Annotated in this window: 52 protein-coding genes and 1 riboswitch (2 of these 53 running past the window's edge); of the genes, 28 read left to right on the top strand and 24 right to left on the bottom strand. The window is 54.6% G+C overall.

Features of this window, described 5'->3' with window-relative positions; genetic code table 11:
* The 3 genes from recQ to prmB all read right to left on the bottom strand — a co-directional run.
* On the bottom strand, positions 1-1,602 hold the 5' portion of the coding sequence (gene recQ / locus L991_RS11925; RefSeq protein ID WP_047395638.1) for a DNA helicase RecQ. The gene continues 186 nt to the left of window position 1, outside the view; 1,602 of the gene's 1,788 nt are visible here — the first part of the coding sequence; its start codon is at positions 1,600-1,602; its stop codon lies beyond the left edge, outside the window.
* A gap of 121 nt (positions 1,603-1,723) precedes the next feature.
* Positions 1,724-1,870 carry a hypothetical protein gene (locus L991_RS17325; RefSeq protein ID WP_156129062.1) on the bottom strand — a complete coding sequence of 49 codons (147 nt, stop codon included), beginning with the start codon at positions 1,868-1,870 and terminating at the stop codon, positions 1,724-1,726.
* Between the two features lie 178 nt (positions 1,871-2,048).
* Positions 2,049-2,957 (bottom strand): 50S ribosomal protein L3 N(5)-glutamine methyltransferase, encoded by a 909-nt coding sequence (prmB, locus tag L991_RS11920; protein ID WP_028448649.1) that lies wholly within the window; start codon positions 2,955-2,957, stop codon positions 2,049-2,051.
* A gap of 254 nt (positions 2,958-3,211) precedes the next feature.
* On the opposite strand from prmB, the gene L991_RS11915 reads away from it, so the two are divergent.
* Positions 3,212-4,609, top strand: coding sequence for a DEAD/DEAH box helicase (locus tag L991_RS11915; protein WP_047395635.1), 1,398 nt, complete (start codon positions 3,212-3,214; stop codon positions 4,607-4,609).
* Between the two features lie 75 nt (positions 4,610-4,684).
* On the opposite strand, the gene L991_RS11910 is transcribed toward L991_RS11915, so the two are convergent.
* A complete protein-coding gene (locus L991_RS11910) occupies positions 4,685-4,996 on the bottom strand; it encodes a DUF2322 family protein (RefSeq protein ID WP_028448651.1) in 312 nt (103 codons plus the stop codon).
* An 81-nt stretch (positions 4,997-5,077) separates the two neighbouring features.
* Here L991_RS11910 and L991_RS11905 point away from each other — a divergent pair, with 81 nt between their 5' ends.
* A complete protein-coding gene (locus L991_RS11905) occupies positions 5,078-5,353 on the top strand; it encodes a hypothetical protein (RefSeq protein ID WP_047395632.1) in 276 nt (91 codons plus the stop codon).
* Positions 5,354-5,427: 74 nt separating this feature from the next.
* Here the strand turns inward: L991_RS11905 and L991_RS11900 are convergent, their stop codons facing one another.
* The 12 genes from L991_RS11900 to malQ form a co-directional block, all read right to left on the bottom strand.
* On the bottom strand, positions 5,428-6,363 hold the full coding sequence (locus L991_RS11900) for an HD-GYP domain-containing protein (protein ID WP_052190840.1): 936 nt from the start codon (positions 6,361-6,363) through the stop codon (positions 5,428-5,430).
* Between the two features lie 191 nt (positions 6,364-6,554).
* On the bottom strand, positions 6,555-6,749 hold the full coding sequence (gene iscX / locus L991_RS11895; protein WP_028448653.1) for a Fe-S cluster assembly protein IscX: 195 nt from the start codon (positions 6,747-6,749) through the stop codon (positions 6,555-6,557).
* A gap of 73 nt (positions 6,750-6,822) precedes the next feature.
* Positions 6,823-7,161, bottom strand: a complete 339-nt coding sequence (gene fdx / locus L991_RS11890) for an ISC system 2Fe-2S type ferredoxin (RefSeq protein ID WP_047395630.1) — start codon at positions 7,159-7,161, stop codon at positions 6,823-6,825.
* A gap of 23 nt (positions 7,162-7,184) precedes the next feature.
* Positions 7,185-9,041 carry a Fe-S protein assembly chaperone HscA gene (gene hscA / locus L991_RS11885; protein ID WP_047395627.1) on the bottom strand — a complete coding sequence of 619 codons (1,857 nt, stop codon included), beginning with the start codon at positions 9,039-9,041 and terminating at the stop codon, positions 7,185-7,187.
* A 55-nt stretch (positions 9,042-9,096) separates the two neighbouring features.
* Positions 9,097-9,525, bottom strand: a complete 429-nt coding sequence (locus tag L991_RS17320) for a hypothetical protein (RefSeq protein ID WP_156129061.1) — start codon at positions 9,523-9,525, stop codon at positions 9,097-9,099.
* Positions 9,500-10,030, bottom strand: a complete 531-nt coding sequence (hscB, locus tag L991_RS11880; protein WP_047395624.1) for a Fe-S protein assembly co-chaperone HscB — start codon at positions 10,028-10,030, stop codon at positions 9,500-9,502. Before hscB ends, L991_RS17320 begins: the two co-directional genes overlap by 26 nt.
* A 54-nt stretch (positions 10,031-10,084) precedes the next feature.
* Positions 10,085-10,408 carry an iron-sulfur cluster assembly protein IscA gene (gene iscA, locus L991_RS11875; RefSeq protein WP_028448657.1) on the bottom strand — a complete coding sequence of 108 codons (324 nt, stop codon included), beginning with the start codon at positions 10,406-10,408 and terminating at the stop codon, positions 10,085-10,087.
* An 81-nt stretch (positions 10,409-10,489) separates the two neighbouring features.
* Complete coding sequence (gene iscU / locus L991_RS11870; RefSeq protein ID WP_028448658.1) at positions 10,490-10,870, bottom strand: Fe-S cluster assembly scaffold IscU; 381 nt, start codon at positions 10,868-10,870, stop codon at positions 10,490-10,492.
* Between the two features lie 84 nt (positions 10,871-10,954).
* A complete protein-coding gene (locus L991_RS11865) occupies positions 10,955-12,169 on the bottom strand; it encodes an IscS subfamily cysteine desulfurase (protein ID WP_028448659.1) in 1,215 nt (404 codons plus the stop codon).
* A gap of 61 nt (positions 12,170-12,230) precedes the next feature.
* Positions 12,231-12,707 (bottom strand): Fe-S cluster assembly transcriptional regulator IscR, encoded by a 477-nt coding sequence (gene iscR / locus L991_RS11860; RefSeq protein ID WP_028448660.1) that lies wholly within the window; start codon positions 12,705-12,707, stop codon positions 12,231-12,233.
* A 97-nt stretch (positions 12,708-12,804) separates the two neighbouring features.
* Positions 12,805-13,557, bottom strand: coding sequence for a serine O-acetyltransferase (gene cysE / locus L991_RS11855; RefSeq protein WP_028448661.1), 753 nt, complete (start codon positions 13,555-13,557; stop codon positions 12,805-12,807).
* 178 nt (positions 13,558-13,735) lie between these two features.
* The gene (malQ, locus tag L991_RS11850; protein ID WP_047395620.1) at positions 13,736-15,337 is read right to left on the bottom strand and encodes a 4-alpha-glucanotransferase; all 1,602 of its coding nucleotides are present in this window, start codon (positions 15,335-15,337) and stop codon (positions 13,736-13,738) included.
* A 241-nt stretch (positions 15,338-15,578) separates the two neighbouring features.
* On the opposite strand from malQ, the gene glgB reads away from it, so the two are divergent.
* The 7 genes from glgB to L991_RS11815 all read left to right on the top strand — a co-directional run bounded on the left by glgB (position 15,579) and on the right by L991_RS11815 (position 27,514).
* Positions 15,579-17,762, top strand: a complete 2,184-nt coding sequence (gene glgB, locus L991_RS11845) for a 1,4-alpha-glucan branching protein GlgB (RefSeq protein WP_047395617.1) — start codon at positions 15,579-15,581, stop codon at positions 17,760-17,762.
* Entirely contained in the window at positions 17,762-19,816 is a 2,055-nt protein-coding gene (gene glgX, locus L991_RS11840; protein ID WP_052190839.1) for a glycogen debranching protein GlgX, read from the top strand. Before glgB ends, glgX begins: the two co-directional genes overlap by 1 nt.
* Positions 19,817-19,854: 38 nt before the next feature.
* Positions 19,855-21,486: an alpha-D-glucose phosphate-specific phosphoglucomutase gene (locus L991_RS11835; protein WP_047395613.1), complete on the top strand. Its 1,632-nt coding sequence runs from the start codon at positions 19,855-19,857 to the stop codon at positions 21,484-21,486.
* A 69-nt stretch (positions 21,487-21,555) separates the two neighbouring features.
* The gene (gene glgC / locus L991_RS11830) at positions 21,556-22,836 is read left to right on the top strand and encodes a glucose-1-phosphate adenylyltransferase (RefSeq protein ID WP_028448665.1); all 1,281 of its coding nucleotides are present in this window, start codon (positions 21,556-21,558) and stop codon (positions 22,834-22,836) included.
* Positions 22,837-22,917: 81 nt separating this feature from the next.
* Positions 22,918-24,351 (top strand): glycogen synthase GlgA, encoded by a 1,434-nt coding sequence (gene glgA / locus L991_RS11825; RefSeq protein ID WP_047395611.1) that lies wholly within the window; start codon positions 22,918-22,920, stop codon positions 24,349-24,351.
* Between the two features lie 34 nt (positions 24,352-24,385).
* Positions 24,386-26,848 carry a glycogen/starch/alpha-glucan family phosphorylase gene (glgP, locus tag L991_RS11820; protein ID WP_374749655.1) on the top strand — a complete coding sequence of 821 codons (2,463 nt, stop codon included), beginning with the start codon at positions 24,386-24,388 and terminating at the stop codon, positions 26,846-26,848.
* A 102-nt stretch (positions 26,849-26,950) separates the two neighbouring features.
* Positions 26,951-27,514: an NUDIX domain-containing protein gene (locus tag L991_RS11815; protein WP_052190838.1), complete on the top strand. Its 564-nt coding sequence runs from the start codon at positions 26,951-26,953 to the stop codon at positions 27,512-27,514.
* Positions 27,515-27,755: 241 nt separating this feature from the next.
* On the opposite strand, the gene cysB is transcribed toward L991_RS11815, so the two are convergent.
* Positions 27,756-28,694: an HTH-type transcriptional regulator CysB gene (gene cysB / locus L991_RS11810; protein WP_028448669.1), complete on the bottom strand. Its 939-nt coding sequence runs from the start codon at positions 28,692-28,694 to the stop codon at positions 27,756-27,758.
* 118 nt (positions 28,695-28,812) lie between these two features.
* On the opposite strand from cysB, the gene L991_RS11805 reads away from it, so the two are divergent.
* The 8 genes from L991_RS11805 to L991_RS11770 all read left to right on the top strand — a co-directional run bounded on the left by L991_RS11805 (position 28,813) and on the right by L991_RS11770 (position 37,550).
* On the top strand, positions 28,813-29,598 hold the full coding sequence (locus tag L991_RS11805) for a sulfite exporter TauE/SafE family protein (protein WP_028448670.1): 786 nt from the start codon (positions 28,813-28,815) through the stop codon (positions 29,596-29,598).
* 35 nt (positions 29,599-29,633) lie between these two features.
* Positions 29,634-30,320, top strand: a complete 687-nt coding sequence (locus L991_RS11800; RefSeq protein WP_047395605.1) for a phosphoadenylyl-sulfate reductase — start codon at positions 29,634-29,636, stop codon at positions 30,318-30,320.
* Between the two features lie 259 nt (positions 30,321-30,579).
* Entirely contained in the window at positions 30,580-31,458 is an 879-nt protein-coding gene (locus L991_RS11795; RefSeq protein WP_047395600.1) for a BadF/BadG/BcrA/BcrD ATPase family protein, read from the top strand.
* Positions 31,459-31,483: 25 nt separating this feature from the next.
* Positions 31,484-32,224, top strand: coding sequence for a GntR family transcriptional regulator (locus L991_RS11790; protein ID WP_197053876.1), 741 nt, complete (start codon positions 31,484-31,486; stop codon positions 32,222-32,224).
* 697 nt (positions 32,225-32,921) lie between these two features.
* Positions 32,922-34,172, top strand: a complete 1,251-nt coding sequence (locus tag L991_RS11785; RefSeq protein WP_047395598.1) for an ABC transporter substrate-binding protein — start codon at positions 32,922-32,924, stop codon at positions 34,170-34,172.
* Positions 34,173-34,551: 379 nt separating this feature from the next.
* The gene (locus L991_RS11780; protein WP_028448675.1) at positions 34,552-35,427 is read left to right on the top strand and encodes a carbohydrate ABC transporter permease; all 876 of its coding nucleotides are present in this window, start codon (positions 34,552-34,554) and stop codon (positions 35,425-35,427) included.
* A gap of 22 nt (positions 35,428-35,449) precedes the next feature.
* Complete coding sequence (locus L991_RS11775) at positions 35,450-36,385, top strand: carbohydrate ABC transporter permease (RefSeq protein WP_034618642.1); 936 nt, start codon at positions 35,450-35,452, stop codon at positions 36,383-36,385.
* A 58-nt stretch (positions 36,386-36,443) separates the two neighbouring features.
* Entirely contained in the window at positions 36,444-37,550 is a 1,107-nt protein-coding gene (locus L991_RS11770; RefSeq protein WP_028448677.1) for an ABC transporter ATP-binding protein, read from the top strand.
* Between the two features lie 140 nt (positions 37,551-37,690).
* Here the strand turns inward: L991_RS11770 and L991_RS11765 are convergent, their stop codons facing one another.
* The 4 genes from L991_RS11765 to ahpC form a co-directional block, all read right to left on the bottom strand.
* On the bottom strand, positions 37,691-38,731 hold the full coding sequence (locus tag L991_RS11765) for an aldo/keto reductase (RefSeq protein WP_047395594.1): 1,041 nt from the start codon (positions 38,729-38,731) through the stop codon (positions 37,691-37,693).
* Complete coding sequence (locus L991_RS11760) at positions 38,728-39,681, bottom strand: TraB/GumN family protein (RefSeq protein WP_047395591.1); 954 nt, start codon at positions 39,679-39,681, stop codon at positions 38,728-38,730. Before L991_RS11760 ends, L991_RS11765 begins: the two co-directional genes overlap by 4 nt.
* Before the next feature lie 156 nt (positions 39,682-39,837).
* Complete coding sequence (ahpF, locus tag L991_RS11755; RefSeq protein ID WP_047395588.1) at positions 39,838-41,385, bottom strand: alkyl hydroperoxide reductase subunit F; 1,548 nt, start codon at positions 41,383-41,385, stop codon at positions 39,838-39,840.
* A gap of 153 nt (positions 41,386-41,538) precedes the next feature.
* The gene (ahpC, locus tag L991_RS11750; protein WP_047395584.1) at positions 41,539-42,102 is read right to left on the bottom strand and encodes an alkyl hydroperoxide reductase subunit C; all 564 of its coding nucleotides are present in this window, start codon (positions 42,100-42,102) and stop codon (positions 41,539-41,541) included.
* 224 nt (positions 42,103-42,326) lie between these two features.
* On the opposite strand from ahpC, the gene L991_RS11745 reads away from it, so the two are divergent.
* From L991_RS11745 to L991_RS11720, 6 genes are all read left to right on the top strand, one after another.
* Positions 42,327-42,638: a helix-turn-helix transcriptional regulator gene (locus L991_RS11745; protein ID WP_028448682.1), complete on the top strand. Its 312-nt coding sequence runs from the start codon at positions 42,327-42,329 to the stop codon at positions 42,636-42,638.
* A gap of 12 nt (positions 42,639-42,650) precedes the next feature.
* Positions 42,651-43,133 (top strand): ArsI/CadI family heavy metal resistance metalloenzyme, encoded by a 483-nt coding sequence (locus L991_RS11740; protein WP_047395581.1) that lies wholly within the window; start codon positions 42,651-42,653, stop codon positions 43,131-43,133.
* 125 nt (positions 43,134-43,258) lie between these two features.
* The gene (locus L991_RS11735; RefSeq protein ID WP_047395578.1) at positions 43,259-43,762 is read left to right on the top strand and encodes an arsenate reductase ArsC; all 504 of its coding nucleotides are present in this window, start codon (positions 43,259-43,261) and stop codon (positions 43,760-43,762) included.
* On the top strand, positions 43,759-44,802 hold the full coding sequence (gene arsB / locus L991_RS11730; protein WP_047395575.1) for an ACR3 family arsenite efflux transporter: 1,044 nt from the start codon (positions 43,759-43,761) through the stop codon (positions 44,800-44,802). Before L991_RS11735 ends, arsB begins: the two co-directional genes overlap by 4 nt.
* A 274-nt stretch (positions 44,803-45,076) precedes the next feature.
* A complete protein-coding gene (locus L991_RS11725; RefSeq protein WP_231550545.1) occupies positions 45,077-47,857 on the top strand; it encodes a glycosyl hydrolase family 18 protein in 2,781 nt (926 codons plus the stop codon).
* Between the two features lie 176 nt (positions 47,858-48,033).
* On the top strand, positions 48,034-48,756 hold the full coding sequence (locus L991_RS11720) for an ABC transporter substrate-binding protein (RefSeq protein WP_047395572.1): 723 nt from the start codon (positions 48,034-48,036) through the stop codon (positions 48,754-48,756).
* A 42-nt stretch (positions 48,757-48,798) separates the two neighbouring features.
* On the opposite strand, the gene L991_RS16595 is transcribed toward L991_RS11720, so the two are convergent.
* From L991_RS16595 to thiC, 3 genes are read right to left on the bottom strand one after another with little or no spacing between them, the layout of a single operon-like run.
* Positions 48,799-50,379: a hybrid sensor histidine kinase/response regulator gene (locus L991_RS16595; RefSeq protein WP_052190837.1), complete on the bottom strand. Its 1,581-nt coding sequence runs from the start codon at positions 50,377-50,379 to the stop codon at positions 48,799-48,801.
* 30 nt (positions 50,380-50,409) lie between these two features.
* Positions 50,410-50,631 (bottom strand): hypothetical protein, encoded by a 222-nt coding sequence (locus L991_RS11710; RefSeq protein ID WP_047395569.1) that lies wholly within the window; start codon positions 50,629-50,631, stop codon positions 50,410-50,412.
* Entirely contained in the window at positions 50,631-52,547 is a 1,917-nt protein-coding gene (gene thiC, locus L991_RS11705) for a phosphomethylpyrimidine synthase ThiC (protein ID WP_047395566.1), read from the bottom strand. The genes L991_RS11710 and thiC overlap by 1 nt, the downstream gene beginning before the upstream one ends.
* Positions 52,548-52,632: 85 nt before the next feature.
* A riboswitch (TPP riboswitch) is annotated at positions 52,633-52,763 on the bottom strand.
* 91 nt (positions 52,764-52,854) lie between these two features.
* Here thiC and L991_RS11700 point away from each other — a divergent pair.
* The 5 genes from L991_RS11700 to L991_RS11680 form a co-directional block, all read left to right on the top strand.
* Positions 52,855-53,466 carry a protein-L-isoaspartate O-methyltransferase gene (locus L991_RS11700; RefSeq protein WP_047395563.1) on the top strand — a complete coding sequence of 204 codons (612 nt, stop codon included), beginning with the start codon at positions 52,855-52,857 and terminating at the stop codon, positions 53,464-53,466.
* 179 nt (positions 53,467-53,645) lie between these two features.
* Complete coding sequence (locus L991_RS11695) at positions 53,646-54,719, top strand: Wzz/FepE/Etk N-terminal domain-containing protein (RefSeq protein WP_047395561.1); 1,074 nt, start codon at positions 53,646-53,648, stop codon at positions 54,717-54,719.
* A 261-nt stretch (positions 54,720-54,980) separates the two neighbouring features.
* Complete coding sequence (locus L991_RS11690; protein ID WP_047395558.1) at positions 54,981-56,258, top strand: flippase; 1,278 nt, start codon at positions 54,981-54,983, stop codon at positions 56,256-56,258.
* Positions 56,255-57,076 carry a hypothetical protein gene (locus tag L991_RS11685; protein WP_052190835.1) on the top strand — a complete coding sequence of 274 codons (822 nt, stop codon included), beginning with the start codon at positions 56,255-56,257 and terminating at the stop codon, positions 57,074-57,076. Before L991_RS11690 ends, L991_RS11685 begins: the two co-directional genes overlap by 4 nt.
* Positions 57,066-57,219, top strand: partial view of a putative nucleotide-diphospho-sugar transferase gene (locus L991_RS11680; protein WP_047395555.1) — the beginning only. Its footprint extends 1,058 nt past the window's final position; only the first 154 of its 1,212 coding nucleotides appear in the window; its start codon is at positions 57,066-57,068; its stop codon lies beyond the right edge, outside the window. Before L991_RS11685 ends, L991_RS11680 begins: the two co-directional genes overlap by 11 nt.

The raw sequence follows: 57,219 nt of genomic DNA, 5'->3' as shown, positions 1-57,219 counted from the left end.
TTTGCGTAGCGCTTGCCACAAGGCCTGATCGGCGGGGCTGGCAAATTCGCTGTCTTTGTCGCGGTAGCTAAATTTCTCGCTGCGCGCGCGCAAATACAAGGGTATTTCACCCTTGAGATAGGGGCGGGCGCTGTCAGTGAGCTCAAGCCCACCGTGGCCGGCTGGGCATAGCTGCAGCGCGCCTTTGGCCAATAGCTGCCGAAACACGGCGCGCCAGCTCGCTTCGTCGATGTCTTTACCGATGCCAAAGGTGCTGGTCCGGTCATGCAAGTATTCGGCAACTTTGCTGCTGTGTTTGCCGCGCAAAACATCCACCAAATGCCCGACGCCAAATTTATTGCCGGTGCGATAGACGCACGAAAGCGCCTTGCGCGCCGCTTCGGTCATTTCCACCAGCTGGGGCGGATTCAGGCAATTATCGCAATTGCCGCAGGGGGCGGTTTGCTCGCCAAAATAGGCCAGCAGCACTTGCCGGCGGCATTCGGTGGTTTCCACCAGCCCTAGCATGGCATCGAGCTTGCGTCGCTCGACTTGCTTTTGCTCTTCACTGCTGCCGCCTTGCATTATCATCTCGGCCAGCAGCATGACATCATTCAGTCCATAGGCCAGCCAAGCATTGGCCGGCAAGCCATCGCGACCCGCGCGGCCGGTTTCCTGATAGTAGTTCTCGATTGATTTGGGTAAATCCAGATGCGCGACAAAGCGTACATCCGGCTTATTGATGCCCATGCCAAATGCAATGGTGGCCACCATCACCACGCCTTCTTCACGCAGGAAGATCTGCTGATGTTTGGCGCGGGTGCTGGCATCAAGCCCGGCATGATAGGGCAGGGCGCGAATTTCCTTGCTGCGCAGCCATGCGGCTGTGTCTTCCACCCGTTTGCGTGAAAGGCAATAAACAATCCCCGAATCACCTTCATGCTCGCGGCGCAGAAAGGTGAGCAGCTGATCGCGCGAGGTTTTTTTTTCGACCATGGTGTAGCGCAGATTGGGCCGATCAAAGCTATCGACAAACTCGCGCGCGTTTTCCAGCCGCAGCCGCTGCTGCATTTCCAGCCGGGTGCTGTGATCGGCGGTCGCGGTAAGGGCTATGCGCGGAATGTGCGGAAATTCATCTGCCAGCAGCGACAGCCCGAGGTATTCAGGGCGGAAATCATGCCCCCATTGTGAGACGCAATGGGCTTCGTCAATCGCAAACAGCGCCAGCTGCGCTTCACGCAGCAAGGCTAAAAAGCGCGGTGTGAGCAGGCGCTCGGGCGCCACGTACAGCAGCTTAAGCTCGCCGGCCAGAAACTGCCGCTCTACTTCCCGGCTGCCAGCGGCATCCAGTGTTGAATTGAGATAAGCCGCGGCTACCCCCAACTCTTGCAACGCTTGCACCTGATCCTGCATTAAGGCGATCAGCGGCGAAATCACTACCGCGCAGCCGGGGCGGGCGAGCGCGGGGATTTGATAGCACAGCGATTTGCCGCCGCCAGTGGGCATCAGGACTAGCGCATCCTCGCCCCGGCACAGGGTCTGGACGATGTCTTCCTGCATGCCGCGAAAAGCGCGGTAGCCAAAGACGTGCTGCAAAAGGTGGTGAGGGGAAGTGGGGCTCATAAGCGGCGGTATTTTACGCCGCTTCCTGCCCAAGCTACAGCTGAACTTATTGTTTTAAAGGGTATTGGGCTGTAGAGATTTTGATGTATAGCTTTGAAGGTAATACGAGGGAGGGTATTAATTAATCGTTGCCATCAATCGGGCCAGACTGGGTGGTATAAGCACTGAGGCTTTGATCCAGCAAGGATTTCTTTTTACCAAAGCGCGACCACGGAATAAAGGGCAAACAGGCAAGCACGATTAAGGTGATAACCAGAAATTCCAGCATGGGTCAGCTCGACGCAATATAAGTACCGCCAAGTATATGCCCAGCTTTGGTGCGTCGCAATCAAAGCTTGCATGGTTTGTTAAAAATCAATGCAGTTTCAGAAAGAATATGACAAGTCAATGGTGTGGCGCACAAAAAAGCCAGCCCGAAGGCTGGCCGGTCACTGCGCGATTTGGGCTTAAAGGCCCGCTTCAACCAGCATTTCGCGCGTGAGCAGGAAGACAAAGCCATCGCCCGATTCGGTGGGCAGCCAGACAAACGGCAGAGTTGGGAATTGCTCTTCCAGCACCTCGCGATTGTGGCCAATTTCCACCACCAGCACGCCTTGCGGATTTAGGCGGGCGCTGGCTTCGGCCAGAATACGGCGGGTAATATCCAGCCCATCTTCCCCGCTGCCCAAGGCCATTTCCGGCTCGTGCAGGTATTCCGGTGGCAGCTCTTCCACGCTATGCGCATCGACATACGGCGGGTTGGAGATGATCAGGTCATAGCTCATGTCCTGCACCGCATCAAAGAGATCTGAATCCAGCAGATCAACGCGATCACCCAGGCCATAATCCAACACATTGATTTCCGCCACATCCAGCGCATCGGCCGACAGATCCACCGCATCGATGGCCGCATCTGGGAAGGCATGCGCCATCAGAATGGCGAGACAACCTGAGCCGGTACACAGATCCAGCGCGTTGTGAACGAGCTCTGGATATTCAATCCATGGTTCCAGCCCGCCATTGAGCAAGATTTCGGCAATAAACGAGCGCGGCACAATCACTCGCTCATCCACATAAAATTTAAAGTCACCCAGATAGGCTTCTTTGGTCAGATAGGCTGCAGGTTTGCGAGTGACGACGCGCTCTTGCAGTACATTGAGCACCAGTTCGACTTCTTCGGGCAGTAGCCGGGCATCAAACACTGGCTCCAGCCGATCGATCGGCAGTTTCAAGGTGGCGAGGATCAGATAGGCCGCTTCATCCCAGGCTTCGCTGGTGCCGTGGCCATAAAACAGCTCGGCGGCATTGAACCGGCTGACCGCAAACCGATGCAGATCGCGGATGGTAGTCAGATATTCGCGGGCAGTGTCATACATGGTTGGGCTCCTTCAAACTGAATGCCGTGAGTGTACGAGGTTTTCTGCTGCTGTGGGCAGCGGGGGCCGATTTAATTGCGCTACGGCAAGCCAAGCTCGCCGGTGGCTGGGGCTGGCATGAGGCCGGCACAGTTGCCGTGTAGGGCAGAAAATCGGCTTATTTCGTTGATCTAACAGCAGTAAACGGTGTTCAGGGGGGCCATCATCGTGTAAAGTTCCGCCTTTATTGTTTGATTAGTCGGAGTAGTGTGGGTATGACATTTGCAACGCTTGGCCTTGCGCCTGAAGTACTGAAGGCAGTTGCCGAGCAGGGCTACGAAAACCCAACCCCGATTCAGCAGCAGGCGATTCCGGTGGTGATCACCGGGCAGGATGTGCTGGGTGCCGCGCAAACCGGTACCGGTAAAACCGCCGCCTTCACGCTGCCGATTCTGACCCGCATGATGCGCCACGCCAATACCAGCGTGTCGCCCGCCCGCCACCCCACGCGGGTACTGATGCTGACGCCGACGCGTGAGCTGGCCGATCAGGTTTACGACAATGTGGCGCTGTACAGCAAACACACCGGCTTACGCAGCCATGTGGTGTATGGCGGGGTCGATATCAAAGGCCAGATTCCTGCCCTGCGGGCCGGGGTCGAAATCTTGGTGGCCACCCCGGGCCGGCTGCTTGATCATATCCAGCAAAAAAACATCAATCTCTCGCAAGTTGAGATCATTGTGCTGGATGAAGCCGATCGCATGCTGGATATGGGCTTTATTCCTGATATTCGCGAAATCTTTAAGCTGTGTACCAGCCGCAAACAAACGCTGCTGTTCTCGGCGACTTTCGCCCCTGAAATCGTGAAATTGTCCAACGATTTCATGCGCAATCCGGTGAAGATTGAAGTCGCGCGCCAGAATTCGGCCAACGAATCGGTGAAGCAAGAATTGCATCCGGTCGAAACCGGCCGCAAACGCGCGCTGCTGGCGCATCTGATCCGCATTCACCAGATGAGTCAGGTGATTGTCTTCTGCCGCACCAAAATTGGCGCCGAGCAGGTTTCCCGCGAGCTGCGTCGCACGGGCTTTGTCTGCGAGGCCATTCACGGCGATCGCGATCAAAAAGCCCGTACCGAAGCGCTGAATAAATTTAAAGCTGGTGAATTGCAGGTCTTGGTGGCCACCGATGTGGCCGCGCGTGGGCTGGATGTGACCGATCTGCCGTTCGTGGTGAACTTTGAATTGCCGACCAATCCCGAAGATTACGTGCACCGCATCGGCCGTACCGGTCGGGCCGGGGCGACCGGGGTGGCGATTTCATTGGTTGCGCCCGAAGAAGAAAAATCGTTTGCCGGTATTAAGGCCCTGCTGAAAAAAGAGCTGCAATTGGTGCCGGTACCAGGCTTCTCGCCGGGCACGGTGCAGCTGATTGATGAGCGGGCGGAACGTGGTAACCGTAGCGAGCGCCGTGAACGGGGCGAACGCGGTGAGCGCAGCGAGCGTCCAGAACGCACCGCGGAACGAGGCGGTGAGCGTATGCCATCGCGGGCGAGCCGCGATGCGCAGGATATTCCGGCCTTCCCAAGCGATTTGCCCAAGCTGCCTAAACGCGGCCCACAAATCGCCGCCTTATTCCTGCCGAAAAAGGCCGCGCCGAGCAGTGTTGAATAAGCTGTCGCCGACCAGCGTGGACAGCAATAAAAAAGACCGCCACGGCGGTCTTTTTTATTGCGCATTGAGTAGTTCTTAAGCCGCGATCAGGCGTACGGCCAGCGGTGTAGCCCCGGCTGCGAGCGGGAACAGACGATCGATATTCGGATGCTTACCCGGATTGGCTTCGGCGTCGGTGGTGTGCTCGGCATAAATACGCAGCGCTTTTTGCGCAGCGATATCGCTGATGGCGCCAAACTCTTGAAACAGCGCGTGATACACCCGCAGGCTGCCGGCCTGACCGGGTTTGTTTTCAATCCGCGCCACCACTTCTTCGCCATGCAGTAATTCCAGCGCGGCGAGGTGGTCTACGGTCGGCAATTGGGCCAGTTGTTCGGCAAAATTCATTGTGGTCTTCCTTGTCAACGGATCAGAGGCGTGCAGCGTTATATCACACAAGCGCATGGTGCGCTGCTTAAGGAGAATCCAATGCGTCAAATCGTAGCTATTGCCGCCCTCGCGAGTGGTCTGGTTTTATCCCCGCTGGCTATGGCCGAGCAGCCAGCCGGCAAACATGACCATTTCAAAGGCGACATTACCAAGGCCGACTTTCTGAAAAAAATGGAAGAGCGCTTCGATAAAATGGACACCAACAAAGATGGCGTTCTGTCTGAAGCTGAACGCAAAGCCGCGCATGAAAATATGCGCGCGGAGCGCGAACAGCGCCGCAAAGAGCGGATGGCCAGCCAGCCGATGGCGAAATAATCCCAGTGACTCAGAGTCGGGCAAAACAAAAGCGGCCAGTGGCCGCTTTTGTGTTTTGAGGGGGCTGATTAATTTCAGGCTTTACCTGCCACGCCCCAAATGCTATCAAGCGGCATTTGTCCGGCGATAATCCGGCTATCGAGTACGTTGACCACGGTAAAGTCAAAATCGGCTGTGTTGCGCAGCACCGGATTGGGCAGGAGTTGATCATGTGTATCAAACAGCGCCAACACCAGCGGGGTGCTATCAAGTTTGCCGCGGCGAACCACCACGCCGGTTTCGCCATTGATTAAATGCACGATACTGCCCGGTGGGTACAGACCCAGCGTCGATAAAAACAGCTGCGCCAGTTTCTGATCCAAGCTACCCGCGCCGCTATTGAGGGTGGTAAACATCGCCGAATCGGCCAGCTGGCGGCGGCGATAGCTGCGATTGGCCAGCATTGCGCAATAGCGATCAGCCAGCCCCAGCAGGCGGGCTTCAAAGGTAATTTCACTGCCTTTGAGTTTGCGCGGATAGCCAGTGCCATCGGGCGCTTCGTGATGTTGCTCCACGCAGGTGAGCCACTGTAAATCCGAGACGCCCAGCATCCGCAGCTGATCACGGCCGATTTGCGGGTGGGCCTGCATTTGGGCGCGCTGCTCGGGCGTGAGCGGCCCGGTTTGCTCGGCCAGCATCGATTCGAGCGCGTGCATCCCCAGATTCATGGTCAGTGCCGCGGCCAAAACCGAGCTGCGCGCCATCGCATCTTGCCCAAGATTATTCAGCGATAGCTCCGCCACAATGGCCACGTCCACCGCATGGCGAATCGGGTAGGGGGTATCGAGCTCCAGCAGCATGGTAGCGAGCGAAACCTCGGCCGATTGCTGGCAGGCGCGCTGAATCAGCTGCACAATGCTGGCGACGCCAGCGCCAAAATTCTCGGCCGCGAGCGGGTCGGCCAGCAGGGGGGCGAGGTCGCTACGCGCCTGGCGGATTAATTGCAGGGATGAAAGAGGTACGGAAGCCATTTGGAGTTACATGCCAGGCGGATAAAGTATATTAGCGCATACGAATAAAAACAGCGTGAGTTTAGCCTCACGCTGTGACAAAGATGCGGCGCCAAACCCGAGTTTACGCGCTGGAGTGTAGGGACTGTCGCTGGGCTTGTCTGCCCATAAATACCCGTATAGTGCTTGGTATCGTGCTCGCTGGTTGGCGCTTATTCTGCCTCGTCCATCCACATCAGCTGGATTGCTTCGAGGATTTTTTCACCGCAATGCTTGGGATCATCATCAAAGCCTTCCAGCTCCAGCACCCATTGCATCAGATCGGTAAAGCGCACGGTTTTCGGGTCGATATCGGGGTACTTTTCGACCAGTTCGATGGCGATGTCACGGCTGTCGGTCCATTTCATGCTGATACTCCTTGGGGGTAATGCCTGCTATGCCCTGTATATAAGAGCTTGGCAGACGATACATCGATTCGGCTTAGTGGTGTTCGCGGGCGTGATTGATGGTGTATTTCGGCAGCTCCACCACCAGCTCGGTGTCGGCCACGACGGCCTGGCACGAGAGCCGCGAGCATGATTCCAGCCCCCAGGCTTTATCGAGCTGATCTTCTTCCAGCTCATCAGCTTCGTTCAGGCTATCAAAGCCTTCGCGCACCAGCACATGGCAGGTGGTACAGGCGCAGGATTTCTCGCAGGCGTGTTCGATTTCAATCTCGTTGGCCAAGAGCGCATCGCAAATGGTGGTGCCGGGTTCAACGTCCAGTACCGCGCCTTCGGGGCAGAGTACGGCGTGGGGCAAAATCACGATCTGGGTCATGGTGTTTTCCTTGCGCGAGGCAATCAAATATCGGAAATTCGCTGGCCGGCCAGCCCGCGCTTGATGGCGGCATCCATCCGGCGGCTGGCAAATTCGCCAGTGGTTTGGTTCAGTTGTTCGGTGGCGGCGGTAATCGCCTCGGCGCTTTCGCCGGCAATGGCGCTGCGCAGGGCGGCAATCGCCGCACTAATTTCGGCCGTTTCGCTGGCATTGAGCAGCGCGCCATCGCTAGCCAGCGCGATTTCAACTGCTTGAATAATGCTATCGGCTTCCACGCGAGCTTCAGCCAGTTTGCGCGCTTGGATGTCGTCTTTGGCGTGCGTCATCGATTCGGTCAGCATGCGGCTGATTTCGTCATCCGATAAACCGTACGAAGGTTTCACGGCAATGCTGGCTTCGATACCGGTGGATTGCTCGCGCGCTGACACGGATAGCAGGCCATCGGCATCCACTTGGAAAGTCACGCGAATGCGCGCTGCGCCCGCCACCATTGGTGGAATGCCGCGCAGCTCAAAGCGCGCCAAGCTGCGGCAATCGCTCACCAGCTCGCGCTCACCTTGCAGCACATGAATCGCCATCGCGGTTTGGCCATCTTTAAAGGTGGTGAATTCCTGTGCGCGTGCGGTCGGGATGGTGCTATTGCGCGGGATGACTTTCTCCACCAGGCCACCCATCGTTTCCAGGCCGAGCGAGAGTGGAATTACATCCAGCAGCAGCCATTCATCGTCGCCCTTATTGCCGGCCAGCACATTGGCCTGAATCGCCGCGCCAATCGCCACGACTTTATCCGGGTCGAGGTTAGTCAGCGGCTCTTGGCCGAACAATTCGCGCACCGCTTTGCGCACATGCGGCATACGGGTCGCGCCACCCACCAATACCACGCCCTTGATGTCTTCGATGCGCAATTTGGCATCGCGCAGGGCTTTTTTCACCGGCAGCAGGGTTTTGTTCACCTGATGCGCGGTCATGCTGTGAAACTGCTCGGCGCTGAGGGTCAGATCAATAATGGCGCCATCCGAGAGCACGGCGGTAATCTGCGTTTGCGCGTGATCGGTGAGCGCTTCTTTGGCTTCGCGCGCACGGGTGAGCAACAGCCGCTGATCTTGCGCATTTGGGCCATGCAGATCGGCTTGTTCCAGAATCCAGCAATAAATGCGGTGGTCAAAATCATCACCACCCAGTTGTGAATCTCCGGAGGTTGCGCGAACTTCAAACACACCGCGCGTCAGCTCCAGAATCGACACATCAAACGTACCGCCGCCCAGATCGTAAATCACGTAAATGCCTTCGGCGGCATTATCCAGCCCATAGGCAATTGCGGCCGCGGTCGGCTCGTTCAACAGGCGCAGTACATTCAGGCCCGCCAGTTTGGCCGCATCTTTGGTGGCTTGGCGCTGGGCGTCGTCAAAATAGGCCGGCACGGTAATTACCGCGCCCACCAGCTCGCCGCCGAGGCTGTCTTCGGCGCGGTGCTTCAGGGCGCGCAAAATTTCGCTGGAGACTTCGACCGGGCTTTTCACCCCGGCGCGGGTCACCAATTTGAGCATGCCCGGCTCGTCAACAAAGCGGTACGGCGTGGCCAAATCGGCAATGTCATTGATACCGCGGCCCATAAAGCGCTTCACCGACACCAGCGTATTGGCCGGGTCTTCGTTTTGCCGCGCTTGGGCGCTGTGGCCCACCAGCAAATCGCCATCCACGCCGTAATGCACCACCGAAGGCAGCAAGGTGCGGCCGTCCTGATCGGGCAGGCAGACCGCGCTACCGCTTTTAACGGTGGCCACGAGTGAATTGGTGGTGCCCAGATCAATGCCGACCGCCAGACGATGCTGGTGAGGGGCGGCGCTCATGCCGGGTTCGGCGATTTGCAGCAGAGCCATGTTCTATCTCTTTTTTACTTCAACGAAATGATGGAGGACCTAACGAAAAGGGGTATTACGGGCCTTCGCTGAATCTAATTTTGATGTTTTCTGTTTCTTTGTTTGAATCTTGTATCGGTAAACGAACTTCTCGTAAATCTTTCATGATTGATTTATCCAGTTCATTATTGCCTGTACTTTGAATCATCTTTATTTCTGTGAGCTCACAGTGCCTATTTAATTGCGCATCTACAGCAAATTTAACATCCGAACCCATGTGCTTTCTAATTGATGGTAGCCAGCCAATGCGATGTGAAATTTCGGTGGTTCTTTTTGTTTGGTCATTAATTGTGATGCACTCAAATTGAGGCGTTTTTCTCTCTAATGACTTTGTTTTTTCTGGCGTAAGCTGGTTAGTACTTGCACAGGCGGAAAGTAGAAACCCTGGCATGATGGCAAAGGCGATATGCACACTGGGTTTAATACAAAACAGCTTCAATCGCATCGCCGATTTCCTGATCCAGCTTTTCCATAAAACGTAATTTTCGCACGCTGAGCGCAGCGGCGGCAAAATCCTGCAGCTGATCCAGTTGCAGCGCCAGCGTGTCTTCCAGCGCGGTGATTTCGGCGCGCATTTCACGGGCGAGGTTTTCGAGCGCATCGACATTCTGGCTGGCCTTGGCCTCGGCAATGCCTTCCCGCCATTCCATTTGTGCCATCAGGAAATCCATCGGCATGGCCGTGTTGGTTTCTTCCTGCGTATCGACGCCATGGCGCAGCAGCAGATAGCGGGCGCGGCTGAGCGGCGCTTTCAGGGTTTGGTAGGCTTCATTGATATGCGTGGCCGCTTGCAAAGACAGGCGGCGCTCGGCATCGGCGGCGGTGGCGAATTTATCGGGGTGATATTCGGCCACTCGGGCGCGATACTGGCTATCCAGCGCTTTGCCATCAAGGGCAAATTGCTCGGGCAGGGCAAACAGGCTGAAATGGCTTTGGCTGAAGTCGATCATGGCAAACCGGATAGGGAACAGTAAAACGCCAGCGGCGAGGCTGGCGTGTTGGGCTTAAACGTTGAAGCTCTCGCCACACCCGCATTCGTTTTTCACGTTCGGGTTGTTGAATTTAAAGCCTTCGTTCAAGCCTTCTTTGGTGTAATCGAGCTCGGTGCCATCCAGATAGGCCAGCGATTTGGCGTCGGTATAGATTTTTACGCCATAGCTTTCAAATTGCAGATCGGTATCGCTTTCCACATCAACAAATTCCAGCTTGTAGGCCATGCCGGAACAGCCTGAGGTTTTCACCGCCAGCCGAATACCCAGCCCTTTGCCGCGTTTTTGCAGAAAATTGGCCACGTGGTTGGCCGCGCGCTCGCTCAATGTTAAAGCCATGATCTTACCCTTTGGGGTATGGGCTGGCAGGCTATGAATCAATTGGCCTGCGGGCCGATACCCTGTGTATGCGTGAAACGATTAACCGTGCTTTTTCTTGTAGTCATCCACCGCTGCTTTGATGGCATCTTCGGCCAGGATCGAGCAGTGAATTTTCACCGGTGGCAGCGCCAACTCTTCGGCGATTTGGGTGTTTTTGATCGACAGCGCTTCATCCAGCGTCTTGCCTTTCACCCATTCCGTTACCAGCGACGACGAGGCAATCGCCGAGCCACAGCCGTAGGTTTTGAATTTGGCGTCTTCAATCACGCCATCAGCGCCTACTTTGATCTGCAGTTTCATCACGTCACCACAGGCCGGCGCACCAACCATGCCGGTGCCCACGCTGTCGTCGCCTTTTTCAAAGGAACCCACATTGCGTGGATTTTCGTAGTGATCCAGTACCTTGTCGCTGTATGCCATTTTGTGTTTCTCCAGATTCGCTCAGTTTTTCATCTAGCACTTGGGGTGGGGCGGGCCTGGTGTGGCGCCGCCCGCTGGCCCAACTTAGTGCGCAGCCCACTCGATGGTTGAGAGGTCAACGCCGTCTTTGTACATTTCCCACAGCGGTGACAAGGCCCGCAGCTTGTCGATCTTGCCTTTGATCAGATTGATGGCGAAATCCACTTCGGCTTCGGTGGTAAAGCGGCCGATGGTGAAGCGGATTGAGCTATGCGCCAATTCATCAGAGCGGCCCAGGGCGCGCAAGACGTAAGAGGGCTCCAGCGACGCAGAGGTACAGGCTGAGCCGGACGATACCGCCAGGTCTTTCAGCGCCATAATCAGCGATTCGCCTTCAACATAGTTGAAGCTCACGTTCAGATTGTGCGGCACGCGTTGTTGCATATCGCCATTGAGGTGCACTTCTTCGATTTCTTTCAGGCCGTTCCACAGGCGATCGCGCAGCGCGCCGATGCGGGCGTTTTCGCTGGCCATGTCTTCGCGGGCGATGCGGAAAGCTTCACCCATGCCCACGATCTGGTGCGTAGCCAAAGTACCAGAGCGGAAACCACGCTCATGGCCGCCACCGTGCATTTGTGCTTCCAGACGGACACGCGGTTTGCGGCGGACATACAGTGCGCCCACGCCTTTCGGGCCGTAGGTTTTGTGCGCCGAGAAGCTCATCAGGTCTACTTTCAGGGTGGCCAGATCAATCGCGACTTTGCCGGTGGCTTGCGCGCTATCGACATGGAAAATAATCCCGCGCTCGCGGCAGATTTCGCCAATGGCGGCGATGTCTTGAATCACGCCGATTTCATTGTTTACGAACATCACCGAAATCACGATGGTGTCTGGGCGGATGGCGGCTTTGAGGGCTTCCAGATCCAGCAGGCCGTTTTCTTGCACATCCATATAGGTGGCTTCAAAGCCTTCGCGTTCCAGCTCGCGCACGGTATCGAGCGTGGCTTTGTGCTCGGTTTTCACGGTGATGATGTGTTTGCCGCGGGTTTGGTAAAAATGCGCGGCACCTTTGATCGCCAGATTGATCGATTCGGTCGCGCCCGAAGTCCAGACGATTTCTTTTGCGTCGCAATTAACCAGCTGCGCCACTTGTTCGCGCGCGTCTTCGACTGCGGCTTCCGATTCCCAGCCGAACGGATGCGAGCGGCTGGCTGGGTTGCCAAACATTTCAGTCAGGTACGGAATCATCTTGGCGGCCACGCGCGGATCAACCGGGGTGGTGGCAGAGTAATCAAGATAGATCGGTTTTTGCTGGGTCATGCTGTGTGCTCCGCTGCGTTGGTTCGTGCAGGACGAAAATTCAAATTCAGATAAGCTCGGTTTAATGGGCGCCAAGCAGATGGCGCTGGTCTTTCATCACGCTGGGGTTGTCGCTGGTGCAGCGGCGGGCTTTTTCCTGCTGTTTTTCAATCAGGCTACCCAGGGTGACATCAGACAAAAAGCCGTGAATGGTGGCATTCAGATCGGTCCACAAATCGTGGGTCATGCAGCGCGATTCATCGCGACAATTTTCGCGGCCGCCACATTGGGTGGCATCGATGGGCTCGTCCACCGCCTGAATGATTTCGGCGATGGTGATCGTACAGGCCGAGCGCGCGAGGCAATAACCACCACCCGGGCCGCGCACGCTTTCCACCAGCTCGCGGCGGCGCAATTTGCCAAATAGCTGTTCCAGATACGACAGCGAAATATGCTGACGTTCGCTAATGCCGGCCAAAGTCACCGGCCCATTGGCCTGGCGCAAAGCCAAATCCAGCATGGCGGTAACGGCAAAACGGCCTTTGGTGGTCAGTCGCATGGCGTATCCTTGGTGATCAGAATGCAGGGCTATGATACCAATACCCCACTATTTTGGTCAACTAAAAAGTTGACTGTTTTAGTGGGGTATTGCGTGCTTAATCGACAATGCGATTGAGGTAGCTTGGATCGAATTTATCAGCAGTTGCGCGCTCTTCGGCGCAATCAACGCCCAGCTGTTCGAGCCGGCGCAAGATCATTTCCAGGCGCTGGTCCGTGGTGACCGAGTGATCAAGTAGGCCGTGAATGGCTTTCACCATCGGGTCGTTCATGTCCGCACCCACGCCGTAGGCAGAAAAACCGAGCTGCTCGGCTTTTTGCTCGCGCTGTTGATCGGTTTGCGGGTCGAGAATACGGGCCGGAATCCCGACTGCGGTCGCGCCGGCCGGTACGTTTTTAACCACCACGGCATTTGAGCCGACTTTGGCGCCATCGGCCAAGGTAATCGGGCCCAAGATTTTGGCGCCCGCCCCAATAATCACGCCCTTGCCCAGCGTGGGGTGGCGCTTGCCTTGGTTCCACGACGTGCCGCCCAGCGTTACGCCATGATAAAGCGTGCAATCGTCACCGATTTCGGCGGTTTCACCAATCACAATGCCCATGCCGTGATCAATAAACACCCGCCGGCCAATGGTCGCGCCGGGGTGGATCTCGATGCCGGTGAGAAAGCGCGCGCCATGCGACACCATGCGGGCCAGCAATTTCCAGTTGCGTCGCCACAGCCCGTGCGCCAGCAGATGCAGCGTCAGCGCATGAAACCCCGGGTAACAGGTAATGACCTCCAGCGTAGAGCGGGCAGCAGGATCGCGGTCGAAAACCACGCGGATATTTTCACGCAAGCGGTCGAACATGGCAGTCGCCAGAGAATCTCAGAAAGACTGAGCATTTTACTCGGTTTTTCCGGCGAAGGGGAGGGCTGAGGGATGGCTTTTGCGCAAGAGCTGTAAGCTGCTGCTGGGTATTGCCTGCTGGGCTTTATTGAATAGAGTCTGACAGGCAATACCCTTTGGGGTATTTGTATTTTCCGGCTTAGCTTGGGGCGCGACCAAATAGCTCGCCCAAATAACGCAGCCGTGCCGCCAATTCGGGTGTGAGCTCGTCGGCGAGAAAGCGATATTGCCAGTTGCCGCTGGCTACGCCCGGAGTATTCATCCGCTCGCTGCCCGGTGCGCCGAAGAGATCTTGAATCGGGGCAATCGCCAGGGTGGCTGGGGTGCTCCATGCGAGGCGGATTAGATCCCAGTGCGGCGCTTCGCCCGAGACATTCAGATAGCGTCGCAAGTGGTCGCGGCTGATTTCGGGGCTGCTGGCGTACCAGCCCAGCGTGGTGTCGTTATCATGGGTGCCGGTGTAAACCACGGTATGGGCGTCGGGGTAATTGTGCGGCAGGTGATCGCTACTGGCGCTGCCGTCAAAGGCAAATTGCAGCACTTTCATGCCCGGCAGGCCCAAGCTTTCGCGCAGGGCGGTGACGTCGGGGGTGATGACCCCAAGGTCTTCGGCGACGATGCCCAGCTTATCACCTAGCTCGGCGCGGATCGCAGCAAATAGCTCTGCCCCGGGGCTGGCGCACCATTGGCCATGTTCGGCCGTGGGCTCGCCAAATGGCACCGACCAATGCGCCGCAAAGGCGCGGAAATGATCGATTCGTACCAGATCAGTACGCGCCAGTGCGGCGGCCACCCGGGCTACCCACCAGCGATATTTGGTTTTTTTGTGTGCGGGCCAGGCATACAGTGGGTTGCCCCACAGCTGACCCGTGGCGCTGAAATAATCGGGCGGCACTCCGGCGACTGCCAGTGGATCGCCAGCGGCATCGAGCTGAAATAAGCTGCGATTAGCCCACACATCGGCGCTGTCTTGCGAGACAAAAATCGGCAAATCACCCAACAGCTGAATCTGCTGCTGGTTGGCGTAGCTTTTAAGCGCCTGCCACTGCCGGGCAAAGATAAATTGGCAGAATTGCGCGAAAGCAATCTCGGCGGCCAATGTTTGCCGATACTGTTTCAGCGCCTTGGCTTCGCGCTGCGCCAGTGCCGTCGGCCAGGAATTCCACACCGCGCCGTAATAGCAATCTTTAATCTGATTGACGGTCTGTTTATCGGCCAGCCGCTGATAGTAGGCCTGGTACTCCGCGCTTTCGTATTCATTCTGCCGTGCCGCAATAAAGTGCTGCTTGCAGGCAATGAATAATGCGTAGTCATCCAGCCAGGCCGCTTCGCGCGCGCAAAACTCGCTTAGCTCCAGTGTTAAAGGATGGGTTGGTGCCAGTGCTTGCAGGCCTTGCCACGCTGCACGCAGCACTGCTGTTTTCCATGGCAGCAGGCGGCCATAATCTACCCGGCGCGGGTCGAATTCATGGGGTGGAATCTGTTCGGCGCTGAGTAAGCCATCGGCGATTAATAGCTCGGGGCTAATCAGCAAGGGGTTGCCCGCAAAGGTGGAAAACGACTGATAGGGTGAATCGCCATAGCTGGTGGGCCCAAGCGGTAGCACCTGCCACACGCGCTGGCCGGCACTGGCCAGAAAATCCACCAGCCGGTAGGCGCCCGGCCCTAAATCGCCAATCCCGTAAGGAGAGGGCAGGGAGGTGAGGTGGACCAGAATACCTGCGGCGCGGGTCAAAGACATTTTCTGCCTCTTTGCGGTAATTTGTAATTTATGCGTAAATTTTATGGCGGTAAAATGACGGTCAAGCTTGAGTCTGGCTGTTGCAATTTCCGCCTGCTACGTACGGGAAAACTAGCATTGTGCTGCGTGAATGTGGCATTTTTCTGTCAGTACGTCGTGCGTTTCCAACATGCTGGCGCAGTGCCCGCGGCTTTGCCGCGCTGCAGCCAGCCCGCTTTGCCCCGCCTGAGAGGTTGTTTGCATGTCTGTTTCCCCTGCCGATATCGATGCCCTGTGCCAGGGCTTGCATGCCGATCCATTTGCGCTGTTGGGCATGCATACCGATGCCGAGGGCGTGTGGGTACGGGCTTGGCTGCCGGATGCCACGGCGTGTGCGGTGGTCGAGGCCAAAACCGGCCGCAGCCTTGTGCAGCTAGCGCAGCTCGATGCGCGCGGGTTTTTCGCCGGCCTAATCCCGCGGCGTAAAAACGCCTTTGCCTACCAGCTGGATGTGCAATGGGGCGAGCAGACTCTGCGGCTGGAAGACCCGTATCGCTTCGGCCCGGTGCTGGGCGAGCAGGATGTATGGTTTCTGGCCGAAGGCAGCCAGCGCCGACCATTTGAGCGCTTGGGAACACACTGGGCCGAACGCGATGGCGTGGCTGGTTTTAGTTTTGCCGTCTGGGCACCCAATGCGCGCCGGGTATCGGTGGTGGGCGACTTTAATGGCTGGGATGGCCGTCGCCATGTGATGCGGCTGCGGCGCGAATGCGGCGTGTGGGAGCTGTTTCTGCCGCAGGTGCAGGAAGGCCAAGCGTATAAATATGAAATCATTGATCAACATGGCCAGCTGCAGCTCAAGGCCGACCCCTATGGTTTTGCCGCCGAAATGCGTCCCGCTACCGCCTCGCGCGTAGCGCGCCTGCCGGCCTGGATTGAGCACAGTGCCACGCGGCAAGCGGCGAATGCGCTGAATGCGCCGATTTCGATTTATGAAGTGCACCTGGGCTCATGGCGCCGCCGCCCGCAAGAGGGTAATCGCTGGCTGAGCTACCGCGAGCTGGCGGTCGAGCTGGTGGATTATGTGGCCGAGATGGGCTTTACTCATCTGGAATTACTACCGATCAATGAGCATCCATTTGATGGCTCCTGGGGGTATCAGCCGCTAGGGCTTTATGCACCGACTTCCCGCTTTGGTACCCCGGAGGAGTTTCGTGCTCTGATCGAAGCCGCTCACGGCAAAGGGCTGGGGGTGATCCTGGATTGGGTGCCGGGGCATTTTCCCACCGATACGCACGGCCTAGCGCAATTTGACGGCTCGCATCTATACGAGCACAGCGACCCGCGTGAGGGCTTTCATCAGGATTGGAACACGCTGATCTACAATTTTGGCCGCAATGAAGTGCGCAATTACCTGATCGGCAACGCGCTGTACTGGTTGGAGCGCTTCGGTATCGATGGCCTGCGGGTGGATGCGGTGGCCTCGATGCTTTATCGCGATTATTCGCGCAAAGAGGGCGAATGGATTCCCAACCAGTTTGGCGGCCGCGAAAACCTCGAAGCCATCGATTTTATGCGGCGCATGAACGAAGTGGTGGGCGTTGAGCGCCCAGCGGCCATGACCTTGGCCGAAGAATCCACCGCTTTTCCAGCCGTTTCGCGCCCACCGGCGATGGGTGGGCTGGGCTTTCATTACAAATGGAATATGGGCTGGATGAACGACACGCTGGCCTATATGCGGCAAGACCCGGTGCATCGCAAATACCATCATCACCATATGACTTTCGGGCTGGTGTATGCGTTTAGCGAGAATTTCGTGCTGCCGATTTCGCATGATGAAGTGGTACACGGCAAAGGCTCGATGCTGGCCAAAATGCCGGGCGATTGCTGGCAGCAATTTGCCAATCTGCGCGCTTACTATGCCTTTATGTGGGCGCACCCGGGTAAAAAGCTGCTGTTTATGGGCTGCGAATTTGCCCAGGGCCGCGAATGGGATCATGACCAGAGCCTGGATTGGCATTTGCTGGATGATCCGGCCAATGGCTGGCACCGCGGCGTGCAGCAATTGGTGCGCGATCTGAACCATACCTATCGCGCTCATCCGGCTTTGTATGAAATCGATTTTGATCATCGTGGCTTTGAGTGGATCAGCCATGAAGATGCCGAGCATTCGGTGTTTAGCTTTCTGCGCAAAGCGGAAAACGGCGATTTTCTGCTGATTGTGAGTAATTTCACCCCGGTTACCCGCCATCATTACCGCTTGGGTGTGCCGCGCGCTGGCGTGTATCACGAAATCTTGAATACCGATTCGCAATATTATGGCGGCAGCAATCAGGGCAATCTGGCCATCGCCAGCGAGCCGCACCCGGCGCATGGCCGGGCTGATTCGCTGCGGATGACGATTCCGCCGCTGGCCACCGTGTATCTGCGCTGGAGCGCACACTGATGCGTGACAGCTGGCCAGCACAACTTGCTACCGGGGCGGCGTATCCGCTGGGCGCCACCATCACGGCGTCCGGGGTGAATTTTGCTGTGTTTAGCCAGCATGCCGAGCGCATTGAGCTGTGCCTGTTTAGTGCCGATGGCCAGCAGCAAATTGCCAGTTGGCCTTTACCCGCGTGCACCGATGGCGTGTGGCATGGCTTGTTGCCGGGGGCGATGGCGGGGTTGGTGTATGGTTTTCGCGCCTATGGGTCGTATCAGCCCGCGCAGGGAGCGCGGTTTAATCCAGCCAAGGTTTTGCTCGACCCTTATGCGCGCGCGGTGGTGGGGCGGGGTGATCAGCTGGATACCTCATTTGGGTATCGGGCTGCAGATCATAATCAAGCTGATCTACAAGACAATACCCCAACAGCAATCAAGGCCGTGGTATGTGACGAGCCTTTTGCCTGGGGCGACGATACGCCGCCGCGGACGCCATGGGCGCACACCGTATTGTATGAAGCGCATGTGCGGGGCCTGACGCAATTGCAGCCACAGATCGAGCCCGCGCTACGTGGCAGCTATGCGGCGGTGGCGCATCCAGCGATGTTGGCGCATTACCGCGCGCTGGGCGTCACTGCGATTGAGCTGTTGCCGGTGCAATTACACCTGGATGAGCCCCGCTTGCAGGCGCTGGGCTTGGTGAACTACTGGGCCTACAACACACTGGGCTTTTTTGCCCCTGAGCCCCGTTATTGGTCGGGCCGCGCCGGCACAACGCCGCTGAGCGAATTCCGCCAAATGGTGCGAGACCTGCATGCGGCGGGCTTGGAAGTGATTCTGGATGTGGTCTACAACCACACCGCCGAAGGTGATGCACTCGGGCCGACACTGGCTTTTCGCGGGCTGGATAATCAGAGCTATTACCACCTGCATGGCCAGGGGGAATACACCAACTGGAGTGGCTGCGGCAATGTGCTGGATTTAAGCCACCCCCGGGTGGTGCAGCTGGTGCTCGATAGCCTGCGCTATTGGGTAAGTGAATGCCACGTGGATGGTTTTCGCTTTGATCTGGCGCCGATACTGGGCCGGGTGGACGGGCAATTTAGCGCCTGGGCGCCCTTGCTGACGGCGATTGGCCAAGACCCGATTCTTGCGCCTTGCAAACTGATTGCCGAGCCGTGGGATATTGGCCCCAATGGCTACCGGTTGGGGCAGTTTCCGGCTGGCTGGAGCGAATGGAATGATCAATACCGCGATGTGCTGCGGCAATTCTGGCTGCACGGAGGCGTCAGCCGGGCGCTCCTGGCCCGCCGCTTTGCGGCCAGTAGCGATTATTTTGCCCACAGTGGCCGTGCGCCACAGGCCAGCGTGAATTTTCTAACCGCGCACGATGGCTTTAATCTGCGCGATTTACTCTCGTATGCGCACAAACACAATGCCGCCAATGGTGAAGACAATCGCGATGGGCATAACCACAATCTGAGCTGCAATTTTGGCCACGAAGGCGCTAGCGCTGATCCTGTAGTGCAGGCCCGCCGGCTGCGGATGGCCAAAGCCCTTCTGGCCTGCCTGCTGCTCAGCCAGGGCACGCCGATGCTGTTGGCCGGTGATGAGCTGTGGCACACGCAGCAAGGCAATAACAACGCCTATTGCCAGAATAATGAGCTGACCTGGCTCAATTGGCAGCAGCCCGAGCAGGCCGCTTTGTGCGACTGGATCAGCAAAATGCTGCAAGTGCGCCAGCAGTGCGCTGCTTTGCGCGATAATCGCTGGTGGCAAGGGGTGGTGCAAGATCAAGGTTGGCCCGATGTCAGCTGGCTGCTGCCGGCCGGGGGGGAGTTAACTGCCGCAGACTGGGATGACCCGGCTGGCCGCGCACTGCAAATCGTGCTCAGTGGGCAATATCTGCTGCAACTGAATGCCGCCAACCAGCCGCAGGCTTTTACGCTGCCGGCTGGGCGCTGGGAGCTCGTGGCTTGTGCTGCGGATGATGCGGCGATCGAAGTGGCTGCGGGCAGCGTGCGGATTTACCGGCAGGCCGGTTGTAGACCGGGCCACCCCAGCAAGATTAAGTAATGAAATTAAGAAATGAATCAATCAGGGAACAAATCACAATGACAATTCAAACCATAGCGACACAAGCCTTTAGTGGCCAGCGCCCGGGGACGTCCGGCCTGCGCAAAAAGGTAACGGTGTTTCAGCAGCCGCATTATTTAGAAAACTTTGTGCAGGCGATTTTTGATGTGGTGCCCGAGCTGCAAGGCGGCACGCTGGTGCTGGGCGGCGATGGCCGTTATCACAATCGCGCGGCGATCCAGACCATTTTGCGGATGGCGGCGGCCAATGGGGTGGCGCGGGTGTTGGTCGGGCAGGGCGGTTTGCTGTCGACCCCGGCGGTGAGCTGCGTGATTCGCAAGCATGGTGCGGTGGGCGGGATTGTGTTGTCGGCCTCGCATAATCCGGGCGGCCCTGAGGGTGATTTCGGCATTAAATATAATGTGACCAACGGTGGTCCCGCCCCCGAGAAAATCACCGAAGCCATTTACCAGCGCACCACGTCTATTGATACCTACCGGGTGTATCAAGCCGCAGACGTTGATATTGAAAACGTAGCGAGCTATACCCTCGGAACGATGCAGGTGCAGGTGATTGATTCGGTGGCCGATTATGCCGAGCTGATGGAAAGCCTGTTTGATTTTGCCGCGATTCGCAACTGGTTTGCCGCCGGCCACCGGATGCGGTTTGATGCGATGTGCGCTGCTTCTGGCCCTTACGCCACGCGCATTCTCGAAGGCCTGCTCGGCGCGCCAGCCGGCACCGTGGTCAATGGCATGCCGCTGGAGGATTTTGGCGGTCTGCATCCGGATCCGAATCCGGTGTATGCCGAAGCGCTGGTGCAGCAAATGTTTGCTGCGGATGCGCCCGATTTTGGCGCCGCCAGCGATGGCGATGCCGACCGCAATATGATTGTGGGCCGGCAATTTATTGTGACCCCATCCGACAGTCTGGCCGTCATGGCCGCCAATGCCACGCAGGTGAAAGGCTATGCCGGCGGGATCGCCGGGGTGGCGCGCTCAATGCCCACATCTTGCGCCGTCGATGCCGTGGCCAAACGCTTGGGCTTGCCGTGCTTTGAAACGCCAACCGGCTGGAAATTCTTTGGCAATCTGCTCGATGCCGGCAAAGTAACGCTGTGCGGTGAAGAAAGTTACGGCACGGGTTCGGGCCATGTGCGCGAGAAAGATGGCGTGTGGGCGGTGCTGTTCTGGCTCAATCTCTTGGCGGTCACCGGCAAATCGGTGGCCGAGCTGGTGAGCGAACACTGGCAAACCTATGGCCGGCATTTTTATTCCCGCCACGATTACGAAGCACTGGATACCGAAGCAGCCAATGGCCTGATGGCGCATTTACGCGGCCAATTAGCGCAGCTGGCTGGCCAAACCATCGCTGGGCAAGCCATTGCCAGCGCCGATGATTTTGCCTACGACGATCCGGTGGATGGCTCGCGCAGCGAAAAACAAGGTGTCCGCATTTTGCTGGCCGATGGCAGCCGGGTGGTGTTCCGCCTCTCGGGTACCGGCACCGAAGGCGCTACGCTGCGTGTGTATCTGGAGAAATACGAGGCTGATGCCAGCCAGCATGGTGTCGCCACCCAGACCGCACTGGCGGGGCTGATTGCGCTGGCTGATGCCGTGGCGCAAATCCGCCAGCGAACTGGCCGCGTACAACCTACCGTGGTGACCTAAGCACCCGGCTTTCAATTCATAGCGCAGTGGGCCCGCCAATGCCGGCGGGCCGCGACAGGAGAGGCAAGAATGGAAGTGCAATTAATCGATAAAGCCACGCTCGCCCGGCAATTGCCAGGCCGCGCCGTGGCACTGGTACTGGCAGGTGGTCGTGGTTCACGCTTAAAAGCCCTAACCGATCACCGCGCCAAACCGGGGGTGTATTTTGGTGGCAAATTCCGCATTATCGATTTTGCATTATCCAACTGCATTAACTCGGGCATTCGCCGCATTGGGGTGATTACCCAGTACAAATCGCATTCGCTGATGCGCCATCTGCAGCGCGGCTGGTCTTTCCTGCGCAATGAAATGAATGAGTTTGTTGATGTCTTGCCGGCGCAGCAGCGGGTGAATGAAGAGCATTGGTATCGCGGTACGGCCGATGCGATTTACCAAAACCTGGATATCTTGCGCAATTACCGCTCAGATTATGTGGTGATTCTGGCGGGGGATCACATCTACAAAATGGATTACTCGCGCATGCTGGTCGATCACGTGTTGCTCGGGGCCGAGGTGAGCGTGGCGTGTATCGAAGTGCCGCGCGAAGAAGCTTCGGCCTTCGGGGTGATGGCGGTGGATGAAACGCGCAAGATCACCGATTTTGTCGAAAAACCGGCCAACCCGCCGGCCATGCCCGGCAATGAGGCAGTCTCGCTCGCCTCGATGGGGATTTATATATTCAACACGGCCTACCTTGAGCGCCTGTTGGAAGAAGACATCCAGGTTGAGGGTTCGAGCCACGATTTTGGTAAAGACCTGATCCCGAAAGCCGTGAGCGAAGGCAAAGCCTTTGCCCACCCGTTTAGTCTTTCTTGCGTGCAAACCGAATCCGGCGGCAACCCCTACTGGCGCGATGTGGGGACGGTGGATGCCTACTGGGCGGCCAATCTTGATCTGGCCTCAGTCACCCCTGAGCTGGATGTCTACGATCAAAGCTGGCCGATCTGGACATTGCAAGAGCAGCAACCACCGGCCAAGTTTGTGCAGGATCGCAACGGCAGCCACGGCATGACGCTCAATTCGCTGGTGTCTGGCGGCTGCATTGTGTCGGGCTCGCTGGTGATTAATTCGGTGCTGTTTTCGCAGGTGCGGGTGCATTCGTTCTGCACGATTGATTCGGCGGTGATTTTGCCGGAAGTTGTGGTGGGGCGCGGTTCGCGGTTGCGCCGCTGCGTGATTGATCGCGGCTGCCAGATTCCGGAAGGCACGATTGTGGGCGAGAACGTTGAGGAAGATGCGCGCCGTTTCTACCGCACCGAAACCGGCGTTACCCTGATCACCAAAGACATGCTGGCCAAACTGCCGGCCTAAATGCCACAGCGGTTTCATTTAGCGCGCAGATAATGCTGTGGGTGGGCGCTGGCCCGAGCTAACTTCTGCAAAGGATCGAGAATGCGAATTCTGCAAGTGTGTGCCGAAATGTTCCCGCTGCTGAAAACTGGCGGCCTTGCTGATGTCACCGGTGCACTGCCGGCGGCTTTGGGGCAGGTGGGGGAAGAAGTCCGGACATTGCTGCCGGCTTTCCCTGCGCTGCTGGCCGCGGTGGAGATTCGGGGCGAAGTTGCCCAGCTAGATGGCCTGGGCACGCCGTGCCGACTGCTCTTTGGGGAAACGGCAGCGGGGCTGGCGGTGTATTTACTCGATGCGCCGCATTATTACGATCGCCCGGGTAATCCATACCAAGCGGCCAATGGCGAAGCCTATGCCGACAATGCCGAGCGCTTTGCGCTGCTAAGCTGGGCCGCAGCCCAGTTGGCACAAGGCGTCGATCCGCTCTGGCAGCCGCAGTTGGTGCATGCTCACGACTGGCATGCCGCGCTCACACCGGCTTATCTAGCCGCCGCGGCCCGGCCAGTGCCTTGCATATACACCATTCATAATCTGGCCTATCAGGGCGTATTTGCTGCCGAGACGTATGCCCGGCTGCAATTACCCGCCGAATTTTTTGCGGTGGATGGACTGGAATACTATGGCCAGCTGTCGTTTATGAAGGCGGGCATTGTGTATGCCGACCGCGTAACGACGGTGTCGCCAAGTTACGCGCAAGAAATCACCACCGCCGAGCAAGGCTGCGGGCTGGACGGATTGTTGCGCAGCCGGGCCGCGGTATTGGCGGGGGTACTCAATGGCGTGGATCCGGCCGTTTGGCATCCCGCCACCGATACCGCACTGGTGGCTAATTACAGCGCCGATAAACCCGCCGGCAAAGCCAAATGCAAAGCCGCCCTGCAAGCCCAGCTGGGGCTGAATGTGCAGGATGACGCCCCGCTGTTTGTGGTGGTGAGCCGCCTGACCGAGCAAAAAGGTCTGCAGCTGGTGCTGGCCGCACTGCCGGAAATTACCGCGCGCGGTGGCCAGCTCGCTGTGCTGGGCAGTGGCGATACCGCGCTGGAAGAAGCTTTTGTTGCGGTGGCACAAGCGAATCCGGCGCAAGTGGCCGTAAAAATTGGCTACGATGAAATGTTTTCGCATCAATTGATCGCCGGCGGCGATGTGATCATGGTGCCGAGCCGGTTCGAGCCGTGTGGCCTCACACAGTTGTATGGCCTGCAATATGGCACCTTGCCGCTGGTACGGCGGGTGGGCGGACTGGCCGATACGGTGGTGGATTGCAGTTTAGAAAATTTAGCTGAGGGTATTGCCACCGGCTTTAGCTTTGATGGGTTCTCCAGCAAGGAACTCACCCGGGGTATCAAGCGCGCCTTCGCCCTGTGGGCGCGCAGTAAAGAATGGAAGCAAGTTCGCAAAACCGCCATGCAGCAAAATTTTGGCTGGTCAGCGGCCGCTGCTCAGTATCAAGCGTTGTATCAGCAAGTTAGTGCCTGAACCGGGCGAATCATCGCCAAACCCGCAACACGGAGTGTCACGCATGAGTATGCCGTTTCAATACGATGTTACCGATCGCCACGATGTGGCCGCGATCAAGAAAGCCATTGCCAATAAACTGATGTACACCATCGGGAAAGATCCGATCGTGGCCCAGCCCAAAGATTGGCTGGATGCGACCTTTCTCACCGTGCGTGACCAGATGGTCGAGCGCTGGATGCAAACCACCCGCGCGCAATACTCGCAAGATGTGAAGCGGGTGTATTACCTCTCGATGGAATTTCTGATCGGGCGTGCGCTCTCTAATGCTTTGCTGGCGCTGGATATGGAAGACACCGTGCGCAGCGCGCTGGATGATATGGGCGTGGATTACGACGATCTGGTGCATCTGGAGCCTGATGCGGCCCTGGGTAATGGCGGTTTGGGGCGACTGGCCGCATGTTTTCTCGATTCGATGGCCACGCTGGGTATCCCTGGCATGGGTTACGGTATTCGCTATCAGTTCGGGATGTTCAAGCAGCGGATTATCGAAGGCCGGCAGGTGGAAGTGCCCGATACCTGGCTGGGCTCGGTGAATATCCTCGATTTCCCGCGCGACGAAGTCTGCTACCGGGTGCGCTTTGGTGGCCGGCTAGAAAGCGATGGCAGCAAAGTGCGCTGGATTGATACCCATAATGATGTACTGGCGGTTGCGCACGACATCATTATTCCCGGCTATGACACCATGGCCACCAATACCTTGCGCCTGTGGACGGCACGCTCGACGCGCGAAATCAATCTGTCGAAATTTAATGAGGGTGATTATTTCTCGGCCGTGGCGGAGAAAAACGTCTCTGAAAACGTCTCGCGCGTGCTGTATCCCGATGACTCTACCTACAGCGGGAAAGAGCTGCGGTTGCGCCAAGAATATTTCTTCTGCGCGGCCAGTATTCAGGACATTATTCACCGCCACCGGATGAACCACGAAACGCTGGATAATCTCGGTGAGAAAGTCGCGATTCACCTGAACGACACCCATCCCGTACTGGCCATCCCCGAATTAATGCGCGTGTTGCTGGATGAAGCTAATTACAGCTGGGATGAAGCGTGGGCGATTACCAGTCAGGTATTTAGCTACACCAATCACACTTTGATGTCTGAGGCGCTGGAAACCTGGCCGGTGGATATGCTCGGCCATCTGCTGCCACGCCATCTGAAGATCATTTTTGATATCAATGATAAATTCCTCAAAGATGTCAGCACCCGCTTCCCCGGCGATTTTGATTTGCTGCGCCGGGTGTCATTGATCGAGGAGCATGGCGAGCGCAAGGTGCGCATGGCGTATCTGGCGGTAGTGGCCAGCCATACCATCAACGGGGTATCGGCCCTGCATTCCGATCTGATGGTGGAATCGATTTTTGCCGATCTAGCCAAGGTGTTCCCGGCGCGGTTTACCAATGTGACCAATGGCGTGACGCCACGCCGCTGGCTGGCGCTGGCCAATCCGTCGCTGTCTACCTTGATCGACCGCGAAATTGGCCACACTTGGCGCGTACGGCTGGATGAACTCAGCGAGCTGAAAGCCCATGCTGATTTTCCGCAGTTTGTGGCCGATTTTCGCGCGGCCAAGCATGCCAATAAAGAGCGGCTGGCCCGCTTTGTGGCACGCCGCCTGGGCGGGGTGATTAATCCCGATGCGCTCTTTGACGTGCAGGTGAAGCGCATTCACGAATACAAACGGCAATTGCTGAATGTGCTGCATGTGATTACCCGCTACAACCGCATTCTGGCTAACCCCGACGCTCCGATCCAGCCGCGGGTGGTGGTGTTTGCCGGTAAAGCTGCCTCGGCCTACAAAATGGCCAAGCTGGTGATTCAGCTGATCAACGATGTGGGCATCAAAATCAACAATGACCCACGGGTGGGCGATAAGCTCAAAGTGGTGTTTATTCCAAATTATTCGGTGAGCCTGGCTGAAGTAATTATCCCGGCCGCCGATTTGTCCGAGCAGATTTCCACCGCCGGCACCGAAGCCTCGGGCACCGGCAATATGAAATTTGCCCTCAATGGCGCGCTGACCATCGGCACGCTGGATGGGGCCAATGTGGAAATGCAGGCGGCGGTGGGCGAAGAAAATATCTTTATTTTTGGCAATACCACCGAGCAAGTGAATGCCCTGCGCAAAAATGGCTATCAGCCACGCGCGATTTACGAGCATAACGCCGAGTTGCGCGAAGTACTGAATCAGCTGGCCAATGGTTTCTTTAGCCCGCAAGAGCCAGAGCGCTATCGCGTGATTTTTGATGTGTTGGTGAACTGGGGCGATCATTATCAGCTGCTGGCCGATTATGAGTCGTATATTGCCACGCAGGAAAAAGTGGATGCGCTGTATGCCAAGCCGGATGAATGGGCGAAAAAAGCCATTCTGAATGTGGCCGGAATGGGGCGCTTCTCGTCCGATCGCACCATCAGCGAATACGCTGCGCAAATCTGGCATACGACCCCGGTCAAACTTTAAGCAGGTATTTCGCGGTAAACTCAACGGCAACCCTTCGCGGTTGCCGTTGGCTTATTGACCCCGCCGCGTTGCATTTGATGATCTCTGTGGACTAACTCGCTAATGCCTTTAATTGAAGACCTGCAAGACCCCAAGCTACTGGAAGCCACGCTCGAAACCCAACGGGTATTCGATGGCAATCTATTGCACGTCAACCGCGATACCGTTGCTTTGCCCGATGGCAGCACCGCCACGCGCGAATACATCTTGCACCCCGGTGCGGTGATGATTATTCCGGTATTGCCCGATGGCCGCTTGTTGTTGGAGCGCCAGTATCGTTACCCGCTGCATCGGGTGTTTCTGGAATTTCCGGCCGGCAAGCTTGAAGCGGGCGAAGATGCGCTACTGTGTGCCCAGCGCGAATTGCTGGAAGAAACGGGCTACACCGCCAGCGCGTGGGAATTTCTCGGTGTCTTGCATCCGATCATCAGCTACACCGACGAAGAAATTCGCCTTTTCCTCGCCAAAGGTCTGACCGCCGGAGAAGCGCAACTGGACGAAGGTGAGTTTGTTGAGTGTGTGGCGGTGAGTATGGATGAACTGGTGGCCGGTGTGCTTGATGGCACGATCACCGATGCCAAAACCGTTAGCGGCATTTTCTGGGCGCAACAAAAAGGCCTGCGTTAAGTAGGCCTTGGCTGGCAAAGCCGCGTGGCTGTCAGGGCTGTCACGGGCTTGATCCGCTCGGCTTAGAAAAGCTGATTATGCGCCGCGCTAGCATGATCAATTTTCCCAAGATCTTAATCCTACGCGGCTAGCAATTCGGGATGCCAGAGCACTGGCTCGCTTGAACGTTGTCGTATTTGATTGTTAAGGGTATATGTACGTAGACCTTTATAAACAAGGTCTGCATCAATATACCCTTGGTTTATTCTTCCGCCACTTCGCACAGCAGCGCGTCTTGCACCACTTCGCGCGTGAGGTGCGGCGCGAAGAGGGCGATGAAATCAAAGGCATAGCCACGCAAATAAGCGTCTTTACGCACCCCGATGTGGGTGGTGGATTTTTCAAACAGATGCGAGGCGTCGATCGCTACCAGATTTAGATCGCGTTCCGGCTCGAAAGCCTGGCTGGCCAGAATCCCAACCCCCAAGCCCAGCTCGACATAAGTTTTAATAATGTCCGAGTCAATCGCGGTCAGCACAACATTGGGCTCCAGCTGCAGAGCCGCGAAGGCGCGATTGATTTTCGAGCGGCCAGTGAAGGCAAAATCGTAGGTAATCAGCGGCCAGGCGGCGATGTCATGCATGCTCAGCGGGCGGTTTAGCTGGGTGAGTGGGTGGCCTTTTGGCACGATGATGCAGCGGTTCCAGTCATAGCAATCAAGCATCGCCAGCTCGGGATAATGGTCGATCCCCTCGGTGGCGATGGCTAGATCGGCACTGCCATCGACGACCATCTCGGAAATTTGCGTCGGGCTGCCCTGCTTAATCGAAAGCCGTACTTTCGGATAGCGCTGCAAAAAGGCCTGAATCACTTTAGGCAGCGCATAGCGCGCCTGGGTGTGGGTGGTGGCAATGGTGAGGCTGCCGTTTTCCACCTGCACAAATTCTTCACCGATGCGTTTCAGATTTTGCGATTGCATTAAAATCCGCTCGGCAATGCGCAAAATTTCGCGGCCCGGTGGGGTAATATCGACCACGCGCTTGCCATTACGGATAAAGATCTGTACGCCCAGTTCATCTTCCAGCAAACGGATTTGCTTGGAGATCCCCGGCTGGGAGGTATGCAACTTCTCGGCGGCCTCCGAGACATTAAGCCCCTGTTTGGCTACTTCGACCAAGTAGCGCAGCTGCTGCAATTTCATCCCATCTCTCCGCTAAGAACAATCGCTTATAACATACTAACAGAATAATCTAAGGCGATCTAAATGTCGCGGTTATGATGATGCTCTTCAAAAAATAAGTATTCAACAGGGTTGCGAGATGGAAGTCGCTTGGTATGGTTTTGTGATTGCCGGCTTGGTGGTGGGCTTTATTGTCGGCATGACTGGCGTAGGCGGCGGCTCGCTGATGACCCCGATTTTGCTGTTTTTCGGTATTAACCCCGCCACGGCGGTGGGGACTGATTTGCTGTATGCCGCGATTACCAAATCGGGCGGCATTTATGTGCATCAGAAAAACAAAAACATCGACTGGAAAATTACCGGCTGGTTAGCTTTAGGAAGTGTGCCGGCGGCAGCGCTGACTTTGCTGGTGCTGCACCAGCTGCATGCGGATACCAAAGCCGTAAACGCTGCGATTAAGCACGGCTTGGGGATCGCCTTACTCTTTACCGCGGTGGCGATTGTGTTCAAACAGCAGTTGGTGGCCTTTGCGCAACGCCATGCCGGGGATGCTTTTCATGCCAGCGGCCCACGGCTCAATCTCCTGACCGTGCTAGTGGGGGTACTGCTAGGGGCGATTGTGACGCTGACTTCAATTGGCGCGGGCGCACTGGGCACGGTGGCGCTGTTTATTCTTTATCCTTTGCTGCCAACCAAACGGCTGGTTGGTACCGAAATCGCCCATGCGGTGCCGTTGACACTCGTGGCAGGGTTGGGGCACGCCGGGATGGGGAATATGGATTGGAGTTTGCTGGGCTTTTTGCTGATGGGCTCGTTGCCGGGCATTTATCTGGGGAGCCACATCACGGGGCGGGTGTCTGATGGTATCCTGCGCCCCTGTCTGGCCGTTATGCTGGCCTTTATTGGCTGGAAGCTGGTGTTTTAAGCCAAGCTGCACACTTTGCATAGGGAAGAATAAAGATGGATTTTGAACAGAAACTGCAAGAAACCTCCGCCTTGCTGCAAAAAATCGCTAGCGATTTCGCACCTGCGGTCTTTGCCAACTCATTCGGCGCCGAAGACATGGTGATTACGCATCTGATCGCCACGCTGAATTTACCGATCCAGATTTTTAGTCTGGACACAGGGCGTTTGCCAGCTGAAACCTATACGCTAATGCAGGAAGTGGCACAGCACTATCCAACCCACCCGATTAAAGTGTATTTCCCTGCAACGGCTGCGGTTGAGCAATATGTGAATCAACACGGCATTAATGCGTTTTATGAATCGGTAGAGCTGCGCAAAAGCTGCTGTCATATTCGTAAAATCGAGCCATTGCAACGGGCGCTGAAAGGGCAGACAGCGTGGGTAACGGGGTTGCGTCGCCAGCAGTCGCCCACCCGCACCGATCTGGGCTATCAGGAATACGATAGCGGCAATGGGCTGGCGAAATTCAACCCACTGATAGAATGGACCGAGAAGGAAGTCTGGGCCTATATTCGCGCGCAGAATATTCCCTACAATAAACTGCATGATCAACACGTACCATCAATTGGCTGTGCGCCCTGTACGCGGCCGATTGCCATGGGCGAAGATGTACGCGCGGGCCGCTGGTGGTGGGAAAATCCAGATTCAAAAGAATGTGGTCTGCACGTTAAAAAAATCTGAAGCCCTTTTGGCTCAGCGCAAAATGCCTCGCAATCGCGAGGCATTTTATTTGGTGCAGTAATTGACACCAAGTCAGCACATCTCTAAATTGGTATGCATGTGCCTGCGCTAACGCATGTGATGAGCGATGCGTAGAGCCTTAATTTCCATGCATAAACACAGAAGCCCCTGATTAACTACAGCAAACTGGTCTGCAAGTGGCGCAGCCGAGTTTGAACGTAGCGACAGGGGCAATTCAAATCGCACAAGGGGAATGTGAATGAGTCAAATCGAATATCTGATCGGGGTAGATGGGGGCGGTACGGGGACCCGGATCACGATCGCTAAGCTGGATGGCGTTGAACTTGTGCGCGCGGAAGCGGGGGCTTCTGCACTCGGGCAAGGGATTGATAAAGCCTGGGCCAATATTACGGCCGCGATTAAAGATGGTTTTAATAAGCTGGGTCTGGGCGAGGTTGACTTTGCCCGCTGTGCGGTTGGTTTTGGTTTGTCAGGCGTTACGGTTAAAGCTTGGGCGGATGAATTCATCGCTAAAAACCCTGGCTTTGGCCGCATCATTGTGGAGACCGATGGCTATTCAACCTTGCTCGGTGCTCACAATGGTGACTACGGCGCGATCATCGCAATTGGGACCGGCTCGATTGGTGAGGCCTGGCTGCCCAGTGGCGAGCGCTTGGAAGTCGGTGGCTGGGGTTTCCCCACTTCCGATGAAGGCTCGGGCGCTTATTTGGGTCTGAAAGCCATTAATCATGTGCAGCGCATTATGGATGGTCGTCGTCCATTGACTGATTTTGGCCGCAAGCTGCTGAGTATTACTGGCGATACGCGTGAGCAGGTTTTTGCCTGGATGGGCAAGATGAAGCAGGGCGAATGCGCGTCGCTCTCACCGGTGGTGGTGGAATTCGGTCAGAGCGATGAGGTCGCCAAGTCTTTCCTCCTGGATGCGGGGCAAGAGATTGTCAACATCGCCAGTGCACTGCGCGCTAGCGCCCCCGAGCTACCCATTGCCATCTGTGGCGGTGGCCTTTCAGAAGCTTTGCGCCCGTATATTCCGGCGGACTTCTTGGCTACCACTTCGCGCCCACAAAAAGATTCATGTGCCGGTGCTTTAATCTTGATCGCTCGTGAATATCGCTAATTAGTAGGTCAGTGAAGGAAGCAGGATGCAGAATCTGAATAAGCTGCTGGTACTCAAGCCGGACAACGACAGCGCGACACCGCTCTATCTTCAATTCGGCCATAAACTGGCGGCCGCCATTCATGCGGGCTTTTGGAAGGCGGATGATCCGCTTCCTTCCGAGCGGACTTTTTGCGATGTGCTGGGCATTTCGCGGGTTACAGCCCGTAAAGCACTCGACCTATTGTTCGAGCAAGGCTTGATTTTACGGCGACAAGGCTCGGGTACTTATATTACCCCCAAGCTCGAGCAGCCCTTAACGCGACTTACCAATCTATCCGAAATGCTGAAGCAACGTGGTTTTCGGCCTTCATCGAAGTGGCTGAAGCGCGAAATCATGTTGGCCGGTTCCGAAGAGCTATTGCGCTTGAATCTGAGCCCCAATAGTCGGATCGCCTATTTGGAGCGCTTGCGGCTGGCAAATGATGTGGTGATGGCAGTCGAGCGCACAGCCTTGCCGTACCACTATGTGCCAGAGCCGGAAAAAATCGGCGAATCACTGTATGACTTCCTGCGCGAAGCCAATATCAGCGTGGTGCGTGCCATTCAAAACATTGGTGCCGTCAATGCCAGTGATGAAATGGCCAAGTTAACCGGGGTAGAACCGGGCGCTGCGATGCTGCATTTAACTCGGGTCGGCTATTTGGAAGATGGCTCGGCCGTGGAGTTGACTCACTCTTGGTTCCGTAGTGACTACTATGACTTTGTAGTCGAGCTGTATCGTTAGTCACGTTTGCCGGCCCAAAACCAAACGCACAAGCCTTGCTTGTGCGTTTTTTTTCACTTTGTTGCATTGATGATACAAAAAAACACGTGATTTTCGACCGTCAGGAAGCCGGTTTGCGCTTGTGCTTGTCATATTTTTTCGGGTGGTCTAGCTCGACTGTCGGCGTTTTTGATGTAATTCACTTGCTTTTTGGTGTGTAATTTTTGAGTTGCTGCACCAAAGTTGTGCTGCTGTCTGCGGCTTAGAGTGATGATTTACTGGGGAAAACTGTGTGAATGGTCTTTTTGGAATGTAGTCGTGCATCTTTGTAGGGGTTTTTTCCTACATCGATTTACTTATGCCGATGGATTAGCCGCTAGAAGATCACCTTGAAATGTCGTTTGCCGCGCCCAAGAAAGCGTTTTTTGCGTCATTACGCTGGTACACCGGCCAGATGAATTGGGGTAATCTTGCTCCTGAAGTTTTAGAGCAGGCATCAAAAACGGTGTCCGGATCAGTGAGAACCAAGCAGAATAAGGTTCATTTATGCTGACTCGATATGACGGTTTGTTGTAGGTTTTGCCCTGTGTCAAACAGGTTTCAAGCTTTCAATAATCGTGTTGACTCTGAAATTTATTCTGCTTTAAAGTAGTTTCGCAGTTGTTAAACAGTTGCGACCCCAGTGTTGCACGTACTCATGTCCATGTTAGGAGTTGTTATGAACTTTAAGCGTTCTGTTATCGTTGGTGCTACCCTGTTTGCTGCATCAATCGTTTCTGCTCAAGCTGCAACTAAAGTTGAGTTCTGGTCTCACTCTCTGGCACCAACTTACGATGCATACCACAAACAAGTGGTTGAAAAATTCAACTCTACCAACAAAGACATCCAAGTTGTTCAGAAAGACCTTGGCTGGGGCGCAATGAAGCCTGCAATCGTAGCTGCGGTTGCTGAAGGTAACGTTCCAGGTCTGGCTCTGGTTCCAACTAACTGGATGGTTGAAATGGCTCCTAAGCTGTTGACTCCAGTTGACAGCATCATCAACAAATCACAGTACACCGCTGCTGCTCTGGCTAACGCGACTACTGACGGCAAAATCTACGGCTTCCCTTCATACCAAGTGACTGCCGTAATGGTTTACAACAAAGACATCCTGGCTAAAGCCGGCGTTAAACCAGAATTCAAAACTCTGGACGACGTATTCGCTGCTGCAGCTAAGATCAAAGCCGCTACTGGCAAACCAGGCTGGGCGCCAAAACTGCAAGACGGTTTCACTGGCTGGTTCATGTTTGAAGGTCTGCCAGTTATCCAAAACGGCAAAGCTGTTTACAACAGCCCAGCTCACGTAGCTCTGGTTGAGAAATTCGCTAAAGCTTACAAAGAAGGCACCATCGTTAAAGATACTAACCTGACTTTCGACGAACAAATCGCTATGTTCGCGAACGGTGGCGTTGGTATGTTTGCTGAAGGCGGTCACGCTGTTAAGAAAATTAAAGATGCTAACCCAGCCGCTTACAAAGCAGCTGACGTTACTACTTTCCCATTGGGTGACAACGGCAAACTGGCATTCGGCGGCTGGACTACTATGTACGTAGTACCAAAAGGCCAGAAAGACCTGAAATCAGTTGGTGTGGTTGGTAACTTCATCACTGGTGAGTGGGCTCAAGAGCAATTCGCTAAAGCTTCTTACACATTCGCTTCTACTAAGAACGCTAATGCTGCTGCAGCTAAAGACCCAGCTCTGAACGATATGACTGACCCAGGCAAGAAAGCATTCAAAATGGGCGGTCTGGTTATCGACAAAACTCGTCACCTGTTCCTGAAAGATCTGCCAGGTAACGTGGATGAAGGCGCTCTGTCTAAAGCCATGGACGAGAAAATCGAAGCTGCTCTGCAAGGCCGTATTTCTGTGAAAGACGCGCTGGACCAAGCAGTTGCTGATTCAAACAAACGTCTGTCTGCTGCTAAATAATTTAGCGTAGATCGATAATAAACGGCGAATGCGCGAGCATTCGCCGTTTTGTTTTTTGCAGTTTTATATTATTGAATCTTAATATTGATCGTTATACCCATTTTAATAATATGGGTATAGGGTGTTTGGAGTTGGCTTTATATTCAGTCATGCGCCAAGTTGTTGCTGCGCAAGCTTTTTTTGAATGTAAGGCTTTGTTGGTTTCCTAGTTGAGACTAATAGACAATACGAAAAACTACCTATAGGACTGTGAAAAATCAGGTTGTCTAAGTTATAATGCGAGGGCTGTAATTTCGCTTGGGTTTGGTTAATATCAAGTCGCTTTTATGGCCTGCTCGGTATTATCAACCTTGTCTGCAACACACCAAAGAGTCGAAACGTGAAAAACTCCAACTTTTTAGCCTATTTCTTCTTGGCGCCAGCCTTGATCTTTATGGGTATCTTTGTATTCTGGCCGGTTGGGTTCAACACCTTCTTGGCGTTTCATAATTATGAAATTGCCGGGGGTGCGACCGAGTGGAATAACTTTGCGAACTTTGTTCGTATTTGGGAAGAGCCTCTCTTTCACCAAGCTGTCAAGAACTCTTTGTTGTTCCTGATTGTTGTGCCAGTTATTCAATTGGCTTCCTTGCTGATTGCGAAACTGGTTAACAATAAGTTGCCAGGCATGACTTTTTTCCGCGCTGTTTATTACATTCCTGTAATTACTGCGATCTCTATCGCCGGTGTGGTATGGACATTCGTATTCAAATACGACGGTCTCTTGAATGAATTCTTAAGCACTATCCTGCATTTCTTCCACCTGTATCCACAAGACAAACTGGTCGAGATTCAATGGCTGCAAGAGCCTAGCATTGCCATGTACTCGATCATGATCTTTACCTTCTGGAAAGGTATCGGTTACTACATGGTACTGTATCTTGCTGGTTTGCAAGCCATTCCAACCGAAGTGGAAGAGGCCGCCATTCTGGATGGGGCGAATGCGTGGGATCGCTTCTGGCGCATCACTGTACCGATGGTTAAACCCACCATTCTGCTGTGTACCATGCTCTCGACCATTGGTGCGCTGAAGGTGTTCCAAGAGGTGGTAGTACTAACCGATGGTAAAGCTGAAACTTACACCGCACTCTTCTACGTGTACGACCAAGCCTTCCGCAATTACGACTTTGGTGTGTCTGCCGCGGCTGGTCTGGTGGTGACCTTCTTCTGCATGGTCTTGGCTGCCATTCAGTTCCGCTTCTTTGGCGACAAGTAATACCTCGAGGAGATAGAGAATCATGTTGAATAAAAAGGTATTGAATCGAGCGTTGGTATTGTCTGCACAATACGCAAGTTTGCTGGCATTCGGTTTGTTCACCACTTTCCCGCTGTTATGGGCGGCCGCTTTCGGTCTGTCGACAGACGGCTCAGTGGCTTACCGTTTCCCACAAGGCTTTGTGCCTCACGTGGCAGATGAAAACGGCGTATATAGCATTGGGGTAACTTTCTCGTGGATTCATCGTGTATTCGTTGAAATTCCATTTACTCAATACTTCATCAATTCGGTGATCATCACCACTATGGCGGTGATCGGTACCGTGGTGATTTCGGTGTTGGCTGCTTACCCACTGGCGCGGATGAAATTCTTCGGCCGCAACTTCATCTTCGTGGCCATCATCGTCACCATGATGCTGCCAGCGGAAGCCAGTATCGTGCCGAACTACATCACCATTAAAAACTTCGGTGATTTCGCGAACTGGTTGCAATTGGTGCTGACCGGCAGTGATGAAGGCACCTGGCGTAAATTCATCGGGCTGAATAGCTACTTCTCAGCTGTAGCGCCATCAGTGGCCGGTGCGTTTGGTATCTTCTTGATGAAACAAGCCTTCGAAGCGGTACCGCAAGATCTGATCGACGCGGCCCGTGTTGATGGCGCAACCGAGATGCAAATTCTGTGGCGTGTGATGTTGCCAGTTACAGCACCATCAATCGCCGCACTGGGTATCTTTACACTGGTGAACACTTGGAATGACTTCCTGTGGCCATCGGTTGTACTGCGTGCCAAAGAAATGCAGCCACTGGCCGTAGGGGTATTTAATGACCTGACTGGTCCACTGTCTGGTTCACAAAACACATTGATGGCAGCCATCGTACTGACGGTTATTCCAGTACTGGTGTTCTTTGCCTTCACTCAGCGCTACTTCATCTCCGGCATGGACGGCGCAGTTAAATAATTTGATCGTGTTTTGACACGCAGAAATCAACCCAATTCAGAATTAAGGAAAACTAATCATGGCTGGCTTGACCCTAAAAAACATCAAAAAGAACTACACCAAAGACGTTTGTGTGATCAAAGGCGTAGATCTAGAAATTAAAGACGGTGAATTCGTGGTATTCGTAGGCCCATCTGGCTGCGGTAAATCAACCATGATGCGGATGATCGCCGGTCTGGAAGAAATCACTTCTGGCGAGCTGTACATCGGCGACACCCTGTCGAATGACATCCACGCATCAAAACGCGGTATCGCGATGGTGTTCCAGTCATACGCGCTGTATCCACACATGTCGGTGTACGACAATATGGCGTTTGCGCTGAAACTGGCCGGCACTCCGAAAGCGGAAATCGACCAGCGCGTGAAAAAAGCTGCTGAAATTCTGCAAATGACTCACTTGCTGGAGCGCAAGCCTAAGGCTCTGTCAGGTGGTCAGCGTCAGCGTGTGGCGATCGGTCGTGCTATCGTACGTAACCCGAAAGTCTTCCTGTTCGACGAGCCACTGTCTAACTTGGATGCCGCACTGCGTCTGAACATGCGCGTTGAGCTGTCTAAGCTGCACCAAGAACTGAAAACCACCATGCTGTATGTAACGCATGATCAGGTTGAGGCGATGACACTGGCTGACCGTATCGTGGTCTTCAATGCCGGTATCGTGCAGCAGGTTGGTAGCCCGCTGGAAATGTACGAAAACCCATCGAATCTGTTCGTGGCTTCGTTCCTCGGTTCACCAAAAATGAATCTGTTCGAATCACAACTGGTGGGTCTGGAGCAAGGCTCTGCGGTTGTTCGTCTGCCTAAAGGCATTACCGTGCGTGCTTCTGTGGACGCTGGCCGCGCCAAAGTTGGCGACAAAGTGACCATCGGTATCCGTCCAGAGCACATCGAGCTGTGCGCGGAAGGCGATGCGGAAGGTATTCCAGCCCGCGTTGATCTGACCGAGCACTTGGGTGATATCGTACTGGCCTACATCGAAATCCCAGGTATCAACGAAATCATCTGCATGAAGTTGCCAGCCAACATGACCGGCCTGAAATACGGCGATGCAATCCGCGTTAAATTCCCAGAATCTCAATGCATGCTGTTTGATGCAGAAGGTCTGGCATTCAAACGCCTGAAAAAATAAGCAACTCGCCTTGCAATAAAAAACCCGCCGAAAGGCGGGTTTTTTATTGCGGGTATCTGACTGGATTGATTTCAGTGTTGCAGCTAGTGACTACATCGGAAGAGTAGGGCGGCCAGCCCAATGCTGACCGATTACTGCGATTACTGCGCCGGGCTAGGGGATTGCCGATGAATCTCCTCGATCGCGGCGATAAGCTCTTCACTGAGTGTGAGCGCACTTGCCCCAATATTCTCGCTCAGCTGCGCCATGCTGGTGGCACCGATGATGGTGCTGGCGACATACCAGCGCGAATGCAGCCAGGCCAGTGCCAACTGGCTTGGGCTTAAGCCATGAGCGAGCGCCAAATCACGATAGGCGGCCACCGCAGCCGGGACAGCTGGCTTGAGATAACGCACACCAAAATTGGCAAATTGCGTCATCCGGCCAGCGGCCTGTGGATCACTCACATATTTGCCGCTGAGTAGCCCAAACGCCAGCGGGCTATAAGCCAGCAGGCTCACTTGCTCGCGATGGCAGGTTTCGCACAGGCCGTAATCGTAAGTGCGATTAATCAGGTTGTAGACATTCTGCAGGCTATGCGCGATGGGCAGATTTTCACTGCGGGCAAGGCGTAGAAATTCAGATACCCCCCAGGGGGTCTCATTGGAAAGGCCGATGTAGCGCACCTTTCCAGCCGATACCAGGGTATCAAGTGCAGCGAGCTGCTCGTAAACGCTGGGTGTATCGGTGTATTCCTGGCTTGGCTCGTAATAGCTTTGGCCAAACATGGGCACATGCCGGGCTGGCCAGTGTAGCTGATACAAATCGATATAGTCAGTTTGCAGCCGGCGCAGGCTGTCATCGCAGGCGGCGATAATTTGCGCGCGGGTAAATTGCGGACCCCCGCGTAGCCATTCCATGCCGCGATTAGGCCCGGCGACTTTGGTAGCCAGCACAATCTCGGCGCGGGCTTGGCGTTTAAGCCAGCTCCCCACATATTGTTCGGTCAGCCCTTGCGTCCCCGCCTTGGCCGGAACCGGGTACATCTCGGCGGTATCAATGAAATTAATCCCGTTCGCCAGCGCATAATCCAGCTGGCTATGCGCCTCGGCTTCGGTATTTTGCTCGCCAAACGTCATCGTACCCAGGCACAGGCTGGATACCTGCAGCGCACTGCTGCCCAGTTGAACGCGGCGGATCATTTGCTGGCCGCCACGGCAGGCACGGGCGAGACGGTATAGCCGGCTTTTTGCAGGGTTTTCAGCAGGCCATCTTCACCAGTGAGCTGACTTGCGTGCATGGTAAAGAAGATATCACCTTTGGCCAGCGCCGGTTTCAGGCGCTCGAGCATGCTCTGGCTGCGTTTGGCTTTAACTTCATGATGCCAGGCTTTAAACCAGGCTTGTTCGGTGCTCGGCAACGCTGCTTCCAGCTGCGCGAGCGGCTGGATTTGCTCGACTTCATAGCCGATATAGGCCGTCATATTCTGGCTATTGGCCTGGTCTAGCTGCGGCGCTTTTTTGATCAGCGTATCGATCAGCACGATTTGTTTGTCGGCCGCCAGACTTTGATAGGGTTTGAGCTGCTCGCCCACGCTTTCAATGGCGAAATACGGTTTTTGCATTTCAGCCGAGTATTGGTACAGATATTCATCCATCGGCGGGATTTCTTTACCGGCTTTCGGCGTCATCAGCAGCATGACCACAGCCCATGGCTGCAGTTTATCGGCCACCGCGCGTGGATAGCCGCGCGCTTCCAGCATCGGCACCACTTGCTTAAAGCGCTCTTCGCCGAGGATTTTGGCCAGCGTCGCTTCCTTGGTTAGAATCAGCTGTGCCAGCTCGACCGATGAATTCATATCGCTATAAAACTCGGTACCAATGTATTTGGCGCTGAGCAGGGCCGGTTCGACTTCAGGCTTGAATTCGGCTTCATGGCCGGCAGGGGTGGCTACTGTAGCCAGTACCCAGGATGGACCAACATTTTTGCTTTCGATTTTCCACAGCACGGCTTTGGTGGCTGCGGCGGCCGGGGCTTTGGCAACTTTGCTCGCCGTTTTGGCGGGCGGGTTTTTTTCGGCATTGGCAGGGCAACCCACCAAGAGGGTGAACAGGGTAGCAGTCAGACTCAGCGTAGCAACACGAACAAACATGATATTCCTGCAGGCAAGCACAAAAAAAGCAAGTATAGCGCGCTCATTCGCGCCGGAGCAGCTTATCTTTACTGAAATGTAGCGCTGTTTCAGTCAGCAACAAAAAACCCACTGGCGCCCGTGGGCACACAGTGGGTTGTAGGTGGTGATGACGTTTTATTGGCCGCTACGAATCAGGTGATCAAAGGCGCCGAGCGATGCTTTGGCCCCTTCGCCCATGGCGATAATGATCTGCTTAAACGGCACTGTGGTTACGTCCCCCGCCGCAAACACCCCGGGCAGCGAAGTCTGGCCGCGCGCATCCACTTCGATTTCGCCGTGTTTGCTGAGCGCCACTGTGCCTTGCAGCCAATCGGTATTAGGCAAGAGACCAATCTGCACAAAAATACCGGCCAGATTGAGTACTTGGCTGGTGCCTGTGGCGCGGTCGGTGTATTGCAGGCCAGTGACCTTTTGCCCGTCGCCCACTACTTCGGTCGTTTGGGCTTCGGTAATGATCTCTACATTCGGCAGGCTGCGCAGTTTGTTTTGCAGCACCGCATCAGCACGCAGCTCGCGGCCAAATTCCAGTAGCGTCACGTGCTCTACAATACCGGCCAGATCAATCGCGGCTTCCACGCCCGAATTGCCGCCACCGACCACGGCGACGCGTTTGCCCTTAAATAGCGGGCCATCGCAATGCGGGCAGTAGGCCACGCCCCGGCCGCGGTATTGCTGCTCGCCGGGCACATTCAGCTCGCGCCAGCGCGCGCCGGTGGCCACAATGACGCTGCGGCTTTTAAGCGTCGCACCGCTTTCCAGCTCGATCTCGATCAGCTCGCCCGCGCTGAGTTTGCGTGCGCGCTGCAGGTTCATCAGATCAACCGGATATTCCTTCACATGGTTTTCCAGCGCCATTGCCAGCTTCGGCCCTTCGGTTTCCTTGACCGAAATAAAGTTCTCGATGCCCATGGTATCCATCACCTGACCGCCAAAGCGCTCGGCCACAATACCGGTGCGGATGCCTTTGCGGGCGGCGTAAATCGCGGCCGCGGCGCCGGCTGGGCCACCACCCACCACCAGCACATCAAAGACGGGTTTTTGCTGCAAGGCTTCGGCCTGCCGTGCCACGCTGGCGGTATCAAGCTTGGCCACGATTTCTTCAATCGTCATGCGGCCTTGGCCGAACGGCTGGCCATTGAGCAGCACGGTCGGGACGGCCATGATTTGTCGCTCGGTGACTTCAGCCTGAAACAGTGCACCGTCCACCATTTCGTGGCGGATGGCGGGGTTGAGTACCGCAAGCAAATTCAGCGCCTGCACCACATCCGGGCAGTTGTGGCAGGATAACGAAACAAAAGTGGTGAATTCCAGCGGGCCAGTGAGGCCGCGAATCGCCGCGATGGTGGCCTCATCCACGCGGGGTGGGTGGCCGCCGGTTTGCAGCAGGGCCAAGACCAGTGAAGTGAATTCATGGCCGAGCGGAATGCCGGCAAAGCTCACCCGTGGCGCTTCGCCCGGACGGGCGATGGCAAAAGACGGGCGGCGCGCGGCGTTGCCATCGTGGCGTACGCTGATTTTGGTGTTCAGCGCAGCGATTTCGTCCAGCAGCTGGCGAATTTCTGCCGCTGCGGCGCTGTCATCTAGGCTGGCAACTAATTCGATTGGGTATTGCAGTTTTTCCAGATAAGCCTGCAACTGGCTTTGAATTTGGGCATCGAGCATGGCGGTTCTCCGGTTTGAGTTTCACTGAGCAAACTGCTGGGTATCCTTATCAGTTTTAATTCTGATAAGGCTTGTATTGGTATACCTAGTGGGGTATTTGCAGCAGGCTGTTCGCTGAAGGCCGTGCCACCCGGCGGTGACACGGCGCGGGGATTAGATCTTGCCGACCAGATCCAGTGATGGTTTCAGAGTGGCTTCACCTGGGGTCCATTTAGCTGGGCACACTTCGCCTGGGTGGCTCGCTACGTATTGCGCGGCTTGTACTTTGCGCAGCAGCTCTTTGGCATCGCGGCCAATGCCTAGATCGTGGATTTCAGCCACTTTGATCTCGCCTTCAGGGCTGATCACGAAAGTGCCACGCAGCGCCAGGCCTTCTTCTTCGATCATCACATCGAAGTTGCGGCTGATGATGCCGGTAGGGTCGCCGATCATTGGGTATTTGATCTTGCCGATGGTGTCTGAGGCGTCGGCCCAAGCTTTGTGCGTGAAATGCGTATCGGTTGAAACTGAATACACTTCTACGCCCAGTTTTTGGAATTCAGCGTACAGATCAGCCAGATCGCCCAGTTCGGTTGGGCAAACAAAAGTAAAGTCGGCTGGGTAGAAGAACACCACAGACCATTTGCCTTTCAGGGTTTCATCGCTCACGGGGATGAAGTTACCGTTGTGATAAGCAGTGGCTTTGAATGGTTTGATGGTGCTGTTGATCAGTGCCATGAGTATTGCTCCTTAGTGGTTAACGTCGTTTGCGTTGAAGACAGGGCGTAGCTTAAGCCCAAAGTGATCATAGTAAAAATTGAATGTTTTTATTGAATTGTTAGTAAAAGTTTATTGACGTGGTGGCGTGAGCTTGTTGTGGCCTTGGCCGCGTACTACTTTGCGCTTGTCATGCTGCTGGCTTTGGCTTATGATTGATTCGACTATTCGATATATATAGAAATATGGAAAACAAACTTGCTGTGCAACGTTTAGCCGCTTTGGCGCAGGAATCGCGCTTGGCGATTTTTCGCGCCCTGGTGGTGGCTGGCCCGCAGGGCCTGCCGGTGGGCAAGATTGGTGAAGCGCTTAGCGTGGCGCCGGCCACTTTGTCGTTTCACCTTAAAGAGCTCAGCCATGCCGGGCTGATTAGCGCGCGCCAGGAAGGCCGCTATGTGTTTTATGTGGCGCATTTTGCCGCCATGAATGAATTACTGGGTTTTCTGACTGAAAACTGCTGCGGCGGTACCAGCTGCAGCCCCACTGCCTGTTGTTAACCGGAGACGCCGATGAAACGCTTTCACGTCCATCTCGCTGTAGATGACCTAGCCACTAGCATTGCCTTTTACCAGCAGCTGTTTCAGGCCGCGCCTACTGTGCAGCATGCCGACTACGCCAAGTGGATGCTGGAAGACCCACGGGTGAATTTCGCCATCTCGGCGCGCGGCGCGGCGCCAGGGCTCGATCATCTGGGTTTTCAGGTGGATAGCGAGCCCGAGCTGGATGCGCTACAGGCTCAGTTGGCCGCGGCGGATATGAGCATGGTGAGCGAGCCGGGCACAGCCTGTTGCTATGCCGAATCCAATAAACACTGGGTGACCGATCCGAATGGGATTGCCTGGGAGTGCTATCACACGCTGGGCGCGATTCCGACCTTTAATCGCGGTGCCGCAGAGGGCGGGCAAAATGCCTGTTGCGCGCCCAAGGCAGAAAAGCCAAGAGTGAAACTAAGTGATCTAGGGGTATGCAAGCCTGGATCAGGTTGCTGTTAATTTAGCGCGATATACCTTGTAGGGTATATCGCATCAAGTGTCGGCTGCCGCGACGGGGCTGGCTTGCATTACAAGACATTGCCCAGCCGGGCGTATTTTTACTAAGACCACCACAGGGGAAGATCATGAGTCACAAAGTGTATAACGTGCTGTTTTTGTGTACCGCCAATTCGGCGCGTTCGATTATGTCTGAGGGCCTGCTCAATCATTTGAATGACGGCCGCTTTAAAGCCTTTAGCGCCGGTAGCAAGCCCGGCACGCAGCCCAACCCTTTCGCACTGGAATTGCTGCAAAAAATCGGCCACGACACCAGTTATATGTACTCCAAAAGCTGGGATGTATTTGAAGGTGAAGACGCACCCAAAATGGACATCATCATTACCGTGTGTGGCAATGCCGCCAGCGAACCCTGCCCAATCTGGCCTGGCCATCCGATCACCGCGCACTGGGGCTATGACGACCCGCATGGCGAAACCGATGAAGAAAAACGCCATTCCTTCGCGCAGATTTTTGCCCAGATTAAACACCGCATTGAGCTATTGCTGAGCCTGTCCGATGATAGCTTAGCGAATCTGGCTAATGTGCGGGCAATTGGCGAGCCTGAGGTATTGCGGGGAGCAGGGCAATGAGCGAGGCACCAGCCCGCTTGGGCTTTTTTGAGCGCTACCTGACCTTATGGGTTGCGCTGTGTATCGTGGTGGGGATTGTGCTGGGGCAGTTCGTGCCGGGTGTGTTTCAGGCTCTGGGTGCGCTGGAAGTGGCCAAGGTTAATCTGCCCGTCGGAGTGCTGATCTGGGTGATGATCATCCCGATGCTGATGAAAATCGACTTTGCCGCGCTGAAAACGGTTAGCCAGCATTGGCGCGGGATTGGCGTAACGCTGACCATCAACTGGTTGGTCAAGCCCTTCTCGATGGCTGTGCTGGGCTGGCTGTTTATTCGCCATTGGTTTGCGCCGTATCTGCCGGCTGAGCAGCTCGATAGTTATATCGCTGGCCTGATTTTGCTTGCGGCGGCGCCGTGTACGGCAATGGTGTTTGTCTGGAGCGCGCTGGTGCGGGGCGAACCGCACTTTACCTTAAGCCAGGTGGCGCTAAATGACGCGATCATGATCGTGGCGTTTGCCCCCATCGTGGCCTTTTTGCTGGGGGTGTCGGCGATTAGTGTGCCGTGGGATACGCTGTTGGTGTCGGTGGGGCTGTATATCATTGTGCCGCTCACCATCGCCCAGCTGGCGCGCAAATATTTGCTGGCTACTGGCCGGCTGGAACGGGTATTGCAGCAAATCGGGCCTTTTTCGCTATTGGCGCTGCTGGCGACGCTGGTATTGCTGTTTGCTTTTCAGGGGCAACAGATCCTGGCCCAACCGCTGGTGATCGCCTTGCTGGCCGTGCCGATTCTGATTCAAGTGGTGTTTACCTCATCGCTGGCGTATTGGCTGAATCGGCAGCTGGGCGAAGCGCATTGCGTGGCTGGCCCATCGGCATTGATCGGGGCGTCCAACTTCTTCGAGTTGGCGGTGGCCGCTGCAATTAGCCTGTTTGGCTTTCACTCTGGTGCCGCATTGGCCACTGTGGTGGGCGTATTGGTAGAAGTGCCGATTATGTTGGCCGTGGTGGCGGTGGTGAACCGCAGTCGTGGCTGGTATGAGCGGCGCGCTGCTGCGTAAATGCGACGAAGTTAGTGTTTCACATCTCCAAAGACCAGCCGTGTGCTGGTCTTTTTTTTGCCCGCGCGGGGCTAGTACGCCGGAGGATCAGGGGCTGAGTCGACGTACTGATTTGAGTGCTGATTATTAATAAAATTTAATCTTCAACTGTAATGGCAGCTATTGAAGCGGCGATGGGGAAAGCCTAGTATTGGCGCTGTAGTGGTATTTACTATTGCTACAAATTAATACCAATACCACAACAAAATCCCAAAACAGGATGGAGAGAGAAATTATGCATACGCGTTTCGCGCTGAGCAGCATTGCGCTCGGCCTTTTTTTAGCTTCGGGCAGCAGTTTTGCCGCCAGCTGTGCACCGGCCTGGTCGGCCACCGTGACCTATGGCACGGCAGGCACCACCGTGAGTCAGAACGGTCACAATTACAGCAATAAATGGTGGACCTTAAACGAGGACCCGAGCAAGGCCGGTACCTGGGGGGTATGGAATGACCTCGGCGTGTGTGAGTCAGGCAACGCCACTCCAGCGCCCACCGTAGCGCCGACTAGCACACCCGTTGTGACCGCCACTCCGAAACCGACCGCCGCACCAACCGCAGCTCCAAGTACCGCACCCACTGCGGCGCCCACCAGCACCCCAAGCCAACCCCCGAGCGGCAGCTGTAGCGTGTGGGCCGAAGGCGCCAGCTATAAAGTGGGCGATGTAGTGAGCTACAACGGCGTGACCTATACCGCCACCAGCGCGCACACCGCTTTTGTCGGCGCGGGCTGGACGCCAGCGACGACGCCAACCTTATGGAAAGCCGGTGGTAGCTGCAGCGCGCAACCGACGCCAGTAGTGACCGCCAGCCCAGTTCCAAGTAGCACGCCAACAGTAACCCCAACGGCGAAGCCGACCGTCACACCAACGGCAACGCCAACCGCGATCCCGACATCGACCCCAAGCTCTACGCCCAAACCAAGTGCATCCCCCACGGCGACACCGAGCGCCACTCCAACTGCCACGCCCGTCGTGACGCCAACCCCAACCACTACCCCGGCCGTGGGCAATAACGAACAATGTCGCCCCGATGGCCTGGTGAGCAGTGTGGCCAATGTGCCGTATTGCCTGGCTTATGACACCGCTGGCCGCGAAAAGCTGGCCAATGGTCTGCAGCGCCGCAATATTGGTTACTTTGCCAACTGGCGTACCGGTAAAGACCCGAAACAGGGCACTTTCCTCGCGCACAATATTCCGTGGAATCAAATGACGCATATTAATTATGCGTTTGCCCATGTGGATGGCAGCAATAAAGTGTCGGTGAATGCCGATGTTGCCGGGAATGAATCCACCCAGATGACCTGGCCGAATATCCCCGAAGCGGCCATGGATGCCAGCTATAGCTATCAAGGCCATTTCAACCAGCTGAATAAATACAAGAAACAGCACCCCGGCGTGCGTACGCTGGTGTCGATTGGTGGCTGGGCGGAAACCGGCGGCTACTTTGGTGGCGATGGCAAACGTGTGGCCTCTGGTGGCTTCTATAGCATGACCACCAACGCCGATGGCACGGTGAATACCGCTGGTATCAATGCCTTTGCTGACTCGGCCGTGGCCTTTATCCGTCAGTATGGTTTTGACGGTGTGGATATTGATTATGAATATCCAACCACCATGGAAAACTCGGGCAATCCGCTGGATTGGTCCTTTGCTACGCCACGGCAAAAAGGCCTGCAAGCCGCGTATCGCGAGCTGATGCGCGCCCTGCGCGAGAAACTGGATACCGCGGCCGTTGCTGATGGCAAATACTATCAGCTCACCGCCGCCGTACCGGCTTCGGGCTATCTGCTGCGCGGGATGGAAGCCTTCCAGGCCATCAAGTATCTCGATTTCGTGAACGTCATGAGTTACGACCTGCATGGCACTTGGAATCAGTTTGTGGGCCCCAATGCCGCGCTGTATGACGATGGCAAAGATGGCGAGCTGGCCTTCTGGCAGGTGTATACCGATCCGCAATACCAAAACATCGGCTACCTGAATACCGACTGGGCGTATCACTATTACCGTGGTGCCGTACCGGCCGGCCGGATCAACGTGGGCGTGCCGTATTACACCCGCGGCTGGTCGAATGTAACCGGTGGCAATCATGGTCTGTGGGGCACTGCTTCGACCAATACCTGCCCACCGGGCGTGGAAGCCCCATGTGGCATCGGCGCCAAAGGCATCGACAATATCTGGTTTGATGTCGATGAAAAAGGCAGCGTCGAAGACGCGGGTTCGAATCCGATGTGGCATGCGAAAAACCTTGAAAAAGGCATTGCCGGTGATTATCTGAAAGACTGGGGCTTCACTGCTGCCGACATCGTGGGCAAATACGATCGCTACTTTGATCCAACGCTGGTGGCACCATGGCTGTGGAATGAGCAGAAGAAAGTCTTCCTGTCGACCGAAGATGAAGAATCGATGGCGATCAAGGCCGACTGGATTATCAAAAACGGGATTGGCGGCGCCATGAACTGGGAGCTGGCAGGCGACTACGATTGGGATGCCAATCGCACCAACCTGAACGGCAGCAAAGGGCAGTATGTGCCCGGTTCTACGCTTTCGACCTTGCTGGCGAATAAATTCCGCACCGCGGCGCCGTATGGCAATACCCGTGCGAAAACGGCCATGCCAGCGCAAGTCTTGGATGTGAAAATCGACCTGGTGAACTACGCACTGGGCGAGAAAAACTATCCGATCGAGCCGAAGCTGCAATTGATCAACAACACAGGCAAGGCGATTCCGGCCGGTAGCAAGCTGACCTTCCAGTATCCGGTGTCGGCACCGAATACCATGCAAGGCAGCGGCGTTACCGTGGTGGCCAGCGAGCACACCGGCAGCAATATCGGTGGCTACAAAGGCGATTTCCATACCGTGGAAGTGAGCCTGCCAGCGCTGGCCATTGGCGCCACCAAAACCATCGGACTGACCTACAATCTGCCGATTGCGGGGCCAAGCAACTATGTGTTGACCGTGAATGGGAAAACCTTTGCCACCAAGCAGGAATTCCCGCAAAAAGCCGCCGGTAGTTTCTAAGCCGCACTTGGTAGCAGATACATCACGGTGTATCTGCTGCTAGGCATTGCTAGCAAAGATCTACAAGGCAATACCCCACCCGCCATGTATTGCATGGCGGGTTTTTCTTTTTCTGGCTAGGCGGCGGGCAGGCGAATCGCTAGAGTGTAGGCAGGTGAACTTTAAATGTGAGTGCGATGAAGCGCTTTGCCCTGCTGTGCGCCATGCTGTGGTTCTACGTCGCGTTCGCAGCGCCGGTGCGGGCGGCGCCGCTTACGGTGGTGTTACCCGAGGTAATTCCACATGCCTTTCTGGCACCAGATGGGCGGCAGATGGGCATTTATCTGGATGTGCTCAATGCCGTGGCCAAAGAATCCGGCATTGCCTTGCGCTATCAGATCGTGCCCTTTGCGCGGGTGGTGCGCATGCTCAATGATGGTGAGACTGATCTGGCACTGGTGAATCGCGATGCGGTGAATCCGGCGCAGGCCAGTGCATTGGGGGCGATTTATCAGCTGGATCTGGTGCTGTGGCCCGCGCGCGGCGCGCGTTGGCAGAGTCTGAGCGAGCTGGCCGGTAAAGACGTCGGCCGTTTGCGCGGCGGCTGTCAGCCGTTGCTGCAGAAAACCCAGCCCAAATTTAATGAAGTGAACAACTTTGATCAGGGCGTGCGCATGCTCGATGTGGGGCGGCTGGATGCGCTGTGCGGTAGTCGCGATGTGATTTTGTATGCGATCTGGCGCAGCGGTTTGCCAGGGCTGGCCACTCTTACTCCGCTACCGCTGACCACCACGCCGGTCTTCCTGATGGCCAACCCCAAAGTCAGCCCCGCCTTGCAGCAGCGGCTGGCGACGGCGGTGGCCAAAGTAATGGCCGGGCCCACCCTGCTACAGGCGAAAGCCCGCTTTGGCTTGCATTAATGGGTATAGCCTTGAATGCTATATAGGATTTTGGCTAGCGGGCTATACCGTAGTGGGTATGCTGTTGGGGGTACTGCTGGCGGGGTGAGACGCGGCAGTAGGCAGCCACACAAACACGCTGGTGCCCACCCCCAGCTGGCTCGTGAGCCAGACTTCACCACCCAACAGCCCAATGATTTCCTTGACCAGCGCCAGACCAAGGCCGGTGCCGGGCAGGTGGCCGGAGGTATCGGCGCGATAAAAACGTTCGAAGGCGTGGTTGAGTTGCTCCGGGCTCATGCCGATGCCCTGATCGCGAATTTCCAGCTGCAAGCCAGTCTGCGCATGCCGCGCTTGCGTGACGGCGGTAATCACAATCGGGCTATCAGGCGCGGAATAGAGCAGGGCGTTGCTTAAAATTTGCCGCAAGGCTTGCTGTAGTTTTGCCGCATCGGCCTCAAGCGGCGCCAAATCGCTGGCCAATTGCAGGCTAAGCCGGCCGCGTTCGCTGCCAAAGATGCTCTGTACGGCGCCCTCTAGGCACTGCGGCAAGCTGCATTGGCTCAGTTGCAAGCTCGTGGCGCCATCGGCTTCCAGCTTGGCCAGATCCAGTAAATCACTGACCAGATCACTTAAACGCAGGCTTTGCCGATGGATGGTTTCCAGCATATCGCGGCTTTGCTCGGCTGAGAGCTGGCGATGCAGCATCAGCTCGGTAAAGCCGCGGATGCTAACAATGGGGGTGCGTAATTCGTGAGCTGCATGGCTGAGAAACTCGCTTTTCATCCGCTCCAGCTCGGTTTCGCGAGTGATGTCGCGCAGATACAAGACCAAACCGCCATCGGGCGTATGCTGGCCTTTGAGGTGGATGTAGCGCAAGCTGGGGCGGCGCAGCAAGAGATTCAAACCGCTGGGCTCGGCGGCCAGCAGCGCCGGCAATTGCTCAAGCACCAAAGGGCGAAAGGTATGCACATGGCAAACTTCTTGTGCCTGCAACGCCGCGCTGGTGCTGGCTAAAGGTTGGCCTAGCAGTTGCTCGAGCGGCTGCAGTAGTAACTCACTGAGCCCCTGATTGGCGTAGGCCAGCAGCCCATCCGGGCCAAAATAGGCCACGGCATTGGCGCTGAGCTGAATAATCGACGAAAGCTGCGCCGATTGAGCTTCCAGCTCGCTCAGTAATTCATAGCTGCGTAGCGAGGAAATCACGCTGGAATACAGGCGATCGGCCGAGAGCTCGGTTTTGCATTTGTAATCATTAATATCATAGCGGCTAATCACCGCCCGCTCGGGCGCCTGGCCGGGCTGGCCGGTGCGCAGCACAATCCGCACGCGCTGATTGCCCAGCTCTTGTCGAATACGCTCCACCAGCCGCAGGCCGGCGTCTTCGGTTTCCATGACCACATCGAGCAAGATCATGGCGATATCGGGTTGGGCGTGCAGCAGCTCGAAGCCTTCGCGCGCGCTAAAGGCCGAAATCAATTGCAGCGGGCGCTCCCGATAGCTGGCCTTTTTCAGCGATAGCTGGGTCATCAGGTGGATATCGGGTTCGTCATCAATGATGGCGATTTTCCATGGCGGCGCGGCGTGCGGCGCATTGGCGCTCGCCTCATCGTCGTCTTGCAGCCAGTCATCGTGCTCGAACATGGGAGCCTCCCAGTGAATGAGTGGCGTATATTAGCAATTTTGAATATACAAGGGGATAGCGAGATTGTAAGCATGGGCCGCCAGTCGGTGGCTGCTGTGCTCTTTATAGCCGAGTGCGTGGCGTTTTGCGCGCTGCAACAGCCGTGAGGTCGGGGCAAGAAAAAAAGCGCAGCCGAAGCTGCGCTTTAAAATACCCAGAAGGTGTATTGCCAGCAAAGCATTATCAATAAATGCCTTGCTGGCTATACCCATTAGGCTTTGTCGTACAGTTTGGCGCCGCCTTTCACAAATTCGATGGCTTTGGCTTCCATGCCTTTGTGCAGGGCCTCTTCGTTGGCTTGCAGGCCTTGCTGCTCGGCAAATTCACGCACGTCTTGCGTGATTTTCATCGAGCAGAAGTGCGGGCCGCACATCGAGCAGAAATGCGCAACTTTGGCGCTTTCTTTTGGTAGCGTTTCGTCGTGGAAGCTCCGCGCCCGATCCGGATCCAGCCCCAGATTGAATTGATCTTCCCAGCGGAATTCAAAGCGGGCTTTCGAGAGTGCATTATCCCGAATCTGCGCGCCCGGATGGCCCTTGGCCAAGTCGGCGGCGTGGGCGGCCAGCTTGTAGGTAATGATGCCTTCTTTCACATCATCTTTATTCGGCAAACCCAGGTGCTCTTTCGGGGTGACATAACACAGCATCGCGCAGCCATACCAGCCAATTTGCGCCGCGCCAATCGCCGAAGTGATGTGATCGTAGCCGGGCGCGATGTCGGTGGTGAGTGGGCCAAGCGTATAGAACGGCGCTTCGTGGCACCATTCCAGCTCTTTATCCATGTTTTCTTTGATCAGCTGCATCGGCACGTGGCCCGGGCCTTCGATCATGACCTGCACATCGTGTTCCCACGCGATTTGCGTCAGCTCACCCAGGGTTTTGAGCTCGCCCAGCTGTGCTTCATCATTGGCATCCCACACCGAGCCTGGGCGCAGGCCGTCGCCCAGCGAGAAGGCCACATCGTATTGCTTCATGATTTCGCAGATTTCCGCGAAATGCGTGTACAGGAAGTTTTCTTTGTGATGCGCCAGACACCATTTAGCCATGATCGAGCCGCCGCGCGACACGATGCCGGTCATGCGATTGGCGGTGAGTGGCACATAGCGCAGCAGCACGCCGGCATGAATAGTGAAGTAATCCACGCCTTGCTCTGCTTGCTCGATCAGCGTATCGCGGAATAATTCCCAAGTCAGGTCTTCGGCCTTGCCGTTCACTTTTTCCAGCGCCTGATAAATCGGCACGGTGCCAATCGGCACGGGCGAATTACGCAAAATCCATTCGCGGGTTTCGTGGATGTTTTTGCCGGTGGAGAGATCCATGATGGTATCGGCGCCCCAGCGAATCCCCCAGGTCATTTTGTCGACTTCTTCGTTAATCGATGAAGTGACGGCCGAATTACCGATATTGCCATTGATTTTCACCAGGAAATTGCGGCCAATAATCATCGGCTCGGATTCAGGGTGATTAATATTGTTCGGAATAATCGCGCGGCCAGCGGCGATTTCATCGCGCACGAATTCGGGGGTGATTTTTTCCGGGATATTGGCGCCGAAATTCTGGCCCGCGTGCTGACGCAACATCATCTTGGCCATTTTCTCGCCCTTGGCACCCAGTGCTTGCAGGCTTTCGATGTATTTTTCACGCTGCAGATTTTCGCGAATCGCCACGTATTCCATCTCAGGGGTAACGATGCCGCGGCGGGCGTAATGCATTTGGGTGACGTTCTGGCCGGCTTTGGCGCGGCGTGGTTTGCGTTGCAGCTCAAAGCGCAAATGATCGAGGCTGGTATCGGCCTCACGCATGCGGCCATATTCGCTGGTCAGGCCATCCAGTTGTTCCGTGTCATCGCGCTCAGCGATCCAGGCCGCACGAATCGGCGCCAGGCCTTTACGTACATCGATGGTAGCTTGTGGGTCGGTATAGGGGCCAGAACAGTCGTAAACATAGATCGGCGGGTTTTGCTCGCCGCCAAACATGGTGGGGGTGTCGTCCTGGCTGATTTCACGCATCGGCACTTGAATATCGGGGCGCGAGCCGGTGACATACACTTTGCGCGAATTGGGCAGCGGCTGAATAGCGGCCGAATCTACCACCGCTTCGGTGGCAACGAAATCGATCTTGGCGTTCATGGGGTATCTCCTGTCTTTGTGCCGGACGAAAAGCCGGCTGTATCAAAAGCATGAGACGCTGGGGATTTGGAGCAAGGAGGGCGCACGAATGGCGAACTCGCTTCCCTACGCCGGTATTAGCCGGGTCAGGTTCCAAGGGTGTATCTCATCCGGAGGGCGGGCAATGGCAAGATCTTGCAACATTGTGACCGCAGTCCAGAACCCCTAGCGATTCAATGAATGTGAAACTAAAAGACTTGTGGGATAATTGCAAGATCTATTCGACTAACACGGGCCGAATCTGGCCCCGCTTTGAGGTTACACAAACATGGATTGGGAAAAAGCACGCTACTTTCTGGTTGAACAACAAATTCGCCCTTGGAACGTTCTGGACTCCGCCGTGCTTGATCGTGTCCTCAATACCCGCCGGGAAGACTTCGTACCCGCCGATAAAAAAGAACTGGCCTTCGTCGATGTTGAGCTGCCGCTGGGCAATGGCCAACTGATGCTGGCCCCGAAAGTAGAAGCCCGCCTGCTGCAGGAAATTCAACTCAAAGCCACCGACAAACTGCTGATCGTCGGCCCCGGTACCGCCTACCTCGCTGCGCTGGCGGCAGGCCTCTGTGCGCAAGTGTTTGTACTCGAAGCCTGTGCTGACCAAGCCGCTAAGCTAACCGCGGCGCTGAAGGCAGCCAATATTAAGAATGTGAGTGTTGAAGTATCGTCATCCCTGACTAGCCAGCAAGCACCGTTTGATGCGATTATTGCTGCCGCATCATTTGCCCAAGTTCCCGGCGAACTACTCGCCCAGCTGAAAGAGGTCGGACGACTGATTACAGTGGTAGGTGAGTTGCCGATTATGCATGCAGTGCTTGTGAATAAGACCGGTGCTGAGCAAGTGGTGCGTGAGGTGTTTGATTACAACTTGCCCCGAGTCTAACAACCGTGGCAAATCTGCTCCTTGCAAGTGAGGTTGGAAACCCGCCCTAAAGGCGGGTTTTTGCTTGCAAATGTACGGCATTTTATTGCCGCTAGATAAAATAATTACAGTCCACATACACTGGTTGCTGTTGAAAAAAGCACGCAACAAGCAATCAAATTCTAAGACAAGAGTACAGCATGGCCGTTGAACAAATAGTTGCAAACCCTCCTAGTGATGAGAATTCAGTTTTTAATTTAGTGCTGGTATTGGCCAGGCATAAAAAGAAAATTATTGGTATGCCAATACTTGCTGGTCTAACAGCCGCACTGTTTGCTTATAGCCTTCCTGATGAATACACTGCAACTCTCAAAATTGCACCTTCCAAAAATGCGGCTACGTACAATTGGGTGTTAACCAATGAGCAAGTACTAGAACAAGTCTCAAAAGATCTAAAATTAGCCGAGCATTATCAAACTAAGACCAAAAAATCAACAAGAAAAAAAATGAATGATGCTGTGAAGGTTACCTTAAATACTAAGGATGGTTTCCTTGATGTAGCAGCTACTGATTTTAGCCCAGATTTCGCTGCTAAATTAGCTAATCGCATGGGGGTAGCATTGCAGCAAAATTTGTATAACCTCCGCTTGTTGGATGTATCAAAACAACGTTATGAACTTGAAACTCGTCGTCAATTGGCAATAAAAAATAAAGTCAAATTAGACGAAGTAATTAAACAGAATAAATTCGTCGAGGTTATTAATCAATTGTCCGCCACCGATCGTTACGGTATTACAAGTTTGGCAGCGATTCAGGCGGAAACAACTTTGCAAGGTGTTGGACCTGCGAGCAATAATACGTCTGATATGATGCAGGCGGAGCTGATTCGATTGCAAAGTCAATTGACCAGTTTGCAGCGATTAGTGACAGAAGGTATGGCAAAACGTGCAGTCGGTTTTGATAATGCCGTTTGGATCGCAGCAGTAGATAACTTACAGCAGCAGGCATATTGGAATGCATTAATTGACAGATTGGATCGACGCATTGAACTTCTAAATAAACAAGAGCGTGATGAGCTAAAAATGACAATGGCTGAGATTCCGGATGAAAAGTCTGGTCCGAAACGAGCCTTGATCGTCTTGCTGTCATCATGTTCAGCGCTATTTATCGTGAGTATATGGGCATTTGCTTCTGAGATGCTAATAAAATTAAGAGCGGCAGAGGGAAGTTCTAATATTATCGAGCAAATTATAAAAGCTTGGAAATCGAGATAACTTAGTTAATTGAGGTTAAAAAGATTTTTTGTGGGGCGATTAAAGTGCCAAAGTTGCAGATTGATTTTGTGTGAGGCGTCTTTCTGGTGTGTTTTTTACTATGATTGATCGTTAAAGTGATGTTGATTTGATTTAGATGAATGGTTTGTCTGTCGAAGTTCGATAAAACCTTAGCGGATTGCTAATAAATGCGGAACTGAGCTTGTGGTGCTATCAGTAGTGGTGTTGTTGGTGAGTTTAAACTGTTTTTAACTAAAGATAATGTCAATAAGAAATAATACTGTATGGAATCTAGTTGGCTCCGCTGCTCCCATGTTAATTGGGTTGCTAACAATTCCCTATTTGATTAAAAACTTAGGTGTAGAACTTTTTGGGGTTCTGACACTTATTTGGGCAATGATTGGGTATTTTAGCCTGTTTGATTTTGGTCTCGGACGTGCTCTAACCCAAAGTATTGCAGAAAAGAGAGCTTTGAATGAGTTTGTTCAACTAGAAAAAACTGCAAGAATAGGGTTGTATATAATAGGCGCAGCAGGGTTGCTAGGCTTGTTTATATTCGCTTTTGGAGCAAAAAGTTTAGGATATAAACTCCTTAATGTTAGCCCGGCCCTAGAGGAACATACCTATCATAGCCTGTTGATTGCGGCATTTGGGATTCCACTAGCAGCGTTAACCGCTGGACTTAAAGGTATACTAGAGGCGTTTGAAAAGTTCAAAATAGTGAACCAATTAAAGTTGGTTTTAGGGTTGGCAAATTTTATATTGCCTGCAGCTGTAATTTACTTTGTCGGTCCTTCAATCGAGTGGATTGTATTTAGCATTGTGTTTGCTAGACTGGTAATTCTGGTTTTTCACGCAATAACCACTCAGGCTATTGTAAGGATTTTTGGAATTGTCACGTTGTACGATATAAGATCAGCAAAGAGCTTATTTAAATTTGGAGCATGGATGACTGTTTCAAATTTAGTAAGTCCCTTGATGGTAATTTCGGATAGATTTTTGATTTCTTATTATTTAGGGGCAGCCACTGTTGCATTATATACAGTGCCAGCAGAGTTTTTAACAAGATTACTCATTATACCGGCTGCATACACCGCAGCTTTATTCCCACGCTTCGCTCAACTTAGAGCGGTCAGTTTGGTTGACTATAGAAATATATACATTAAATCATTGAAGTACACTTCATTTTTAATGATCGGGATCTTTTGTATTGTTAGTATAATTGCGCATCCTGGATTGTCATTATGGATTAATGCTGATTTTGCCGAGAAAACAAGTAATGTAGCAATTATATTGGCACTGGGGGTGATGTTCAATGGTATTGCACAAGTGCCACATTGTTCAATCCAGGCAAGTGGAGGCGCAAAAGTAACGGCGCAAATCCATTTAGTTGAATTCGTTATCTATATTCCAATGTTACTCCTTTTTATGAAATACTTTGGATTGATCGGGGCCGCAATAGCATGGACTGCAAGGGCATTCATCGATTTGGTCGTTTTGCTGGTTTTTGCTAGTAAGACTTGCGGGAGGGGGGTGTGAGTATTAATACGTTTGCATTAGGCTTTGTTTTATATCAACCAAAAGATTCTTTTTTTGATCGTTTGCAAAAAATTTCCGAATTGGGTGTCAGTATTTATATATTTGATAACTCGACTTCATTGATTGAAGGAGGGCATGCAATTGGGGCGGGTGGTAATATTTTCTATGAGAAGAACGCTAAAAATTACGGACTAGGTAAAGGATTGTATGATCTAGCAAATCGCGCATATTCAGACGGAAAAAAAGCGCTGATTTTTTTCGATCAAGATACAGTGATAACGCCAGAAACAATTCTTTTTATAATGAAATGTTGCGAAGATCCAACGGTCGATTTTTATAATGCGTGTGCAATTCTTTTTAGCGGAAGAAGAAAAGAGTTGATTGGTTTTGAGCCAGCCATTTCTAATGTAAAATTGGCGATTAATAGTGGTACGCTGTTCAACTTGGAATGTTTAAAAGAAATTGGTTGGCATGATCCATCCTTTTTTGTTGATGGTGTTGATTACGAATTTTGCCTAAGGTGTAAGATTAGAAAGAAAATAATTATTGAAGTTTCTAATGCACCTGGATTTGATCATGTATCAGAGCAAGATGACTTAACTTATAAGATCTTTGGATTAAAGCTAAGGATGAGAGCATATCCATTCTTTCGCATAAAAGACTACATTTTTTCGTCTAGTCGTCTTTTGTTCAAAAGTATTGCGAGTGGAGAGTTTTCATTTGCTCGGGAGTTGGCAAGACAGCTTAGCATTTATATGCTAAGTCAAGCGATCGTTAGACTTTTAAATGTATTCGGGTGTGGAAGTAATGGAAAATAATTTGTCAATTGCTAATTCGGCTGTTTTTTCGGTGTGCAATATTGCCTATTTACCAAAGGCACTTGCATTGGCAAAATCGCTCTATGCGAATAATGCAATTAGGCTAAAGATTTATATTTTTGATCGTAGGCAAGAAATCAATA

This window comes from Chitinibacter sp. ZOR0017 (assembly GCF_000799095.1).
GTDB lineage: Bacteria > Pseudomonadota > Gammaproteobacteria > Burkholderiales > Chitinibacteraceae > Chitinibacter > Chitinibacter tainanensis.
This window is presented reverse-complemented; position numbering and strand designations above follow the sequence as displayed.

What these genes read in the sequence shown, in the direction of transcription:
- L991_RS17325 (WP_156129062.1), bottom strand. Translation starts at nt 1,870, where the DNA reads ATGCTGGAATTTCTGGTTATCACCTTAATCGTGCTTGCCTGTTTGCCC.
- prmB (WP_028448649.1), bottom strand. Translation starts at nt 2,957, where the DNA reads ATGTATGACACTGCCCGCGAATATCTGACTACCATCCGCGATCTGCAT.
- L991_RS11915 (WP_047395635.1), top strand. Translation starts at nt 3,212, where the DNA reads ATGACATTTGCAACGCTTGGCCTTGCGCCTGAAGTACTGAAGGCAGTT.
- L991_RS11910 (WP_028448651.1), bottom strand. Translation starts at nt 4,996, where the DNA reads ATGAATTTTGCCGAACAACTGGCCCAATTGCCGACCGTAGACCACCTC.
- L991_RS11905 (WP_047395632.1), top strand. Translation starts at nt 5,078, where the DNA reads ATGCGTCAAATCGTAGCTATTGCCGCCCTCGCGAGTGGTCTGGTTTTA.
- L991_RS11900 (WP_052190840.1), bottom strand. Translation starts at nt 6,363, where the DNA reads ATGGCTTCCGTACCTCTTTCATCCCTGCAATTAATCCGCCAGGCGCGT.
- iscX (WP_028448653.1), bottom strand. Translation starts at nt 6,749, where the DNA reads ATGAAATGGACCGACAGCCGTGACATCGCCATCGAACTGGTCGAAAAG.
- fdx (WP_047395630.1), bottom strand. Translation starts at nt 7,161, where the DNA reads ATGACCCAGATCGTGATTTTGCCCCACGCCGTACTCTGCCCCGAAGGC.
- hscA (WP_047395627.1), bottom strand. Translation starts at nt 9,041, where the DNA reads ATGGCTCTGCTGCAAATCGCCGAACCCGGCATGAGCGCCGCCCCTCAC.
- L991_RS17320 (WP_156129061.1), bottom strand. Translation starts at nt 9,525, where the DNA reads ATGCGATTGAAGCTGTTTTGTATTAAACCCAGTGTGCATATCGCCTTT.
- hscB (WP_047395624.1), bottom strand. Translation starts at nt 10,030, where the DNA reads ATGATCGACTTCAGCCAAAGCCATTTCAGCCTGTTTGCCCTGCCCGAG.
- iscA (WP_028448657.1), bottom strand. Translation starts at nt 10,408, where the DNA reads ATGGCTTTAACATTGAGCGAGCGCGCGGCCAACCACGTGGCCAATTTT.
- iscU (WP_028448658.1), bottom strand. Translation starts at nt 10,870, where the DNA reads ATGGCATACAGCGACAAGGTACTGGATCACTACGAAAATCCACGCAAT.
- L991_RS11865 (WP_028448659.1), bottom strand. Translation starts at nt 12,169, where the DNA reads ATGACCCAGCAAAAACCGATCTATCTTGATTACTCTGCCACCACCCCG.
- iscR (WP_028448660.1), bottom strand. Translation starts at nt 12,707, where the DNA reads ATGCGACTGACCACCAAAGGCCGTTTTGCCGTTACCGCCATGCTGGAT.
- cysE (WP_028448661.1), bottom strand. Translation starts at nt 13,557, where the DNA reads ATGTTCGACCGCTTGCGTGAAAATATCCGCGTGGTTTTCGACCGCGAT.
- malQ (WP_047395620.1), bottom strand. Translation starts at nt 15,337, where the DNA reads ATGTCTTTGACCCGCGCCGCAGGTATTCTGGTCCACCTCACCTCCCTG.
- glgB (WP_047395617.1), top strand. Translation starts at nt 15,579, where the DNA reads ATGTCTGTTTCCCCTGCCGATATCGATGCCCTGTGCCAGGGCTTGCAT.
- glgX (WP_052190839.1), top strand. Translation starts at nt 17,762, where the DNA reads ATGCGTGACAGCTGGCCAGCACAACTTGCTACCGGGGCGGCGTATCCG.
- L991_RS11835 (WP_047395613.1), top strand. Translation starts at nt 19,855, where the DNA reads ATGACAATTCAAACCATAGCGACACAAGCCTTTAGTGGCCAGCGCCCG.
- glgC (WP_028448665.1), top strand. Translation starts at nt 21,556, where the DNA reads ATGGAAGTGCAATTAATCGATAAAGCCACGCTCGCCCGGCAATTGCCA.
- glgA (WP_047395611.1), top strand. Translation starts at nt 22,918, where the DNA reads ATGCGAATTCTGCAAGTGTGTGCCGAAATGTTCCCGCTGCTGAAAACT.
- L991_RS11815 (WP_052190838.1), top strand. Translation starts at nt 26,951, where the DNA reads ATGCCTTTAATTGAAGACCTGCAAGACCCCAAGCTACTGGAAGCCACG.
- cysB (WP_028448669.1), bottom strand. Translation starts at nt 28,694, where the DNA reads ATGAAATTGCAGCAGCTGCGCTACTTGGTCGAAGTAGCCAAACAGGGG.
- L991_RS11805 (WP_028448670.1), top strand. Translation starts at nt 28,813, where the DNA reads ATGGAAGTCGCTTGGTATGGTTTTGTGATTGCCGGCTTGGTGGTGGGC.
- L991_RS11800 (WP_047395605.1), top strand. Translation starts at nt 29,634, where the DNA reads ATGGATTTTGAACAGAAACTGCAAGAAACCTCCGCCTTGCTGCAAAAA.
- L991_RS11795 (WP_047395600.1), top strand. Translation starts at nt 30,580, where the DNA reads ATGAGTCAAATCGAATATCTGATCGGGGTAGATGGGGGCGGTACGGGG.
- L991_RS11790 (WP_197053876.1), top strand. Translation starts at nt 31,484, where the DNA reads ATGCAGAATCTGAATAAGCTGCTGGTACTCAAGCCGGACAACGACAGC.
- L991_RS11785 (WP_047395598.1), top strand. Translation starts at nt 32,922, where the DNA reads ATGAACTTTAAGCGTTCTGTTATCGTTGGTGCTACCCTGTTTGCTGCA.
- L991_RS11775 (WP_034618642.1), top strand. Translation starts at nt 35,450, where the DNA reads ATGTTGAATAAAAAGGTATTGAATCGAGCGTTGGTATTGTCTGCACAA.
- L991_RS11770 (WP_028448677.1), top strand. Translation starts at nt 36,444, where the DNA reads ATGGCTGGCTTGACCCTAAAAAACATCAAAAAGAACTACACCAAAGAC.
- L991_RS11765 (WP_047395594.1), bottom strand. Translation starts at nt 38,731, where the DNA reads ATGATCCGCCGCGTTCAACTGGGCAGCAGTGCGCTGCAGGTATCCAGC.
- L991_RS11760 (WP_047395591.1), bottom strand. Translation starts at nt 39,681, where the DNA reads ATGTTTGTTCGTGTTGCTACGCTGAGTCTGACTGCTACCCTGTTCACC.
- ahpF (WP_047395588.1), bottom strand. Translation starts at nt 41,385, where the DNA reads ATGCTCGATGCCCAAATTCAAAGCCAGTTGCAGGCTTATCTGGAAAAA.
- ahpC (WP_047395584.1), bottom strand. Translation starts at nt 42,102, where the DNA reads ATGGCACTGATCAACAGCACCATCAAACCATTCAAAGCCACTGCTTAT.
- L991_RS11745 (WP_028448682.1), top strand. Translation starts at nt 42,327, where the DNA reads ATGGAAAACAAACTTGCTGTGCAACGTTTAGCCGCTTTGGCGCAGGAA.
- L991_RS11740 (WP_047395581.1), top strand. Translation starts at nt 42,651, where the DNA reads ATGAAACGCTTTCACGTCCATCTCGCTGTAGATGACCTAGCCACTAGC.
- L991_RS11735 (WP_047395578.1), top strand. Translation starts at nt 43,259, where the DNA reads ATGAGTCACAAAGTGTATAACGTGCTGTTTTTGTGTACCGCCAATTCG.
- arsB (WP_047395575.1), top strand. Translation starts at nt 43,759, where the DNA reads ATGAGCGAGGCACCAGCCCGCTTGGGCTTTTTTGAGCGCTACCTGACC.
- L991_RS11725 (WP_231550545.1), top strand. Translation starts at nt 45,077, where the DNA reads ATGCATACGCGTTTCGCGCTGAGCAGCATTGCGCTCGGCCTTTTTTTA.
- L991_RS11720 (WP_047395572.1), top strand. Translation starts at nt 48,034, where the DNA reads ATGAAGCGCTTTGCCCTGCTGTGCGCCATGCTGTGGTTCTACGTCGCG.
- L991_RS16595 (WP_052190837.1), bottom strand. Translation starts at nt 50,379, where the DNA reads ATGTTCGAGCACGATGACTGGCTGCAAGACGACGATGAGGCGAGCGCC.
- L991_RS11710 (WP_047395569.1), bottom strand. Translation starts at nt 50,631, where the DNA reads ATGGGTATAGCCAGCAAGGCATTTATTGATAATGCTTTGCTGGCAATA.
- thiC (WP_047395566.1), bottom strand. Translation starts at nt 52,547, where the DNA reads ATGAACGCCAAGATCGATTTCGTTGCCACCGAAGCGGTGGTAGATTCG.
- L991_RS11700 (WP_047395563.1), top strand. Translation starts at nt 52,855, where the DNA reads ATGGATTGGGAAAAAGCACGCTACTTTCTGGTTGAACAACAAATTCGC.
- L991_RS11695 (WP_047395561.1), top strand. Translation starts at nt 53,646, where the DNA reads ATGGCCGTTGAACAAATAGTTGCAAACCCTCCTAGTGATGAGAATTCA.
- L991_RS11690 (WP_047395558.1), top strand. Translation starts at nt 54,981, where the DNA reads ATGTCAATAAGAAATAATACTGTATGGAATCTAGTTGGCTCCGCTGCT.